Origin of the sequence: Burkholderia oklahomensis C6786, assembly GCF_000959365.1 — a bacterium.
GTDB classification, from domain to species: Bacteria; Pseudomonadota; Gammaproteobacteria; order Burkholderiales; family Burkholderiaceae; genus Burkholderia; species Burkholderia oklahomensis.
This window is the reverse complement of record NZ_CP009556.1, coordinates 2,873,360-2,931,030: the sequence shown is the minus strand read 5'-3', so window position 1 is coordinate 2,931,030 and position 57,671 is coordinate 2,873,360. Positions and strand designations below refer to the sequence as shown.

The window sequence follows — 57,671 nt, the reverse complement described above, 5'->3', positions numbered from 1 at the left end:
ACGCGAATGCCTCAGCCGGCGTTTTCATCTTCAGCGCCTGATGAGGCCGTCGATGGTTGTAAAACTGGATCCAGTCGGCAATGGCGCGGCTGGCATGCTGCAGCGTCTCGAAGCGGTGTCGGTGTACGCATTGCTCTTTGAGCGTGCGGATGACGCGCTCGACCATTCCGTTCTGTTGCGGGCAGTGCGGCGTGATGGGACGTGTCAGGAATTTCGTGTGCTGAGGCCGGTTAAAAATCTCAGCTGATGGCGGAGGTGAATCGCTCGCCGAACAGAATGGCGAACTGATTGACTGCTTGCCGCCAGGTGATAGGCGGCATCTTCCAATCCTTTTCGATGTTGCGCAAGGCCAGATACAGCAGTTTGCTGGCGGCTTCGTCGCTCGGGAAGTGGCCGCGGTTCTTGACGATCTTGCGCAACTGCATGTGCATGCTCTCGATAGCGTTTGTCGTATATACGATTCGACGCACCTCGGGCGGATAGGCGAAGAAGGGGATTACCTGTTCCCATTGGCGCTGCCACATGGCCGCGACGGTAGGGAATTTGCGCCCCCACTCGCTTTGCGCAAAGGCGTCGAGCGCCGCTGCCGCCGCCTCGGCCGTGGCGGCCTGATAGATCGGCTTGATCGCGGCAGCCAGCGGCTTGCGATCCTTCCAGCTCGCCAGATTCAGCGAATTGCGGATCAGATGCACGATGCAGGTCTGGATTTGGGCGGCCGGATAGACCGCCTCGATCGCTTCGGGGAAGCCGCGCAACCCATCGACCACCGCGATCAGGATGTCGTGCAAGCCGCGGTTCTTCAGCTCGTTGAAGACCTTCAGCCAGAACTTGGCGCCTTCGGTTTGCTCGATCCACAAACCCAGTACTTCCTTGCGGCCGTCGGCGCGGATGCCCAGCGCCAGATAGACCGCCTTGTTCTTGACCGTGCCTTCGTCGCGGATCTTCAGCCGCAGCGCGTCAAAGTACACGATCGGATACATGGCCTCGAGCGGCCGCTGCTGCCACTGTTCGACGTCGGCCAGCACCTCGTCGGTGACCGTCGAAATCAGGTCGGGCGAGACTTGCAACCCGTACAGTTCCAGCAGATGGCCCTGAATCTCGCGAACGCTCATGCCGCGCGCATACATGCTGATCACGTGGTCGTCGAAGCCTGGCAGCCGGCGTTGGTACTTGCCGACCAACTGCGGCTCGAACGTCGCCTGTCGATCGCGCGGAATATCCAGCTTCAGTTCGCCGTTGGGCGTCAGGACCGTCTTGGGGCTGGTGCCGTTGCGGTGGTTACCGGCCCTGCCTTGCTCGGTCTCGGCTTCCAGATGGTGGCTCAACTCGGCCGCGAGCATGCGCTCGGCCAGTTGCTTCTTGAGCTGGCCGGCCAGCCCCGATTCGCCCAGGATCGACTCGGCATCCTTGCCCTGAACCTGGGCAAGCAACTGATCGATCAGCTCATCGGGAAACAGCTTCGGTGCCTTCGGATTCTTGCTCTTCTTGGTCACAGTTGCATCGGTCATAGGACGTTAGTTCCGTTATCGTCTCATGACCTCAGCACACTAAAAATCTGACAGGCTCGGCGTGATGAACTCCTGCCGCAGACCGTAACTGCGTACCAGAGCCGTGTAGTCGCGGCTTGTGAAGACTAGCCCGTTGTCGCTTCTCAGCAGGAACGGCTTCGGCACACGCCCGAGTGTGCCGAACCGGGCGATCAAAGCATGCTCCAACGCGCTCGAGGCTGTGCTGGCCTTGCCGCTACGTGACAGATGCCAGCCTAGCAACTCCCGCGTATGGCAGTCGATCACCAGCGCCAGCGTCGCCCACCCATCACGACCAGCCCAAACGCGGCACATATCGGTCGACCAGCGTTCGTTCGGCGCAGTCGCAACCGACGGCATGGCTTGAACACGCGGCCGAAAGCCAACTGGCCGTTTGCGAACCTGCCAGCCCATCAATCGGAAGATCCGCTGCACCGTGTTCTTGTTGAACCCAAGCAAATGCGCGACCGTCCGATACCCGAACGACGGCGACTCCTCAATCAGCGCCTTGATCGGCTCGGCAAACCGGGCTTGCACCTTCGGTTCGGACTTGACCGGCCGGTAATACATCGTGCGACGCGGCACCTCGAACCAGCGGCACAGCTTTGAAATCGAGACGGCGATGCCTTCGTCTTTGAGTCCCTGGCGGATCGTCTCGATCACTTCTCGTCCTCGCCCAGCAGGGACTGCAATTTTTTTCGCGCACGTAACTCCAGCATCGCTTCGCCGTATGCTTCCTGCAGTTCCTTGATCTGCCGCTCGTACTGCTCTTTCACGTCCTGCGGATTTGCTCGTAGCGCGTTTTCCATGCCGCGCTTGCCATCGTCGACCCAGTTCTCAACCTCAGAGGGCGACAAGTCGTAGGCCCGGCTCGCCTCGGCGACCGTCGTCTTGCCCTGAATGATGTCCAGCACCAGCGCGCTCTTGCGCTTCGCCGTCCATCCCTTGATGTCTTCGTCCATCTTCGTGCTCATCGTTTTTCCATCCATTATGACGTGAGCAGGTTTTCACTGGGTCATTACAGGTTTGGGTTCACGCCGTACTGGCGCGCAACCATCGAAACCGACTTCCCCGGCTCGAAACTCTCGCGAACCATCGCCAGCTTCTGCTCCGCCGTCCAGCGCCGCCGACGCTCCGGACCCGTCAACACTTCCATCACTTCCTGCCTGGCGTTAGTCAAAAACACAGTCTTATGCCTACCCGTTATTGTAAGTGGGTGACTGTGTCCGGCGTTTCAGGGGGCTGCTCCACACATTATCTGCGCGCTGAAACTGCGGTTCCATTACGTCGTCTTCGATGCGGTGCACCGACAGATTAGCCGGGTCCGCGTTGAGGTACTTCTCGATCCAATACTTGCGAAACGCCATTGAAAAGGATTGCTCTGCGTTTGCATCAAATCGCGGGACAAACACGAACTCGCCGTGCGCTGGCTCCGGGGTTTTGTCCGTCGTAGGCGTGGGCTGCTGTGGGAGTAAGAGGTCCTCGCCCAAGAGCCAACCAATAGGCTTTCCCGTGGTTTCGCGGAAGCGGCGCAGCGTACCCATGCCGGGAATCTGCTTGCTTGCAACCATGTTGTAGAGCGACTGACGCGGAAACCCCTTGAATCGGTGGCCGCGAAGGTCGCGAAGGACGAGTGGATGGAAGACTGCGAAATGGAGGCCGTTCTGTCACGTGCTGTGGCGGACCTCGCGAAAGAACTGGAGACCGCTTGAGCGCCGTTCAAGCCTGTATCAACCAAGCGGCCTATAACGCATTCTACGATCTGACCGCCTGTGCTCTGGAGACGCACAACCAGGAACGTGCCGCCCAGCGGATCATCGAGTCGAGGAACTATCTTCCACAGGCGGACGTGAATCGCCTTGTGCGGGCGCTCGAAGCGGATTACTACGAGTTCACTTAATACAGGTTGATGCGGGGGCGGGGAGAGTGTCGAAAATTAAGGAAGCTGCGAACGACATTAAAATCATATGGTAGTACGTCGATTTCCATTATTCAAAACTGAGACATTTATTTTAATTTTCAATGTCGCAACATATAAGTAGATGGTTTTATTTAAAATAAATCATAAACATGCGATGTTTGGCACAAATTTTTCTTTAAAGAATTGCAACGTGTTGTTGAGCGAATGCATTATGTGCTTACAGGAACATCGTTGCAAGGGGCGAGTTGCTCTGGTCGCGGCGTGATTCCGGTACGCCGCAGTGTTTGAGCAACATGACGTTGTTATGAGGTAAATCTTGATTTTCAGCAGGAGTGGTAAAATGGCAAAGCATCTTGTAGTTTTCACGGAAGAAGAATTCGCACAACTGAGTGAGGTGGATATGGTTCCTCTATCCGAGCTTGCTATACCAGAATCTGAAAAGACTGTTTTGCTTGAGGCGGCAAAAGGAAAAGGGGCAAACCCCCAGATGGTCGTTAGATGCAAAATTGTAGACGATGCAGTTGTCTGTAGAGTAGTCAAAAAATAAAGCGATAGTCTTTCGTTGCCGCCCGTGGACGGGCGGCTTTGTTACGCCTATAAGGAACTGATGCACTCGATTGCTGAGTACCAGAGCCTTCGCGAAAAGGCCGTAGTGGTATCCCTCGCCGAGATTCCCGAAGTTCGCCCGTATGCCCGCCGCCACGTCGAGAGGCTACAAGATCAAGGTCATGCGGGACTAGTAATCAGGCAACTTTGCCGCGAGGCGCAGAGTAGCCGCCGCACGACCGACGACGCGGGCCTGACGAACCGGGAAACACTCTACGCGGGCCTGAATGCTTTCCGTTCCGCACTGGAAACCGCCAAAAAGACCAAGCGGAAGGTCTCCAAGATCGAGCACAAGGGCGGCAAGTACAACCCCGTCAACGCCTTGGATGTAGAGGAGCAGGCGAGCGCTACCTGGGACGCGATATGCGGCATGCTGGGCCGGATGGCGGACCCGGATAGGCCGCTGAGTGTGCAGACGCTCGCGGGGGCCTTGGCGGGCCGTCTCCGTAATCTGACGGGCGGTGCGCCGGAGTATGGCGAGCTGGGTTACGAGCGCGCGACGCTCCTGCTTCTGGATCACTTCTGCGCGTCTACCGGTTGGCTCGAAGAACGTACCGGCGAAACCAAGATGATGAGCAAGGTACGGAAGCCGAACACGTACCACTTGACCGGGAAGTTCTTGGATGATGTCGCGGAGGGCGGGCTCGTCGCGGACTTCGCAGAGCGTCGCCCGATGCTCGTTCCGCCTGTGCCGTGGACGACATTCTCGACGCACGGCGGCTACCTGCACGACCAAATCCCGGCTGCGCCCCCATACACTGCGGGTAGATATGGCTTCGCGATCGATGCCGTTGAATTCGGCTGTGCCGCTCCGACTGTAGATTAAATTACAAGGCGCGAATGCCCAATACCCCCACCTTTCTCGACCCTGATTTGAGTGGCAATGCGATCCTTTAGCCCATCTACGTGACTGATGACGCCAATCATCTTGCCGCTCGCGTTGAGCGCGTCGAGCGCATTGAGGGCAATTTCCAGCGTGTCGCCATCGAGCGTGCCGAACCCTTCATCCAGGAACAGCGAGTCGATCGATGTCTTGTGACTCACGAGATCGGATAGCGCCAGCGCGAGCGCAAGACTGACAAGGAAGCTCTCGCCGCCCGACAGGGTGCGCGTGTCGCGCGTCGCGTCCGCCTGCCATCGGTCGACGATTTCCAGCTCGAGTTCGCCCGTCGACTTGCGCCTCAGCAGATAGCGCGCGTGCAGGCGGTCGAGATGCCGGTTCGCAAGCGTCAGAAGATGGTCGAGCGTCAACCCTTGGGCAAATTTCCTGAACTTGTCGCCCTTGGCGGAGCCGATCAGCGAATCGAGATGCTGCCAGACGTCGGTCTCCTTCGCTTGCGCTTCGATTTGCGTGAAAAGCGCCTGCTGGTTGCGACGCAATTCGTCATCGCGCGTCAGCAACTCGCGCTTGCCGCCGAGTTGCCCGTTGATCGACGCGGTTTGCGCGTCAAGCGACTCGATTTGCGTCGTCAGCTCGTCGAGCGTCGCCTCGGATCGTGCAGGCTGAGATTGCAGGCTCGCGCGCTTTTCCCGCGCGGATTGCAGCAGCGCGCTTGCCGTCTGTTTGCCCTGTTCGCATTGCTGCTTCAGCGTCTGCAGACGCTGCCGCTCGTCGGCCGGCAGCAACGCGGCGAGAAAGGCCGGCAGGTCGGGAAACGGACTCGTCGCAAGCGCTGTTTGCCATTTGGCGGCGGCCTCGGTCAGGGTTGCGCGTTGCTGCATTTGGAGGCCATCGAGCTGAGTGATGCGGCCGTCGAGCGATGCCAGCGCGTGCGTGAACGATTCGATTCTGTCCGCGCATGCCGACAACGCGTGAGCCGGATCTTCGATCGCGGAGAAGTCGACGATCGCATCGGCGTCCGTGGCGTCCTTCGCGTCCGTCCGTTTTTCTTCGAGCTTGCGATGCCGCTCCTGCCACGTCTCCAATCGGGCGCGAGCCGCATCGCACTGCGCCTGCTGCCGGACACGCGCTTCCGACAGCGTTTGCAGCCGCTGTTGCGTGCGTTGCCATTCCCGCCATTCGCCTTCGCGCGAGCGCAACCATGTATCGGCGTTTGCGGGCAGTTCGGCTTGCTCGAATCCCGCTTCGCGAATCGATGCCAGAAGCGCGCCTTCGTCACGCGTCAGCGCAGTCCGCAAGTCGGCAAGCTCCCGCCGGATTTCGGCCTGGCGTTCGTTCATCCCCTGAATGGCCTGCTCCAGCAACGCATGCGCGGCGCGGGCCGTTTGCAGCGCCTCCGCGCGCTCGGCATTGACCTTGCGCGCGCCGTTCAGCTCGTCTTCGGCTTGCTCGGCGGCATCCAGCAATTGCTTCAACGTCGCTGCGGCACCTTCGGCCAGTTTCCTGCCTTCGTCGAGCCGTTCGGGACGCGACCAGCCGGTGCGATCGAGCGGCGGGTCGGACTCCATCGATGCGGCCAGTTCGTCCCAGTTGCGCTGGCCCTGTTCGATCTCCGTGAGCAGTCGCTCGTTCCGTGCCTGTTGCTGCTTATGTGTCGCGCGATGAGCCGCCAAGCTTTCCGAAACGCTGCGCATTTGCTGATCGGACGCCTGTATCGCTGCCTTCAGCGCGCGCAATGCGTTGGCGGTCGCCGAAACGTCAATGGCGCCATAGGCGTCGATCGCCGGGTGCTCGAGCGAACCGCAAAGCGGACACGCTTCGCCCGGTTGCAGCCGTTCCCGGTGTTCTGCGAGGCTGCGAATGATCTGCTCCTGTTCAAGCAGCTTCTGTTTGTCCGCTGCCTGCTCGTTCAGCTTGCCGTTTTCGGCTCGCAGGGCGTTCAGCCGGGTCTCGTGCCCGGTCATTTCCGTTTCGATCCGCTTCAGGCTTTCGACCCACGAATCCCGTTCGGCCGCGCGCTCGCGCTGCCGATTCGCCAGCTCCTCCAGCTTTTGCCACGCGACGAGATTGCGTTGAGCCGCTTGCCAGCGCAGACGCCAATCGACCAGGGGGTTGCCGGCCAGGCGCTGTGCTTGTGCAGCATGCAGCGCCCGGACCCGTGTGTCCGACTCCGATTTCGCTTGCTCGGCCAGTTCCACCGCTGCGACTTGCTTCGCGCTTTTTCCGCGCTCGTCCGCGAGCTTGCCGTCCAGTTCGCCGGCGGCCTTCTCGCGGCCCTGAATCCCGTCGGCGGTTTGCTGGCGATGGTCGAACTGCTGACGCCAGACGCCGATTCGCTCCCCAAGCATCGCATGGTGCCGATTCGACGCGCACCGCGCGTCGAGCTGACGCTTTTCGGAATCGAGCGTTTCCAGTTGCCGTTGCGCATCCACGCTGGTGCGCTCGGCTAGCTGCACGGCAATCCCATGTTCGCGGTACTGCGTCGCCGCTTGGGCGACCCGGTCGCTACGGCGCTCGGCCAGTTCCGTCGCGGTCTTTCCGCAAGCGGCTTCCGCGCTCTGCAGCGCGTCGTAGAGTGGGCGCAGTGTTTCGGCAGGCTCGCTCGCGGCGAGTCGCGCCAGATCGCCGGCTGCCGCGTCGAATGCGGCGCTGGCCTTCGCGAATCCTGCCTGCGCGGCCTGAATCGCTCCTTCCGCCTGAGCCATATCGACTCGCCACTGCCGATGGGCGCGGAGTGTCTTCAACTGGTCGGCCAGCGTGCCGAGCTGCGCCGTGAGGGATGCGATCTCCTGCTGCATCGTCTCGCGTTGCTCGGTTGTCAGCAGGTCCATGCCGTCCGCCTGCGCGCGCAAATTCTTCAGCAGTTCCCGGGCCGCGCCGGCCTGTTCGTAGACGCGACGCGAAATCTCGCCGTAAATCTCGGTGCCCGTCAGTTCTTCCAGAAGCTCCGCGCGATCGTTGGCGTTCGCGTTCAGGAATGCGGCGAAGCCGCCTTGCGCGAGCAGCATCGAGCGTGTGAAGCGCGGAAAGTCGAGACGGGTGATCTCGATCACGCGCTTGAGCTTCTCGCTGATCTGGCTCGCCAGGATCGTGCCGTCGCCTTTCGCCAGTTCGACCTTGGGCTGCTGGAGCGCGCCGTCGACCTTGTCGCGCGCGCGGCGCTGGCTCCAGAACGCGCGATAGACCTCGCCTTTCACCTCGAATTCCACTTCCGCGAGGCAATCGGCGGTGTGACGCGTCATGATGTCGTTGACCGATGCGGATACCGTCTTGAGCCGCGGCGTCTCGTGATAGAGCGCGAGGCAGATCGCATCGAGCAGCGTCGATTTGCCCGCGCCGGTCGGGCCGACGATCGCGAACAGCCCGTTGTCGGAGAACGGCGGCGTCGTGAAATCGATGCGCCACTCGCCCTTCAGCGAATTGAGGTTCTTGAGGCGCAGACTGCGGATCTTCATGCGGCGTCCTCCGCGCTGGCGGCGACGATGGTCCGGTAGCGCTCGGTGAGCGACTGGCGCAAATCCTCGGGGAGATCCTCTTGTTCCAGCCGACGGGCGAACACGTCGTGCGGATCGAGTTCGTCGAGCGTGACCCCGGCATCCGCCGTCAATTGCGCCGCCGCGTTGCCGCGATCGCGGCGGATGCGCAGCACCTCCAGCGGCAGGCCCTCGACGAGCGCTTGAATTCTCGCCGGAAGGTCGGACAGGTAGTCGTCTTCGGCGACCGTCACTTCCAGCCACACCGGGTGCTCGGGCGTCGCGTTCTGCGCGATGCGCGGGAACGCGTCAGCGAGCGACGTCAGATTCCCGAGCAACGAGACGAGACGCCGGAATGCGGGCACGGGCAACGGCGTGACGGCCCGGAGGCCCGACTCGTCAAGGTCCACGAGCAACATTTCCTTCTGCTGCGAGGCTTCGTCGAAGCTGAGCGCGATGGGCGAGCCGCTGTAGCGGATGTGTTCGAGCCCGCCCACCTTCTGCGGCCGGTGGATATGCCCGAGCGCCAGATAGTCGACCGGAGGAAATGCCGTGGTTGGAAACGCATCGAGCGTGCCGACGTAGATCTCGCGCACCGATTCCGTCGCGCTCGCGCCGACCGTCGTGAGATGGCCCGTCGCGATCAACGGCAAGCGTCGCCCCGTTTCCTGCGAGAGCTTGTCGCGGAGCGCGCTCGCGGCTTCGAACGTGTCTCGGTAGTAAGACTGGATCGAATGCAGCAGCAGTTGCTGCTTGTCCTCGGCGCTTTGTCCGGATTCGCTCCGCATCACGTCGCGTGCGCGGATGAACGGAATCGCGCAGACGACGCATCCGGGCATGCGGCCGGCGTCGGCGCGGCGCAACGGGAGGATGCGGATCTGGTTTTGCGGCGCGTCGGCGGAAGGGACGACGCTCGCCGAGAGACGTTCGAGCAAGGCGCTGCTTTCCCGCAACGTCGCGACGGAGTCGTGGTTGCCGCCGAGCAGCAGCAGCGCGGCGCCGGCTTCATGCAGGCGCACGACGAGCTGGCTGTATAGCTCGCGCGCATAGCTGGGCGGTGTGCCCGTATCGAAGATATCGCCGGCGACGACGACCGCATCGACGGCGTGGTCGTCGACCTGAACCATGAGCCAGTCAATGAGCGCTTGGTGCTCCGCTTGACGACTTTTGCCCATGAAACTTTGGCCCAGATGCCAATCGGACGTGTGGAGAAGGCGCATAGTGAGACGAGATGATTGCAACTTGCATTATGAGCGGAGGTTCGTGACGTGGTGTCGATATCCATGGCCGTTGACGATGACTGAACGATCAACGCTCCGGTTTGCCGGCGACCTGCCTCCTTCGATAGGGGCGGCTGGCTTCTGGAAAAGCCCGTCAATATCCCCTGGATTCTGCCAGCAATCGCTATTACGATGTCGCCGGAGAAGGCATCCGAATTGCGGCTCCACCGTCCGGCGAGTGCGCGCGACGTTGTCCGTCGTTCTCCGGCAGATCGAAAAAAGCGATCCACGATGAAAGCTTCAGACGCCATTGCCAGGTTCCTCGCCGCGCACGACGTCCACCATTGCTTCGAGCTGGTTGGCGGAATGATCACGCATCTGCTGGACAGTTTCGCGCAAAGCGGGCGCTTCAACATCGTATCGATGCATCATGAGCAAGCCGCAGCCTTTGCCGCGGAAGGCGTCGCGCGCTGCCACATGGGCAGGAAAGTCGCGGTTGCATTGGGCACCAGCGGTCCCGGGACGACTAACCTGATCACGGGCATCGGCAGTTGCTGGCTGGATTCCGTGCCTTGCTTGTTCATCACCGGGCAGGTCAATACTCATGAGCTGAAGGGCGATCGGGCGATACGGCAGCAGGGCTTCCAGGAGCTCGACATCGTGCCGATGGTCAGCTCGATTACCAAGCATGCGGTTCAGGTGAAGGACGCGGGCGAACTGCTGCCGCAACTGCACGGCGCACTGTCGATCGCGCTGTCCGGCCGGCAGGGCCCGGTACTGATCGACATTCCGAACGACGTGCAGCGCATGGAGATTCCGGATGCGGTCGTCGACCAATGGATGGACAAGCCATTGGCCGTGCTCGGCCGGCATGCGCCCGACCTGCGCGGCATCGACGCAATGCGCGACCTGTGCCGGACAGCCGGGCGACCGCTCGTCTGCTTCGGCGGCGGCGCGCGCTGGGCGCCGTCGATGCCCGCATGGATCGCGGCATTGGAGCGCGCGAGGATACCCTACGTCAGCACGCTGATGGGACACGAGCGCGTGGCCGTCGGCGCGCACTACTCCAATATGATTGGCATCTCGGCCGCGACGACGTCGTATGGGCGGCGCACCGCGATTTCGTACTCGAGCGGCAAGCGCCCGTGCCGCTCGCGCTCTTTCCGGAAACGTGCTGCTATCGGCAGCACGGACTGCAGGCGCTCGCCGCGATCGAGCGGCCGTATCACGTCGTCTACACGAGCCAGAGTCCGACCGGCATCGAGATTGCGGTGAACCACAGCGCCGCCGTGACGATGATCGATCGCTGCACGTTGCCCGCGAACTGGCGCGTGCTCGGCGACGCGGAAGGGCTTTCGCCGTTGCCGCAGGCCGACCTCGAACTGCATGGTCGACGGGCATCTGCGACCGTCGACCGACGATCTCGTGTCATTGATTGAAGCGATGGTCGACGAGCGACGCCGCGTGTCGGTTGAGGCATTCGCGTAGCCAGGCTGGAGGCGGTGACGTGCCTCCGGTCTTGGTCTGATCGGAGCTGAAGTCCGCATTCAAATGCACGACCGGCTACAGGCCCGCGTCGGCCTCCTTCGAGATGCAAACGAAATATTCTTCGTTGAATCGCGTCGAGTCTTCATTGCCAATCTTTTGCCGGATCGGACGTCCGTACTGTTGGCGTGCTAAAAATAGAAAGCTAATCGGCGTCGTCAGTCAGTGCATCTTCATGCTTTTTTTCAAAGCCGTTTTCAGACGCACGACATGCCAGCCAGCCTGTCGCGATTTTGTTGTCGGACGCTACGAGCGGAGCATCGACCTCAAGAGAAAGGCGTGCCGGACGACCTCGCGCGATGATCGTCGAAGCTTGTCCGGCTGCACGTTTGTCCTCATAAATGTGCACTAATCCTCTCGAGGAATCGTGGATAACTTCTAGCGCCGACTTTGACCGGGCGTGTATTTCGACATAGAACGTACTCGAAAACAAACAATGTGAAGCCGCGACGGCTCGATAAGGAGACGGCGTGAAAAAACCGAAAGCACGTTGGCTGGCAGTGCTGCTGTTGGTCATTCTCGCCGTCACTGTCGCATCATGGCGAAGCGTGACGCTGTCGCAGACGGCCTCCACTCGGCCCATGCAATCCGGCGCGATGGCGAGCGGACAGGGCGAGCCGCCAATCGGCGCGTCAACCGCGGATGCGCTTGCCAATGCCGGTCCCGCCGAGCGTCGGCTGGATCTCGTCGCACTGCGAAAGAGTCTCGAAGGTCGGGAGAACGCGGAAGCGGAAGTGCAGCGCATCGTCGCGTTCGCGCGTTTCCGCGATCGGGTCGCTGCATATGGCAGCCTTAGAAGCAGCATGCCCGAGGCGGAAAGGGCCATATTGGCCAGTCGGATTCTTGCGGAGCTGCCCGAGCACGTCGCGCGCAACGAAATTGTCCCGGTGCAGGCCGAGGCCCTCAGCGCAGCGCTGATTTCCGACGCAGCGGCGAATTCCGCGACGCGAAGCGCGGCCATCCAGGCGATGAGGCAACAGTGGGACGGATATGCCCGGCGGACCGTGGGAGTGTCGCCGGCGCAAGACGCACGCTATCCGACCTACGTCCGGCAGAGCCGGGACATCATCCAGCAGGTTCAAGCGAGCGTATCCGATCCGGAACAGCAACAGGCCGTCATCGCGCAGCGCCTGCAAGCTTTGCGCGTCCAGCTGTTCGATCAGGCTTCTCCGACCGAAACCCATTGAACGTACCGTGTGCGCGCCGTCGCGCGCGAACGCGGCGGAAGACCAGGTCAACTGAAATGGAGGCGTGATGTCTGCTGCCAAATTTCTCGGATGCTTCTGCGTCGCCGGTCTGCTGACCGGCGTCACCGTCAATGGACATGCCGCGGATGCGGCGATGCCTGATCCGTCGATTCCCTATTATTCGTGGTACGAAGTCACGCTGCCGGAGAGCAGCGGCGCTTCGTGCGGCAACGGCACGCCGATGCGTTTCTACATCAATCGCGCGCAATCGAACGATCTGCTCTACATGATGGAACCCGGCGGCGCATGTTGGGATCACGCTACCTGCACTGAAACCGCGACCGGCGCGGAGGCGGGGCTCGGCGCTTTCAATCCCGATGGCATTCCGCACAATTACGTGAACGGCACCACGCAACAGAGCCTGAAATCGTCGTTCCTGTCGCCGCTGCTAACGCGGATGGATCTCGCGCATATCCTCGTCGGCGAGCCGAAGGTGGAGACACAGGAATGGACGCAGGTGTTCGTTCCATACTGCACCGGCGACATCCACATGGGCAGCGCGGTGCGCAACTACACCTCGCCCTCGGGCGATTGGCGAATCCAGCACTACAGCGGCCTGAAGAACGTCCGAACGGTCGCGCAGTGGCTCGTTGCACACGGGTTCGGCAAGCCGAACCGGTTGCTGGTGTACGGGATGAGCGCGGGCGGTTATGGAACGCTCGGCAACTATGCGACGCTGCGCAACACGTTGCAGCCGCAAATGCACAGCTCGCTGCTCGACGATGCCGGCACGGTCTTCAATACGCGCTTCGATGCCGATCCGGCGACGCACCCGTCCGTCGGGTTGTACGACAGGGTGCGCGCCGAATGGGGAATGTCCGGGCCCGACGGCATGATCACGATAAACAGCCGGCTGACCCGCAACTTCGATCCCGACAACATGGGCAGTGCCTACGCCGCGCTATCGGCGACATATCCGCACGACCGCTTCGGCTTTTCGACGTACCGGCGCGACAAGATCATCGCGGCCTACCATTACCGCGCTTTCGTGCCCGCGGTGATCGCGGCGCCGGACGACGCGACCAAGGACGAACTATCGCTCGCGATGTTTGACCAGGAACTCGATAGCCTGAAGCTGGTGCTGGATCTGCTGCCGAACTTCGGATACTTCATGCCTTGGGCGCGCGACGATTTCATCGGCAACCATCAGGTAACCGCGGTCAGCTTCACGGGATCCGGCATTCATGAGAACGGCATCGATGCGGATGTCGGCGCGTTCGTCGGCGATCTGCTCAACCAGCAGGACCCGGCGGATGCGCCTGTCATGAAAGCGTACCGGACGGAGCAATGGTCGGATTTCACGTTCTCGACCTTCCTTGCGTGGATCGACAGCATCTTCAACCTCACCGGGGAGGCCGGGCCGATTTCGGGACACCGGACCTGACAGCGCAACCCGGGGCCACGCCTGCCTCACTCGCCGCAATACTCGGTATTTCGACGAGGCGGCCTGCGGTGGAATGGCGTGGCCATTCGGCAAGTGCGTTCTCTTTTATCCTGAGCGGTGCCGCCGATACTTCGGCGTATCGCCGTGGGTTCGCCTGCGTGCGCGTGCGGAACGCCTTTGCCGTCAATGGCCGCAACGTGTCCGTCGCGGCCGCGTACCGGTCGATGCGTGCCCGCGGTTCCGCAAGGCGACCAAGGCAAGCGCCGCAAGGTCGCGGATTCGACGCGCCGCTTTCGTCTTTGCGGCGCACCGCATGCGTCAGTGCGTCCCGCGCCGCCGCGTATCGCTGACCGCCTTGAGCAGATCGTACTTGCGGATCTTTTCGTACAGCGTGCTTTTCGCGATGCCGAGCTGGTTGGCCGTCTTCGTCAGGTTGCCGCCATGACGGTCGAGTGCGCGGCGGATGTATTCGGCTTCGGCGCACTTCAGCGACGCGCTGCCACCGGACTCCGATTCGGTCGCGTCCTTCGCCGGCAGCGCGATAGGCGCCGCCGCGTCGGCGGACGCGCCGATTTCCACCGGCAGCTTGTCCGCCGTGATGACGGGTCCGTCGGACAGCAGCAGCGAGCCTTCGATCGCATTGCGCAGCTCGCGCACGTTGCCCGGCCACGGGTAGTCCATCAGCCGCGCATACGCGTCGTCGTCGAACGTTCGCGGCGGCAAGCCGTAGCATGCGCACAGATGCGCGAGCCAATAGGCGATCAGCGACGGCAGATCCTCGGCGCGTTCGCGCAGACTCGGTATCGACACGGTCGTGACGGCGATCCGGTAGAAGAGATCCATCCGGAACCTCCCCTTCGCGATCGCATCTTTCAGGTCGCGGTGCGTCGCGGCGACGAGCCGGAAGTTCACCTTGCGCGGCGTGTTCTCGCCGAGCCGGTAGATTTCATTCTCCTCGAGGACGCGCAGCAGATGCGGCTGGATATCGAGCGGCATTTCGCCGATCTCGTCGAGAAACAGCGTGCCGCCGTCGGCCGCCTCGATCTTGCCGGCCGCGCCCGATTTGCGCGCGCCGGTGAATGCGCCTTCCGCGTATCCGAACAGCTCGCTCGCGAGCAGGTCTCTCGATAGTCCGCCGCAATTGAGCGCGACGAACGGGCCGTCGGCTCGTTCGCTCGCGTGATGAATGCCTTGCGCGAACAGCTCCTTGCCGACGCCCGTCTCGCCCAGCAGCAACACCGGCACTTTCGACGGAGCGAGCTGGCGCGCCTTGACGACGGCCGCGCGGAGCGCGGAGCTGTCTCCGACGATGCGCTCGAACGCTCGGGATGCCGAACGATGCCGATCCGGCTCGCGGGCGATCGGGCCGGTGCGGCGGGGCGTTCCGCTTCCCGGTATCACGATCATGTAGCCCAGCACGTCCGCGCCTTCGCTCAACGTTTCGACGCGGCTGTCGCGCAGCCATGCGGGCGCGTTCGCGGGCGCGCCGCCGCGCTTGCATGCGTCCAGTCCCGGCAGCGAGAAACCCGCATCGAGCTGCACGTCGAATCCCAGTCTGCGCAGCGTCGGCACGACTTGCGGATTCGCCTTGACGAGCCGTCCGCGATCGTCGACGACGAGCATCGCGTCGGCGTTCGCGGAACCGGGGCGAGGCGCGCAGCGATCGAGCAGGCGCAGCCGGCGTTCCATCGCGTCTTTCGCGAGGCGGCCTTCGATGCGTCCGGCGAGCGATACGGCGAGTGCGAGGCTGTAGCGGCTGTAGGTGTCCGCGAGACCCGACACGTCGATGACGCCGAGCACGTGACCGTCGACGGGATCCTGAATCACCGTCGCCGAACAGGTCCAGCGCTTGATGCCGGCGCAAAAGTGCTCGGCGCCGTGGATCTGCACGGGCTGCTTCAGCGCGAGCGCGGTGCCGATCGCATTGGTGCCGCAGTTGAGCTCGGTCCAGTCGCAGCCGGGAACGAGCCCGACCTCGCTCGCGGGCTCGAGTATCCGCATGTCGCCTTCCTGCTGCAGGATCATGCCGCTCGGATCGGCGAGCAGCATCACGGTACCCGTCTGCGACAGGAACTCGCGGGTCTGCTGCATCAGCGGCAGGCTGACGTCGATAAGGCGCCGGTTGCCCGTGCGCCATTGCTCGAGGCGATCGTCGTCGAGCGGCGGCGGCGCCCGGTCGACGCCGGGATCGACGTGGCCGACGAGGCAGCGCTGCCACGAATCGTCGACGACGCCGCGTACATTGGTCGAGCGCCATTCGCCGCCCGTGACCAGGTGTTCCCACGCGGCCATGATGCGCGCGTCATGTTGGGGACTGGGGAACCAGTCCATCGGCGTGCCTGTCTGCTGCATGCTTGTCTCCTGACGATTCGCAAGCTGTGCGAACCGTGCGGCCGTCCGTCCGGCCTTTTGTCTCGAGTCTCGAGTCTCGACGTTCGACGCTGCGGCGCTTGCGGTCGCCGCGCGTGCGTGCCGGATATCGTACTCCGAACCGTCTTTGCCGTCGGTTCGGGCGATGCAGGACAAGCAATGCCCGCGCCAGCCGGTGACCGAACCGTAACGTCGGCGTGTGCGTCGCCAAGGTAGGTGCGCCGCCGCTCGAAAACAGATCGGCCGTCCGAAAATCGAACGGCCGGAAATCGAACGTTGGGTTCGTGACGCGGAAACGAAGCGGGCTCGCGGGCCGATGCCGCGAGCCGGGTCAAACATCAGATCAATCGGCGCGTTCCGGAACCGGCAGGCCGATCCATTCCGAATAGAACGCGTCGACGTCGGGCTCGAAGTCGTGAACGACCGGATACCACGGCGTCGGCGCTTCGACGTCGTGCATCGCGCCGCACGTCGGGCAGTAGTACTCGCGATACACCTGCCATTGCGTGTCGGGCGCCATCAGCCGTGGATAGACTTCGTCCATCGCTTCCTCGGAGTCGCGCACGAAGATGTTCGCGTGCAGCTTCCAGTTCTCCCGGTAGTCGCAGAACACGTGGCCGCAGTCGCATTGCGTGACCCATTTCTTCGTCGCCCGCTGCTGCACGATGTACAGGTGCGGGCCGAGCGGCAGCACGATGCGGTCTTTCCAGCCGAGCTTTTGCTGCAGTGCATCGACGTACATGCCGAACCGCTCGCCGTCCTTCGGCATCGACAGCATGCGCAGCGTGGTGTCCCAGTCGAGCTTGCCGTCGACCATGTTGCCGATCTGTTCCTTCGTGTAAGTAGACATCTCCAGTCCTCTTCGATGGTTGTGCGTTGGGCGGCCGGGCTCACTCTTCGACGAGCACGACGGTGTTGACGTCGGGCATCTTCGACAGATCCATGCGGAACTTCGAGCCGTAGGTCGGCACGTCGAGCTCGTCTTCGGTGAGCGTCCAGCCGTCAGGCAAGTCCCAGAACGTGCGGAACTGCAGCTCGAATTTCTTCGACAGGCCGAAGCTCGTCGCGAACATGTGCTGCACTTGCGTCGACGCATGCTTCACCAGGATCCGCTCGCGTTCGCCCTTCATCCATTCGCGGGTCGGCTGCGAACGGGCGAGGCGCGCGTTGCGGATCTCGACGCGCTGCAATGCGGTCGCCTTCGCGTCGACGGTCCAGACGCCGTTCGCGTCGCGGGTCGCGACCGCGCCGTAGACCTTCTGCGCATACTCGGGCAACAGCAGCGCGTTGTTCAGGTCGTGCTCGATCGCGTCGATTTCGCGGTCGAGCGGATCGCCGAAGCCGGGGCCGCCGCGCAGATAGTTCAGATAGAGATCGTAGTTGCCGTAGCAGTCCTCCGTCGTCATGCACTGCTGGTCGCGCTTGACGACCGCGCCCGCGTTCAGGTGATTCTCGTAGTCGGGAAGGTCCGGATTCGCGTCGCCGCCGAGCGGCAGGCTCTCGCCGAGTGCGATGCGCTCCTTCAGGCCGGTGCGGTGCGCTTCGAAGCGATAGCCGGTCGCCGCCGGATAGCCGCCCATCAGGCCCCAGTCGCTGTTCATGTAGCCGTTGCCCATGAAGAACATCGTCCAGTCCTGCGCCTTCCAGACCATGCGCAGCGTCTCGAAGCCGCAGCCGCCCCGGTATTTGCCGTAGCCGCCGGAGTTCGATTTCACGTTGCGGCCGAGATAGAGCAGCGGTTCGGCCATCTCCCAGATCTCGATGTCGCCCATGTCGCCTTCGGGATTCCAGATCGCGGCGGCGTGGTTGAGGCCGTCCTTGAGCGCGCACGCGCCGGTGCCGCACGACGACGCCTCGAAGCTGTTGACCGCGTGGATGTCGCCGTCCTGGTTGATCCCGCCGCCTTGCAGCCAGTTCGACGTGTTCGCGTTGCCCGCGTTGACTTCCTCGAGATAGCCGCGGCTGAAGTAGGCTTGCGACAGGCCGCGCCACAACGCGCTCCAGCCCGACACGAGGAAGTGCCACGCGTACGCGTGGCCCGTGCGGCGATCGTCCGGGTTCATCCACGCGCCCTTCGGCAGATGGAACTCGGTGCCGAAATACGCGCCGTCGTTGATGCGCTGCGTGGGGACGAGCGTTTGCGTCATCATCACCCAGATGCCGCTCGTGAACGCGACCTGATGCGCGTTGTACGAGTGCCAGCCCCAGCGGCTCGCGCCTTCGAAGTCGAGACGCCAGGTGCCGTCCTTGCGGATTTCCATCTCGACGGGAGAGTGCATGATCGAGTCGAGCTTCGCGAACGCGGACGACGTCTGCACGTCCGGATGGTTGTACGGCACGTCGACGAAGGCGACCTTCCGGTACTTGCCGGGCAGCGTCATCGCCTTGATGCGGGTCTGCAGGCCGCGGCGGCCTTCCTCGATCACTTCGTACGCGAACTTCTCGTACGCGTCGAGGCCTTCTTCTTCGATGACTTCCTCGATCAGGCCGCGGATCATGTGACAGCCCGCGATGCGCGTGCGCTCGTCGAGAATCCAGTACTTCGGCGTGCGAACCGAGCGCTGGCTCTCGTGCAGCCAGTCGCGCAGCGGCGTGTCGTTCACGCCGGTCTTGCGGCACGTGATCATGTAGCCGTCGCCGAAGCGCTGCACTTGTCCCGTCGACATCGAGCCCGGCGTCACCGCGCCCGTGTCGATCACGTGCGTCACGCCGCCGACCCAGCCGACGAGCTTGCCGTGCGCGAAGATCGGCACGATCGTCGCGATGTCGCACGGATGGACGTTGCCGATCGAGCAGTCGTTGTTGGTGAACATGTCACCCGGATGAATGCCTGGGTTCGCCTCCCAGTTGTTTTCGATCATGTACTTGATCGCCGCGCCCATCGTGCCGACGTGGATGATGATCCCGGTCGACGTCAGCACGCAGTCGCCCGCGGCGTTGTAGAGCGTGAAGCACAGTTCGCCTTCCTGTTCGACGATCGGGCTCGCGGCGATCTTCTTCGCGGTTTCGCGCGCATGCACGAGCCCGCCGCGCAGCTTCGAGAACATCTTCTCGTAGCGGATCGGATCGCTCTCGCGCAACTCGAGCCGCTGGAGGCCGTTGTAATGGCCCGTCTGCGCGGTGCGCCCGAGAATGCCGTCGCGAAACTGCTTCAGCGTCTGGCCGTTCTTGAGCAGATCGGCGAAGCCGACTTCCTGGCTGGACATCATGTTCATCGCGTGTCTCCTTACCTGATTTCCTTGAGATGGAAGAGCCGGTGCTTGTCGAGCGTCGTTTCGAATCCGGCGGGCACGACGAACGTCGTGGCGTCGGATTCGACGATCGCAGGCCCGGTGATCACATTGCCGGGCTTGAGCGCCTCCATTCGCCAGAGCACGGCGTCGTGCCATTGCTTGTGGCGATAGAGCCGCCGCGTGCCGATGCGCGCGTCCGCGGGCGGCTTCGCGCCGCCTTCCGGGTCCTCCGGCAGGACCGGCTTCTGCGTGACGACCATGCCGCGCATGATCGCGCCCGTGACCGAGAAGCCCAGCTCGGGCGAGCGCGCCGAGCTCGCGTAGACGCGGCCGTAGGTGTCCTCGAACGCGGCGACGATCCGGTTCCAGTCGTCGGCGCTCGCCGCGCTCGCGATCGGCGATTCGATCTCGAGATCGTTCAGTTGTCCCATGTACTGCATCCGGAAGCCGGGGCGCAGAATCACGTCGCTTTCGTCGAAGCCGTTGATCCTGAATTCCTCGACGACCTTCGCGGCCAGCTCGGCCCATGCCTTCTGGATCGTCTGCGCGGCCTGCGCCTTGTCGGCGTCCGGCGCGAGCTGCGGCAGCGCGAGGTCGACGCTCTTGTCGTAGCGGTATTCGAAGTCCGCGCATGCGCAGCCGAATGCGGAGAAGCCCGCGGCCCACGCGGGCACGACGACGTCCTTGAAGCCGAGCCCTTCGGTGTACCCGTACGTATGGACGGGGCCGGCGCCGCCGTACGAGAAGCAGACGAACTCGGTCGGGTTGTAGCCCTTCGCGCTGACGTTCGAACGCAGGTACTCGCGCAATTGCAGGTCGAGCAGCTCGATCACGCCGGCCGCCGCGTCCTCGACCGAGAGGCCGAGCGGATCGGCGATCTGCGCCTTGATGTGCTCGCGCGCGCGATTCACGTCGAGCTTGATCAGACCGCCGAGGAAGTTGTCGGGATTCAGATAGCCGAGCACCACGTGGCAGTCGGACACGGACACCGTCGCGAGGCCGCTGTCGGGCCAGCACGTGCCGACGCGATAGCCTGCGCTGTCCGGGCCGAGCTTGATCGCGCCGCTGTACGGATCGAGCCGCACGAAGCTGCCGGCGCCCGCGCCGACCGAATCCATCGTGACGAGCGGCAGCGACAGCACGAGGCGCGCCATGTCGGGATCCGAAGCGATCGCGAAGTTGCCCTTCGTGATGAGCGCCATGTCGAACGACGTGCCGCCGATGTCCGAGCACGCGATGTTGTCGTAGCCGAGCGCCTCGCCGAGAAGCTTCGAACCGATCACGCCGCCGATCGGCCCCGATACGATGGTGCGCGCGAGCTCCTTCGCTTTCCAGCTGATCGTGCCGCCGTGCGTCGCCATCACGCGCAGGTCGAACTTCGCGCCGTGCTTGCGGAAGCGGTCGCTGACCTTCTTCAGCGTCTGCCGGGACGGTTCGGCCGCGTACGCTTCGAGCACGGTCGTATTCATCCGGTGGCTTTCCTTGCGCTGCGGATAGTAGTCGACCGACGCGAACACGGGGATGTCCGCACGGATCGCCTTCAGTTCGTCGCGCGCGACGTCGCGCGCGCGCCGCTCGCTCGTCGCGTTCTTGTGCGACTGCAGCAGGCAGATGACGATGGCCTTCGCGCCCGCGGAGACGAGCTCGCGCGTCGCCTGCCGCACGTCTGCCTCGCGCAGCGGGATGACGACGTCGCCCTGCACGTCGGTGCGTTCGGTGACGCCGCGCGTGCGCGACAGCGGCACGAGCGGTTCGTCGTAGCGGTGCGTGTTCAGATGGATCCGCTCTTCGAGCGCGTAGCCGAGGTAGCTCTGGATCGCGCGGCCCATCGAGTGAATATGCTCGAAGCCCTTGTTCACGATCAGGCCGACATCGAGCCCCTTGCGCTGCACGACGCGGTTCAGCATCGCCGTGCCGGAGTACACGCAGGTGAGCAGCTCCGGATACACGTCGTCGACGTCGCGCTGCCAGTGGGCGAGCGCATCCTGCGACGAATCGAGGATCGCGAGCGATTCGTCTTCGGGATTGCTTTGCGCCTTGCCGACGACGAACCGCCCGTCCGCACGCACGAAGAAGGTGTCGGTCATCGTGCCGCCCGCATCGATGCCCAGCACCTGGACTTGCGAAAGCCCTTCCATGTTTTCGTCTCCAGTGATTGATGTAGTCGTGAGCCGCGATGCGAGCGAATGAACGCGTTCGACGCATCGGAAGCGACGGCTCGGAGACGACAACGCAATAGCCGTGCCATTGGCGCGCGGCGCGCGAGCGTGCGCGCCGCGACAAGGCGCGACGGACAAGGACGTTGGTTGGGGAAGGGCTCGTCGTGAGCGCGAGACCGGAAAATCGACCGGATTTCGAATTGGCGGCGCGTTCGAATGCCGGTCGGGGCGAGGGCGTCAACGTAGACTGCGGCGATGCGCACGACCGCAGTCCGCGCATCGTTCGTTGCCGGGACGGCGTGCGCCGAAGTGTCTTGTGAAGCACCGTTGAACGATTCCGTCGCGCGTGCTTCTGCTGGATGGGCGCAGCGTCGGCGGTCAGCGCAGGCCCGTTATTCGCGTGAACAGGCCCAAGTCTTCGCCGCGCCAAGCGCCAAGGGCATCCCGGCAAGCGAACCGCCGCTCACTTCGAAAAACGCTTGCGCAGCCGCTCTTCGATGAACCCGAGAAACACCCGGCAGGCCGCCATGTCCTGCCGATGCTGCGGATAAACGGCGTTCACCGGCAGCGGTGACTGCGCGAACGGTTCGAGCACGGTCACGAGCGTGCCCGCGTCCAGCGGGGGCGCGACGATGAAGTGCGGCAGCAGCGCGATGCCGAGCCCAGCGACGGCCGCGTCGCGGATCACTTCGCCGTTGTTCGCGAGCAGCGCGCCTTGCACTTCGAACGTGCGGCGCGCGCCGTCGATCACGAACTCCCAGCCGGCGCGGCCTTCCTGGCCGTACAGCAGGCACGCGTGTCGATGCAGATCGGCGGGCGTCGCCGGCGTGCCCCGGCTGCGCCGGTAAGCCGGGCTGCAGCACGCGACCATCCGCAATTCGCCGAGGCGGCGCGCGATCAGCGTCGAATCAGGCAGCGCGCCGATGCGCAGCGCGAGGTCGAATCCTTCGCCGATCAGATCGACATGGCGGTCGCTGAGCTCGAGATGCAGCCGGACGGCCGGGTGCTGGACGAGGAACTCGGCGATCAGCGGCGACAGGTGCGTGATGCCGAACGACATCGGCGCGCTGATCTTGAGCGTCCCGCGCAGATCTCGGCGGCGCGCGGACATCGCCTCCTCGGTGTCCGCGATCTCGGCGAGGATGCGCGTCGCGCGCGCGTGGAACTCCTGGCCGAGCTCCGTCACCGCGAGCTTGCGCGTGTTGCGCACGAGCAGCCGGACGCCGAGCGACGCCTCAAGCGCCATTACCCGCCGGCTGACGAACTGCTTCGACAGCAGGAGCTTGTCTGCCGCGCCGGTGAAGCTTCCCGCTTCTACGGTCGCGACGAATATCCGAAGGTCGTCGAATTGCATGATTGTCCACTAAATGGAGATAGTAATTATCTTCCTGTTTATATCAGTATCAAAATAGTTGACGTAAGCTGCAGGCATCGATCGACGAGGCGCGCAACTCGCAGCGCCCGCGATGCAACGGAGGTCATCATGATTGAAGTCAGAGCAGCAAATCAACGCGGTCGCGCCGAACACGGCTGGCTCAGCTCGCGCCACACGTTCTCGTTCGCCGAATACTACGATCCGGCGCAAGTCGGGTTTTCGGACCTGCTGGTGATCAACGACGATCGCGTCGCGCCCGGCCGCGGCTTCGGCATGCATCCCCATCGCGACATGGAGATCCTGTCGTATGTGCTCGAAGGCGCGCTCGAGCACCGCGACACGATGGGCACGGGCTCGGTGATCGTGCCGGGCGACGTGCAGCTGATGAGCGCGGGCAAGGGCATCGCGCACAGCGAATTCAACCATTCCGCGGACACGCCCGTGCATTTCCTGCAGATCTGGATCGGGCCGTCGGTGCGGGGCGTCGAGCCGCGCTATCAGCAGACCAGCGTGAGCGGCGACGAAAAGCGCGGGAAGCTGCGCCTCATCGTGTCGCCGGAAGGGCAGGACGGCTCGTTGAAGATTCGCCAGGATACGCGGATCTACGCGGGCCTGTTCGACGGCGATGCGAGCGAGCAGTTCGTGCTGCCGGCTCGGCGCTTCGCGTACGTTCACGTCGCGCGCGGGTCGGTGACGGTCAACGGCGTCGAGCAGCAGGCGGGCGACGGCGCGCGGATTCGCGACGAGCAGGTGTTGCGGATCGCGAACGGCAAGCAGGCGGAAGTCCTGCTGTTCGATCTGCGGCCGATCGAAGTCACCGCCGAGTGGGCGTGACGTCGTCGCGCTTCGGGCGGTTGTGCGCGGACGGCGGCTGCGCGGGGCGCGCCGCGCGCGCCGTTCGGCCGCCGACCGCGCGTGGCGGGCAGCGCGCGCAGACGCCGCGCGGATCGCATCCGCATGCGCGCTCATCCTTTTCTTCAGGAACCCGATGCAATGAAACTGAATCTGCCTTCGCTGCTCACGTTCAACGGCGGTTACGTCGATACCGCGGGCTTTCTCGCGCTGCAAGGCCTCTTCACCGCGCACGTGACGGGCAACTTCGTCACGCTCGGCGCGACGCTGGTTTCCGGAAGCACGGGCGCCATCGCGAAGCTCCTGGCGCTGCCGGTCTTCTGCGTCGTCGTGCTCGCCGCGGGCGCGGCGCGCCGCTTGATGCTGCGCGCGCACGCACCGGCGCTGAAGATCCTGCTGGGCGCGCAGTGGCTGCTGCTCGCCATCGGCGCCGCGCTTGCGATCCGCATGGGTCCGTTCGCGGACGGCGACGCGTGGCCCGCGATCGTGACCGGGATGATCCTCGTGATGGCGATGGCGATCCAGAACGCGGTTCATCGGCTGCACTTGCCGGACGCGCTGCCCACGACGCTGATGACGGGAACCGTCACGCAACTGATGCTGCATCTGGCGAACCGTCTCGTCGGCGACGATGCGTGGCGCGCGGGCGGACCGTCGCGGCTCGCGAACATGGCGTGGACCGTCGTGACGTTCGCGCTTGGATGCGGTGCGGCGGCGGGCCTCTATCTGATCGGCGGCGTGTGGGCGTTCGCGTTGCCGCCGATGCTGATCGCGGCCGCGCTGCTCGTCGACGAGGAAAAGGCGATGGAAAAGGCGATGTGAGCGGAAGCGCGTGCGCCGCCTCGCACGGATCACGCGGGATACGCGTGGATGAAGCGGCGAATCGCTTCGACGACGACCGCGCCTTCCGACATGTTCTCGACGGCCGAGCGCCGCGGCCCCGCGCGCGCTTCGCCGATCGCGAACACGCCGGGCTGCGAGCTTTCGAACGCGGCGGCGAAGGTCGTGCCGGACGCCGCTCGTCCGGTGCGGACGAATCCGCTGTCGTCGACGTCGACGGCGCCATCGAGCCACTCGGTGTTCGCGCGAAGCGCGACGCGCGCGAGCCGCGGATTGTATTGCGGGCGCACCGACGACGCGATCACGACGGTGTGCGCGTGGATGCGTTCGCCGTCGCGGGACGCGAGGCCGAACGGGTAGGCGTTGCAGTCGAGGCGCACGGTGAGGTTGCGGATCGTCAGATGCGGGCCGAATTGCCGATGCGATGCCGCGCCGGGCGCCGCGAATTCGTCGTCAATCCCGAAGGGCAGCCGGCCTTCGACGACGACGGTGTTCAGGCGCAGCGATGCGGCATGCGCGGCGGCGATCATGCCGGCTGCGCCGCTGCCGACGATCGCCAGATCGAATTCGTGCCCGGCGTCGCGGCGGCGGTCGGCCAATGCGGCAGATGCGGCAGAAGAGACGGGAAGATCGGAGGCGAGCAGGCCGATGCGGCGAAGGAGGAGCAGGCGGACGAGGACGTCGCGCAAGTCCGGTTCCCTTTGCAGCAGATGCTTGAGCGTCGCGCGATGGATCTGCACGAGACGACACGCGGACGAGGCGGCCACGGTGACTTCGCACGCGACGTCGTTGAGCAGATCGAGTTCGCCGGTGAAGGTGCCGGGTCCGTGCTCGACGCCGAACGGGACCGGCAGGTGCGCGTGCGGAGCGCATCGGGTCGCGCCGTCGAGCACGATGTAGAGATGATCGCTGCGCGCCCCCCTGACGCTCAGCGCCGCGCCGCTGTCGACTTCGACGACGGAACCGTACCGGGACGCGCGCTCGATCAGGTCTTGCGGCAGCCTGTACGCGGCGAAGTCATCGGTGTGCTTCAGATGCCCCAGTAGGTTTCGGAGGTGATTCATCAGTGAGTGTGCGCCGCCGGGGACATGCTGCATCGCAGGCGCGCTTGCGTGAGTGTTGCCCCAGCCTGACGGCTGCTGGTCTGACGGATTTGTCGAGTATAGGTTGCTGAGGCGTTTCCTCTAGGCTGCCGGCATGAGGCGGCGGTCATGCAAGGTGCGAAGATGATGCGCGTTTGACGCGCGAATGACAACTGGCCGGGGCCGAACGCCGTCGACGTTTTTGTAAAAAGGACACCTTTGTTCTATCGACGGACGCAATCGACCACTATCCTTAACTCGACTGAGGAAATAACCATGGGGCGATCTGCCGACACCGAAGCAAGCACACCTGCGAGCCTGACGATGAACTGCACTGATTTCGCCCCAATGGGTCTGCACGACGCGTTTCGCGGCGCGACGATGCAGACGATCGACGCGCGCGTCGACGGTCGTGCGTCCGTCTTGCTGACACGCGTGCGCCATGCTGAGCACGGCTTCGGCGTCGTCGAGTTCATGCCGCCCGCCAACAGTTGCCTGATCGGCATGTCGCTGTCGGCGCGCCCGCCGTGCGCGTCATCGGGCCTCGACGACGCGCCGTGTCGCGATGCGCGCATCGCCGTCCGAATCTGGCAGGACGACGAACCGTTTCGCGCGGATCTGCATCAGCCGTTCGACATGCTCTTTCATGCGCTGCCGCGCCGAACGCTGCTCGAGCTGGCCGCCGAAATGCGGATGGGCGGCGTTCGCGAACTGGCCTGTCCGGACGACAGCCACGATGCGGTGCTGCAGTGTCTCGTCGGCGTGCTGCTGAGCGCGTCGGCCGGGACGTCGCCGCGCAGTCCGCTGCTGGCGGGCCATGTCGCGCGCGCGATGCAGATCCAAATCGTCCAGAAATACGGCGTGGTCGCACCGAACGCGCCCGCGAAGGGCGGGCTCGCCGGCTGGCAACTGGAGCGGGCGAAGGCGATCCTCACCGAGAACGTCGCCGGCGAAGTGCCGATCTCGCAGGTCGCGTCCGCGTGCGGCCTGTCGCGCAGCTACTTCATCAAGGCGTTCCGGCAGACGGTCGGCACGACGCCGCATCGATGGCTGCTCGAGCACAAGATCGAGCGCGTCAAGCGCAGCCTGCTGTCGAACTCCGAACCGATCGCCGACATCGCGAATCAGTGCGGCTTCTCGGATCAGGCGCACCTGACGCGCGTCTTCACCAGCATGATCGGCACGCCGCCCGCCGCGTGGCGGCGCGTGAACCGGAAGTAGACGACGCGTCGCGTCGCGGCGAAGTCAACAGAGCGCGTCGCGCGCGCTCGATCAGGCGCGTGCGCGCCGTCGCCATCCGCCGGGCGGCCCGCCGACGACCTTCGTGAACGTCTGCGTGAAATGGCTCTGGCTCGAGAAGCCGCAATGCTCGGCGATGCGCGCGAGCGACCAGTCGCCGTGCGCGAGCAGGTGCTTCGCGGTATCGATGCGCTGCTCGATGAGCCACTGATGCGGCGTCTTGCCCGTCGTCGCGCTGAACGCCTTGATGAAGTATCCGCGCGACACGCGGCACGCATTCGCGACTTCGTCGATCGACATCGCGCCCGTCGTCAGCATCTCCTTCGCACGCATCTCGAGCTGCGCGGACAGGCGCTGCCGCTGCTTCGGCTCGTCGCACGGCATGCCGCCGTAGGCGTGCATCGCGTGCGTGCCGATCGCGATGCCCAACTGATCGAGGAGCATCGCATCGGCCGCGTCGTCCGATTGCATCGCCAGCGCGAGCGCGCGTCCGAGCTGGCCGAGCAGGCGGTCGTCGTGCGCGACCGTCGACGCGATGCCGTCGAGGTGCGTGTGGCGGCTGCCGTCGGCGAGGCCGTCGAGGAACGCCGGCGACAGCTCGACCAGCGTGAAATTGAAATTCGACGCCATGTCCGCGCGGTAGTCTTCGGAGAAGTCGCGCGCGTAGATCGAATCGACCCGGAAATCGTGCGTCGCCGAACGGCTGCCGCGGAAGATCTTCCGGCGATGTCCGTCGGACAACGAAATGCCGATCAGGATGCCGCGTCCGGAGGCCGGCGTCGAGACCTGCTCGAGGCGCAAGCCGGCCCTGTGCTTGCGGTAGAACCTGAACAGCGCCGTCTCACGCTCGATGTTCGTCAGAAAGCCGCTCGACGTGCAGCCCAGCGAGTCTTTCGCGATCGTTTGCGGCGGCGAATGGCGTGCAAGCGAGCTCATGGAGCGATTTCCGCAGCAGTGGGGCGGGCATGTCGTGAGCGGGCATTCGCATCCGGTGCGCCGTGGCGTGCCGCATCGGCGCCGGCCGGTCGGCGGGTTGCGCTTCGCGAATTCCGCACCGTGCCCGTTTGCGGTGCGAAAGCGTCGTGCGAACGCGTGGGCTGCGCGGCGTACCGGCACGAACGGCGAGCGGCGGCGGCGGTCGAACGCGCGACGCGGCCGCTCGCCGATGCCGGCTGCGATCCGGCGGGCGGGGCTGCGTCGCGTCGCCGGATCTTCCCGATTGTTCCGGGCGGATTGTACGTGCAACGGTTCCAGTCTGCCAGGCGGGCGCTGGGTAGCGATGCGCGGTTTCGGATGTGCGACGCCGCGCGTACACGCGGCCTGCCCGGATGTCGATGCGGCAAGCCCGGTGCGCGCGCCGCCGCCGAGCGGCCGGACCGTCGCGGAACGCAGCCCTGTCCGATCCGTTTCACTTGCATGCGGCCGTGCGATCGGGGCCGGCGACGTGCGCGCGCGAATCGTTTCATCGTCCCGACAGCGACGTGACGATGAAACGCGCGAGCGCCGCGAGCGGAAAGAGCGCGCCGACGATCGCGATCCAGGTCCAGCCGCCGTGCTCGTAGAGAACGCTCGCGAGCGCCGAGCCGATCGCGCCGCCGACGAAGATGCTCGTCATGTAGATCGAGTTCAGGCGATTGCGGCTGTGCGCGTCGAGCGCGTAGATCTCCCGCTGGCCGAGCACCATGTTCATTTGCACCGCGAAGTCGAGCAGAATCCCGGTCGCGACGAGGCCCGCCACGCCGACGCCGGGAACGAGCAGGACCGGCGCGAAGCTCGCCGCCGCGAGCACGAGCGCGACGACGGTCGCGCGCGCGGCGTGGCCGGCGTCGGCGAGGCGGCCGGCGATCGGGGCGGACGTCGCGCCCATCGCGCCGACGAGCGAGAACAGCGCAATCGCCGATTGCGACAGATGATAGTGGTTCATCAGCTCGACCGGCACGGCCGTCCAGAACAGGCTGAACGAGCCGAACATCAAGCCCTGGTAGAGCGAGCGCTGGCGCAGCACGGGCTGCGTCGCGACGAGCCTTTCGAGCGAGCGGATCAGTTGCGCGTACGTCGCCTTGTGGTCGGGCCGGCGGCTCGGGATCGTCAGCATCAGCAGCACGGTCACGATCGCCATCGTGATCGCGCCGAACGCGAACACGGCGCGCCAGCCGAAGTGGTCGGCGACGAAGCTCGCGACGGGGCGCGACAGCAGGATGCCGAGCAAGAGGCCGCTCATGATCGTGCCGACGACGCGCCCGCGCGATTCGCTCGGCGCGAGATGCGCGGCGAGCGGGATCAGCAACTGCACCGCGACCGAGCTGAAGCCGACGATCAGCGACACGACGAGAAACACGCCCGGCTCGCGGACGCCGGCGGCGAGCGCGAGGCTCGCGATCGACATCAGTGCGGTGACGACCATCAGCTTCTTGTTCTCGACCAGATCGCCGAGCGGCACGAGAAAGAACAGGCCGGCCGCATAGCCGATCTGCGTGAGCGACACGATGAGGCTCGCCATGCCGGCGGACATGTGAAGATCCGGCGCGATCAGCGCGATGATCGGCTGCGCGTAATAGAGGTTGGCGACGATCGCGCCGCAACTGAAGGCGAACAGCAGGATCAGGCTGCGCGCCATCCGCGGCATGACTCCGGCCGCGGCCGGAGAGGCAAGGTTGGTGTTCATGGTGTGCTCGCTGTTGAATGAAACGGGTCGGGCGCGACCGCCGTGCCCGACGACGAATCGGGCGGCAGGCGGGGCCGGGCGACGCGGCATCGGCGAAGGCGGAGCGTGCTTGCCTGCATTCGCGGTTGCGTGGTCGAGTGGGACTGAGCTTATTCGGCATGGCCGCGATCGAGAATCGCGCGCGGCGGCAATCCGGCATTGCGCCGTGCGCAACGCGCGCGCGGATGCCGGCAGGATGGGCGCGTCGCCACACGTGTCCCGCGCGCGCCGCCTTTGCCGCGAACGCAACGGCGGATTGCAGCGGCGTCGCATTCCCGCGGAAAGTCGCCGCACCTATGCTTCGGTCACGCGCCATTCGGGCGACGTGTTCATCAACGTGAAAACGCACCGGAGAAAACTCATGCACGACCATCTTTTCGAGCCGATCAAGGTCGGCGCGCACGCGCTGCCGCATCGCGTCGCGATGGCGCCGCTCACCCGCTCGCGAGCCGGGCAGCCTGGCAACGTGCCGACGCAGATGAACGTCGAGTATTACCGCCAGCGCGCGAGCGCCGCGCTGATCGTCACGGAGGCGACGCAGATTTCCCAGCAGGGGCAGGGCTACGCATGGACGCCCGGCATCCACACCGACGCCCAGATCGACGGCTGGCGCGCAGTGAGCCGCGCGGTTCATGCGCGCGGCGGCACGATCTTCCTGCAGTTGTGGCATGTCGGGCGCTTGTCGCATCCGGTGTTCCAGCCCGACGGCGCGCCGCCCGTCGCGCCGAGCGCGATCGCGGCGCCGGGGAGGACGTTCATCGTCGATGCGGACGGCGCGGGCGCATGGGCCGACGTGCCCGTGCCGCGCGAGCTGACGGTCGCGGAGATCGACGCGATCGTCGACGATTTCCGGCGGGCGGCGCGCAATGCGATCGCCGCGGGCATGGACGGCGTCGAGATTCATGCGGGCAACGGCTATCTGATCGACCAGTTCATCAATTCGAACAGCAACCGCCGAACCGACGCGTACGGCGGCAGCGCCGAGCGTCGCGCGCGCTTCCTGCTGGAGATCGTCGCCGCGGTGTGCGACGAAATCGGCGCGGAACGCGTCGCGGTGCGCCTGACGCCGATGGGGCGATTCATGGGCATGGGCGACGACACGCCCGAGCAGACGTTCGGCTACATCGTGCGGCGCCTGAACGACTGGCCGCTTGCCTACCTGCATCTGGTCGAGCCGGCGGTGGTCGGCACGATGAAGGACGAGCAGGTCGATCCGCGCTGGGATGCGCTGATTCTTGCGCTGCGGCGCGCGTATCGCGGGGTGCTGATGCTCGCGGGCGGCTACGATGCGGCGAGCGCCGAGCATGCGATCGCGACCGGGCGCGCCGATCTGATCGCATTCGGCCGCGCGTTCATTGCGAATCCGGATCTGCCGGCGCGACTGCGCGGCGCACATGCGTTGAATGCGCCCGACCCGCAGACGTTCTTCGGCGGGGCCGAAGCGGGCTACATCGATTACCCGAGTCTTGCCTGATCACGGCTGCGCGGCGCTGTTCGCCGGCGCTGTGGGGCGCGCCCTGTCCCGATGGCGGCGGCGCGCCGCCGCATGTCGAATCGAGTCGCAACGCAATGCGCCGAGGCGATCGCTTCGGCGCTTCGTTGCACGGAGGCCGATCTCGCCCGAGCGGATTCGCTGCTTGATGTCGATGTCGATGGCGATGGCGATGGCGATGGCGATGGCGATGGCGATGGCGATGGCGGGCGTCGGGGGCGGGCGTCGCGGAACGCGCTCCGTGACGAGGGCGGTGCGTCGTCCTATGCCGGGGCGAGACGAAACGCGCCGAAGCGGCGGCTTCGGCGCGTCGTCGGACAAAGCCGGATCACGGCTGGACGGACGGCCGCGCGGCGCGAGTGACCGCGCCGCGGAATGCATGCGTCGCGGCGGCAACGCGTCCGTCGATGCGTGTCGGTCGCGATGGACGCTGACTCCGCGCGAGCGACGCCCGCTATGCGGAATCCACTATCGCCGCCGCCGGCCCCGAGCGTCCCACGTCACGCCGCGCGCGCCGCATTGCCGTCGCCCATGATCCGCTTGCCGAGCGCGATGCCCCAGTTGGCCAACTGCACGCCGTATCGCCATTGCGTCGATTGCCACGCGGCGAGTGCGCGATCGACGTCGTTGCCGGATGCATCGAGCGCGCGCGCGAGCGACACCGCGTTCGCCGCCGCTTTCGCCGTGCCCGCGCCCGTGTGCGGCCGCGCGACGAACGCCGCGTCGCCGAGCAGCGCCGCGCGGCCGAACGCCATGCGCGGCGCGCGGTAGTCCTGGATGATCTGCATGAACGGCGCATCGGTGGACGCGATCAACGCGGCAAGCGCGGGCGCGAGATGCGTGGCGGCGTCGTCGAGCAGGCCGCCACGCTGCGCATCGCTCATCGCGCCGGGCGGGATCGAGTGCGTGCGGACGATGCCGTGACGGTCGGTGAGGGCGGCGCGAAGCGCGTCGCCCGCGGGCAGCCGGCGATACCACGCCCAATTCCAGCGCCGTTCGCCCGGCACGGTCGAACCGTTCTCGCCGGGGATCAGATACGCGAGCAGTTGATGCCCCGCCTCCTGCTGGAACGTGAACGCGTTCGTCAGTCGTGCGGCCGCTGCAGCGTCGAGGCGCGGCTCGGGCACGAGGCCGCGCCATGCGACATAGCCGGCATAGGCGGGAAGGCTTCCCGGCAGCAGCAGACGGCGCGTCGTCGAATCGGGGCCGTCCGCGCCGATCAGCAGATCGGCCCGTACGTCCGCGCCGTCCGAGAAGCGCGCATGGATTTCGGCGTTTTCCCGAACGATGTCGGTCAACGCGACGCCTGAGCGGATCCTCCCGGCGGGCAGGCTCGCCTTGAGCTTGCCGTAGAGCATGCTCCATGCAGTCTGCGTCTGCGGCAGCCGCTCGCGTTGCGTGATCTCGCCGTGGGCGTCGAGAAATTGACGATATTCGCTTCGTACGCCGAGCGGTCCGGTGTAGCCGATGCCGCCGAATCGGAATGCGTCGAGCACGTCCGGCTGCAGGACGAGCCCGCCGCCCCGGCTGTCGAGATCGTGCGGCGAGCGTTCGAAGACGTCGACGTCCCAGCCGATCGAGCGGAGCGATGTCGCGGCGAACAGGCCGCCGAGCGACCCGCCGACGATCACCGCGCGACGTTGTTGTTGTTGTTGGGTATTCATGAGTGTGCCCCCGTGAGTCGAATCGCGTTTGGTTGCGGGCCATGCCGCGCGGCGGCGCGCAACGCGCGCGCGAAGACGGTCGCCGGCTGCGCGCCGCTGATGCGCTCGGCGCCGATCGCGAACGCGGGCAGCAGCCGGATTCCGTCGTGCAGCGCGTCGGCGCGTGATTGCCTGACCGCCGCGACGCCGGCGTCCGATGCGAGATACGTGTCGACTGCGTGCGGCTCGAAGCCGGTTTGCGCGGCGAGCCGCAGCAGCACGCCGCGATCGCCGATGTCGAGCCCGCGCGCGAAGTACGCGTCGAAGATCGCCGACGACAGCGCGCCCGCTCGATCGCCGTCGCCGGCCGTTGCGGCGAAATCGAGCAGACGGTGCGCGAGCCGCGTGTTCGGCATGATCGAGTTGCGGTCGAAATCGAACGCGACGCCCGCGCGCCTGCCGGCCAGCTCGACGTCGGCATCGGCCTGTCGCGCGCGCGTCAGGGTGCCGAGCCGGTGCACGCGGTATGCCGTGCGATCGGCGCCTGCGTCCGGCAGCGACGGATCGACTTCGAACGCGCGATACGTGACGATCACGGGCCCGCGCACGCCGCTTTCCGCGATGCCGCGCCGCAGATTGGATTCGCCGATCGCGCACCACGGGCAAGTGAAGTCGTGCGTGACCTGAATAGCGATCGAAGACATCGCCCGCTCCTTGCGATTGGAATGTGCACAGCGTAGACGGCGCGGATAAGATGCGGAATGCCGGCAAACAGCAAACCGGCGTTGCGCGATTCGCAATGGGAACGACATGGACAAGCTACTTGCGTTGCAGACCTTCGCCGTCGTCGCCGATACGGGCGGCTTCTCGAAGGCCGCACGGCAGCTCGGCACCGCGACGTCGTCGGTGACGCGGCTGATGGACGCGCTGGAGGCGTCGCTCGGCGTGACGCTGCTCACGCGCACGACGCGCCACGTGACGCTCACCGACGCCGGCGCGACCTATCTCGATCAGATCGGCGCCCTGCTGTCGCAGCTCGTCGAGGCCGACGAGAGCGTGGCCGACGCCGGCAGCGAGCCCGTCGGCACGCTGCGCGTATCGGTGCCCGTCACGTATGCGCGCATCGTCCTCGGCCCGCATCTGTCGGCGTTTCTCGATGCGTATCCGCGCGTGTCGCTCGATCTCGTCGTGTCGGACGCCTATCTCGATCTCGCGACCGACCGCATCGACGTCGCCGTGCGGATCGGCGCGCCGGCGCAGGATCCCGGTCTCGTCGTGCGCAGGCTGATGGAGAATCGGCGCATCGTCGTCGCGAGCCACGACTATCTCGACACGATGGGCACGCCCGTCGAGCCGGGCGATCTCGCGTCGCATCGGTGCCTGCGCTTCCCGTATCGGCAGGGGCGGCAAAGCTGGACGTTCAGCCGGGACGGTCAGTCGGACAAGGTCGAAGTCAACGGCAGGCTGACGGCGAACAGCCTCGACATCCTGCGGGAAAGCGTGCTGAGCGGGCAAGGAATCGCGCTCGTGCCGACGTGGCTCGTGCACGACGACGTCGCTGCGGGCCGCATGCTGCCGTTGTTCGAATCGTGGTGCGTGACGCCGCCGGGCGGCGGCGCGCAGGTCTATGCGGCGTATCTGCCGAACCGGCGGCATTCGCGGAAGGTGCAAACGTTCATCGCGTTTCTTGCCGAGCGCATGCCGGACGCGCTCGACCGCTGAAAGATCGCGCCGGCGTTCGCATCGACGCCGGGGCGGGCGCGCCGTCGATGCAACGGCGCGCGGTTGCGTTGCCATCGCGCGCTTGCATGCGCGACCGAATGGCGACGGACTCGATCGAATTGGCGGCTGAAACCGAACCCGAAACCGGCCGCGCGTCCGCCTGCATGACGGACGCGCCGCGCTCGACCGCCCGTCCGGATCAGCGTGCCGGAACCGGCGCCAGCACGTCGTGCGCGTTCGCGGTGCGCTGCTGCGCCTTGTGAACCATCGTGTACGCGTAGTCGACGCCCATGCCGTATGCGCCCGAGTGTTCCTTCACGAGCTTCATCACGGCGTCGTACGTGTCGCGGTGCGCCCAGTCGCGCTGCCATTCGAGCAGCACCTGCTGCCACGTGACCGGCACGACGCCCGCCTGGATCATCCGCTGCATCGCGAAGTCGTGCGCGTCCTTGCTGGTGCCGCCCGACGCGTCGGCGACCATGTAGATCTCGTAGCTGCCTTCGGCCATCGCGCACAGCGCGAACGTCGTGTTGCAGACTTCCGTCCACAGGCCGGACACGACGACCTTCTTGCGGCCGTTGGCCTTCAGTGCGTCGCGCACTTTCTGGTCGTCCCACGAGTTCATCGACGAGCGCTCGAGCAGCTTGTGGTCGGGGAACACGTCGAGCAGCTCCGGATACGTGAAGCCGGAGAACGATTCCGATTCGACGGTCGTGATCGTGGTCGGGATGTCGAAGATCTTCGCGGCCTTCGCGAGCCCGACGACGTTGTTCTTCAGCGTCTGGCGATCGATCGACTGAACGCCGAACGCCATTTGCGGCTGCTGATCGATGAAGATCAACTGGCAGTTGTGCGGGGTGAGGACTTCGAGTTTCGGATCGGACATGACAGTCTCCGGAGTGACGCCGTTCGAGGCGGGATTGAAGAAAGACGTTCGACGCGCGGCGATCGACGGGATCGCGCGCATCGTTTCGGGATCGAGTGCGAACGCGTCGCGCGCCGGCGAAATCGCGCGATGCGTCCAGGCCGGGCGAGACGGACCGCGCTCCGATGACCGCGTCGAAACGCGGGCGTGTGGAGAACGAACGATTCGCCGCGGGATGGATGCTAGACGGTGAATTTCCGGACGTCTTGAAGAATAGTGCGAAAACTTGGCGAGGAGTCCCATCTGCGTCGCGCATCCGTGCGTGTGCGAGGCGATCGCCGCCGAAACCGCAGGGGCGGCGACACGGGTTCCGCTCGTCGATGCTGCGCGTTCGTTCGGACGCGGCGCGCCGCATCGCTATCGTTCAAATCTGGCGACAAACGTTCAATACGGGAACGTTTGCAAATGCGATAGTCCGTCGCAACGGATCGAGACGCGTGCGAGCCGAACGCATGTTCGTCGCTCGCGTGCCTGCTTCGTGTCTCGACGACGCAGACGGCCACTTCATTCGGATCCCCATCATGAAAGTCTATGTTTTGTCGCTCGCCATGGGACTGCTCGTAGGCATCATCTACGGCGTGTTCAACGTGCGCTCGCCGGCGCCTCCCGTGATCGCGCTCGTCGGCCTGCTCGGCATTCTCGCCGGCGAGCAGGTGCCGCCGCTCGTCAAGCGGCTCGTGGGCAACGCCGAGACGTCGGCCTCTTGGTATCAGCAACAAGTCAAACCGCACATGTTCGGCCAACTGCCGACCTGCCCGAAGGCGCCGAACGCGCCGGACGCGCCGGCGCAGGTCGCGGCCGCCCATCAACCCGATTCGCCATCCGGAGAACAGCGCCATGGCTGACACCGCCGCACACCCGACTCCCGACCTGATCCTGCATCGCGGGCGCTTCACGACACTCGACCGCGCGAACCCGACCGCCAGTGCGGTCGCGATCAAGGACGGCCGATTCGTCGCCGTCGGCGGCGACGAAGTGCTCGCGTTAGCCGGGCCGAGCACCCGGATCGTCGACCTGCAAGGCCGGGGCGTGCTGCCGGGCTTGATCGACAACCATCTGCACATCATCCGAGGCGGCCTGAACTTCAACATGGAGCTGCGCTGGGACGGCGTGCGCAGCCTTGCCGACGCGATGGCGATGCTGCGCCGCCAGGTGGCCGTCACGCCCGCGCCGCAATGGGTGCGCGTGGTCGGCGGCTTCACTGAGCATCAGTTCGTGGAGAAGCGCCTGCCGACGATCGACGAGCTGAACGCGGCGGCGCCCGATACGCCGGTCTTCATCCTGCACCTGTACGATCGCGCGTTGCTGAACGGCGCGGCGCTGCGCGCGGTCGGCTATACGAAGGACACGCCGGAGCCGCCGGGCGGCCAGATCGTGCGCGATGCGGCCGGCAACCCGACGGGGCTGCTGCTCGCGCGGCCGAACGCCGCGATCCTGTACGCGACGCTCGCGAAGGGGCCGAAGCTGCCGTTCGAATATCAGTTGAACTCGACGCGGCACTTCATGCGCGAGCTGAACCGGCTCGGCGTGACGGGCGCGATCGATGCGGGCGGCGGATTCCAGAATTATCCGGACGACTATGCAGTCATCCGCCAGCTCGCGACGGATGGACAACTGACGATCCGCCTCGCGTACAACCTGTTTACGCAGAAGCCGAAGGAAGAGAAGCAGGATTTCCTGAACTGGACCGGGACGTCGAAGTACCACGACGGCACCGACTATTTCCGTCATAACGGCGCGGGCGAGATGCTGGTGTTCTCGGCGGCCGATTTCGAGGACTTCCGCGAGCCGCGTCCCGATCTGCCGGCCGAAATGGAAGGCGAGCTCGAAGCGGTCGTGCGCGTGCTCGCGCAGAATCGCTGGCCGTGGCGTCTGCATGCGACCTACGACGAGACGATCAGCCGCGCGCTCGACGTGTTCGAGCGCGTGAATCGGGACATTCCGCTCGAAGGCCTCAACTGGTTCTTCGATCACGCGGAAACGATTTCCGACGAATCGATCGACCGGATCGCGGCGCTGGGCGGCGGGATCGCGGTGCAGCACCGGATGGCGTACCAGGGCGAGTACTTCGTCGAGCGCTACGGCCCGGGCGCCGCGGAAGCGACGCCGCCCGTCAAGCGGATGCTCGACAAGGGCGTCAAGGTGTCGGCCGGCACCGACGCGACGCGCGTCGCGTCGTACAACCCGTGGGTGTCGTTGGCATGGCTGATCACCGGTCGGACGGTCGGTGGCATGCAGCTCTATCCGCGTGCGAATTGTCTCGATCGCGAAGCCGCGCTGCGCATGTGGACCGAGAACGTCACGTGGTTCTCGAACGAGGTCGGCAGGAAAGGCCGGATTCAGGTCGGGCAACTCGCGGATCTGATCGTGCCCGACCGCGACTTCTTCGCGTGCCCCGAATCCGATATCGCGGATACGACGTCGCTGCTGACCGTCGTCGGCGGCAAGGTCGTGTACGGCGCGGGCCCGTTCGCCGACGTCGACGAAGGCGCGCCGCCGCCCGCGATGCCGGACTGGTCGCCCGCGCGCGTGTTCGGCGGCTATGCGGGATGGGCCGACAAAGAGCACGGCGCGTCGCTGCAGCAGGTCGTCCGGAATGCGGCGCAGGCATGCACATGCGCGAACAATTGCAGCCTTCATGCGCATCGGCATGCGACCGCGTGGAGCAGCAAGCTGCCGGTCGCCGACCTGAAGAGCTTCTGGGGCGCGCTCGGTTGCTCGTGCTGGGCGGTATGACCGCGTGCGGCGCGTGACGTGACGATCGCGCCGCGCGTTGCCGCTGCGCTGCGCTCGAGCAGCGCGCCTTGTTGCATTGCCCGCGGCTCAGCGTCGGCCCGATGGATGCGATGACGCGCGTGCCGCGCTCGAGCGGATTCGCGCGGACGAAGGCGCGGTGCCGAGGGCGCGGACATCGCGTCCGATGAGCGAGCGGAAACGCGCCCGTCGCGCGCTCGTGCGCCCTCGAAGACGATCGCGCGCGGCGGTACGCCCGATCCGGCATTCGTCGCGCGCCGCCGCGCGCCGACCCGGCGGGCGGGCAGTGCGCCGCGCAGCCGATTCGAGCCGGCCTCATGCGCGCATTCGCGTTCGAGCCGGAGCGGTCGTTTCATATCGATTCATTCACCACTCGCGCTGATAGACATGTCTGAAGAAGCCACGATCGCGCTTGGCCGCTTCGAACTCGATATGGACAGGCGGGTCCTCACGCACGACGGCGAGGTCGTCCACATCGGCTCGCGCGCGTTCGACATCCTCGCGGCGCTCGCGTCGGCCGACGGGCGGCTCGTGACGAAGGACGAGCTGATGCAGGTCGTCTGGCCGGATACCGTCGTCGAAGAAAACAACATCCAGGTGCATCTGTCCGCGGTGCGCAAGGCGCTAGGACAGGATCGCGATCTCATCATCACCATTCCCGGCCGCGGCTATCAACTGGTGCACCGGCGCCGGGAAGCGGCCGTCGCCGTCGCGCCGCGTGCGCCGGCATCGGCATCGGCGAGGCGCGGGCTGCCGATGCAGAAGATCCGTCTGATCGGCCGCGACGACGACGTGAAGCAGGCGCGCGAGATGCTCGATCGCACCCGCGTGCTGACGCTGACGGGCGCGGGCGGCATCGGCAAGACGAGTCTCGGCATCGAGGTCGCGCGCGGCTATGCGGCGAACGGCTCGGTGGACGTGTGCTTCGTCGAGCTCGCCGCGTCGACCGACGAGGCAACGGTGCTCGCGGCGCTCGCCGAGGCTTGCGGCGTGCCGTCGGCCGGCTGCGCGCTCGACGCGGCGCGAATCGCGGGCGCGCTCGCGGGGCCGCGCCGGTTGCTCGTGCTCGACAACGCCGAGCAGGTGATCGCCGCAGTGGCCGCGATCGTCGAGACGCTGATCGCGGCGAACGATGCGCTGCGCGTGCTCGTGACGAGCCGCGAGCCGCTGCGGATCGCGCCCGAGGCGGTATTTCGGGTCGATCCGCTCGACGTGCCCGCCGCGAATGCGGACGACGCCGACACCCTCGCGCGCTCGGCGGTCCGGCTGTTCTTCTCGCGGGCGAACGCGCTGCAGCGCACGCCCGGTGTGCAGTCCGCCGAAATTCGCGTCGTCGGCGAAATATGCCGCCGGCTCGACGGCATTCCGCTTGCGATCGAACTGGCGGCGGCGCGCGCGGCGACGCTCGGGCTCGAAGGCGTGTACCGCCGCCTCGACGATCGGCTCGCGATGCTCGGCGGCGGCCATCGAACCGCGCTGCCGCGCCATCAGACGCTGCGTGCGACGTTCGACTGGAGCTTCGCGCTCCTCGACCGGCGCGCGCGCGCCGTGTTCCGGCGGCTCGCGATGTTCGGCGGGCTGTTCACGTTCGATGCGATGTGCGCGGTCGCGTGCGATGCCGATCTGACGATCGGCGGGGTGATCGCCGCGATCGACGAGCTCGTCGCCAAATCGCTCGTCACCGTGGAATTCGACGGGCCGGTCGCCAAGTACCGGCTGCCCGAGTCGACGCGCGCGTACGCGCTCGAAAAGCTGATTGCCGAAGGCGAGCGGCATCAGATCGCCGCGCGCCATGCGCGCTATCTGACCGCCTGCTTCGACGCGGCCCCGGCCGGCAGCGCCCGTGCGCGCTTCGACGACGCGTCGGCGCTGCGCCAGACGCTCGACGACGCGCGCAGCGCATTCGACTGGGCGTTCTCGGACGACGGCAATCCGCGCGTCGGCATCGAGCTTGCGGCGAGCCTCGTCGGCGCGCTGCTCGACGGCGGGATGATCGATGAGTGCGGCAAGCGCGCCGCGCTCGCGGTCGACGCGATCGATGCGCTGCCGCCGCGCTCGGTCGACGCCGCCGTCGAGATGCGCGTGCGCGCCGCGCTCGCCGCGTCGCTGCTCCATCTGGGCGGGCCGGTGCCGCGCTCGGCTGCGTTGTGGCGCGACGTGCTGGCGCTCGCGGTCGAGTCGGGCGATGCGGCGCATCACGCGCGGGCGCTGTGGGGCTTGTGGAACGCGATGCTGTCGGCGGGCGACATCGACGAGTCGCTGCGCTACGCGATGCGTTTTCAGGCGCTGTTGCAGCAGCACGGCACGCGCCGGCAGCAGATTCTCGGCGAGCAGTTGGTCGCGGTGTCGCTGCATTGCCAGGGCCGGCATTCGGAAGCGAAAGCCCGGCTCGAAGACGCGCTGCGATGCCTTGCCGACGACCGAGACGACAGAGACAACAGAGACAATTCCCGCGACGACGGCGCGAGATCCGCGGCCCCGTTCATCGTCGATCCGTTCATCCTGAGCCACGGCACGCTTGCGCGCATCGTCTGGCTTCAGGGTGATCCCGAACGCGCGATGGAACTCGTCGACTTCGCGGTCGGCCTCGTGCGGCCCGACACCGTCGAGCCGTCGCTTACGCACTTGCTCGGCGCGGTCGCGGTGCCGCTCGCGCTGTTGTCGGGCGACGTGCGGCGCGGCGCGCATTATCTCGAGATCATGCGCTCGCAGACGGCGCTGCACGGTTTCGACATCTGGCGCGAATGCAGCGATTGCCTGTCCGCGTATCGCGACATTCTCGACGGACGCGTCGCCGACGGATTGCGCGTGCTCGACGTGTCGATCGACGCGCTGCTCGCGCGCGGCTTCAGGCGGCTGCTGACGCCGCTCGTCGTGTCGCACGCGGAGGCGCTCGCCGAGGCCGGCCGGCTCGACGACGCGTCGCGCCGCTTGCGCGACGCGCTCGCGCATTGCCGCAACAGCGGCGAGGCGCTGTTTCTGCCGGAAGTGTGGCGTGCACTCGGCGCGGTTGCGTATGCGCAGGCACAGGCACAGGCACAGGCACAGGCACAGGCACAGGCACAGGCACAGGCACAAGGCGGGCCGGCCGGGGCCGACGCGGACCGCTTTGACGCGGCGCATGCATGCTTCCGGGAGGCGATCGATCTGGCGCGCGCGCAGGGCGCGGCGATGTGGACGCTGCGCGCGACGATCGCGCAGGCGCGACTGCTGCTGGCCGACGGACGCGCGCACGAAGCCTCTGACGCGCTGCGGGCGTTGGCCGCGCACTTCGATCCGACGTCGCGCGCGCGGGACGTTCGCCAATTGTTCGATCTCGTCGCGACGCTGCCGGCCGATCCGTGATCGGCGTGGCGCGCGGATACGCGCGCGCTGGGCCGATCGAGCAAATGCCGCACACCGGGCCAATCGCGCAGAGCGAATGTACCGGGCAACCGAACGCGCCGAGCCGACCGAGCAAACCGAGCAAACCGAGCAAACCGAGCAAACCGACCCACCCGGCAAGCATCCGCGCGCCATCATGCTTCGATCAGCGTGCGAAGCTTGTCGCCGCCGAGCGGCATGTCGCGCAGGCGCTTGCCGGTCGCATCGAACAACGCATTCGCGATCGCGCCCGCGGTCGGCCCCATCGCCGCTTCGGCGACGCCGAGAAACGGCATGCCCGGACGATCGATCAGATGCACGCTCAACCGGCTCGGCGCCGCCGAGAACCGCAGGACCGGGTAGCTGCTCCAGTCGAAGCTGCGGATGCGCGCGGTGTCGTACTGCAGCGATTCGTACAGCGTCCAGCTCGCGGATTGAATGATTCCGCCTTCGATCTGATTGCGCACGCCGTCGGGATTGACGATCTGGCCGGAATCGACCGCGACTTCCGCGTGCTCGAGCACGACCTGTCCCGTCTCGCGCGCGACCGAGATCTCGACGGCCATCGCGACGTAAGCCATCAGATTCTTGTACTTGCCGAACGCGAAGCCCACGCCGCGCCCCGGTTTTCGCGGCGGGCGCGGCCAGCCGAAGCGCCGCGCGGCGAGCGCGATGGCGTCGCGCGCGCGCGGGTCCTCCATGTGCTTCAGCCGGAACGCGACGGGATCCTCTTGCGCCGCATGCGCGAGCTCGTCGATGAAGCTCTCGATCGAGAAGACGTTCATGTGCGCGCCGAGCGAGCGCATCGCCGATGTGTTGAGCGGCATCGTCGGCGAGAAGTTGTTCGTCACGTGCAGGTTCGGGAACGTGTACAGCGGAATCGCGTTGCGGTCTCCGCCGCCTTCCGGCTGCACCATCGGCACCGACGGCGCGGGCGTGAACGGATGTTCGAGCATCGTAGCCGGCACGAGCCGGCCCGCGTTGACGATCCGTTCGTTGTGCGAGCTGCTCCACAGTGCATAGTTCCAGTCGACGATCTTGCCGCTCGCGTCGAGCGACGCACTCACTTCGGTGACCATCGCCGGCGTGTAGTGATCCCACGTGTGCTCCTGCTCGCGCATCCATTGCACGCGGATCGGACGGCCCGGCATCGCGCGGGCGATCAGCGCCGCGTGCGCGGCGACGTCGTCGGCGCCGTTGTGGCCGTAGCAGCCCGAGCCTTCGGCATGAATGCAGCGGATCTGCTGCTTCGGCAGCGCGAGCAATTCCGCGAGCGCATCGCGCAGCGGATAGACGCCCTGCGAGTGCGTCCATACCGTCATCCCGCCCGCGTCGAAATGCGCGATCGCACACGACGGCCCGATCGAGCCGTGCATCAGGTACGGCTTCGTGTAGCGCGCGTTCAGCGTCTTCACGCGCGGGCCGGCCGGCGCGCGCACGCTCGCGATGTCGATCCGCTCGGTCGCGATCCGCTTGAGATCCCGATGGACGGTCGCGCGATCGGGCAGCGCGCGGCCCGCGCTCCAGCGGCACGTCGCGGCGAGCGCGCGCTGCGCGCTGACCGCCTGCCACTCGCCGCGCGCGACGACGGCGAGCAGGCTCCCGTCACGCACGATCCTGACGACGCCCGGCAGCCGCGACATGTTCGCTTCGTCGAAGCCCTGCAACTGCGCGCCGTAGACGGGCGGCAGCACGACGCGCGCATGCAGCATGCCGGGCAGGCGCATGTCCTGCACGTAGCTCGCGCCGCCCGACACCTTCGCCGGAATGTCGACGCGCGGCAGCGACGTGCCGATCACGCGGAACGCGCCGGGGTTCTTCAGCGGCGATGCGGCCGATGCGGTGCGATGCAGATCGACGAATCCGACCGCCTCGCCGAAGGTCATCCGCCGGCCGTCGCGGGCGGCGATGACGCCGTCGCGCGTCGTGAGCGCGTCGCTCGCGACGCCGAAGCGGCGTGCGACCGCGTCGACGAGCAGGCCGCGCACCTGCGCGGCCGCGTTCAGCAGCGCGCTGCCGCTGTCCGCCATCGTGTGGCTGCCCGCGGTGAGCCCTTCGTCCGGCGATGCACCGGTGTCGGCGGTCAGGAACGTGATCAGCGCGGGCGCCATGTCCAGCTCTTCGGCAGCGACCTGCAGCAGCGCGGTGCGCACACCGGTGCCGAGCTCGACCTTGCCGGTGAAGACGGTCACCTTGCCGCTCGGATCGATCCTGATCCACGCATCGAGGAACGGGTTCGTCTTCAGGCTGCCGGCGAGCGCCTGCGTCGCCTTCGGGATGCGGACCGCCGCCCCCTCGTCGGCGATCACCCGCTGCGCGAGCGCGAGCGCGGGCGCGGCGGACGCGAGGCTGAACGTGACGAACAGCGAGCCGGACAGCAGGAACTGGCGGCGGCGCGGATCGAAATCGTCGTCGTCATGCTTCATGCGCGGCTCCTTGGTCGTTCGTGGCCGCGCTCGCGGCGGCGGCGCCGGGCGGCGGCGCGATGCCGGCCGCCTGGCGGATCGCGGCGAGGATCCGCGTGTGCGTGCCGCAGCGGCAGAGGTTCGGCTCCATGTGCGCGCGCAGTTCGCGCTCGGTCGGCTTCGGATTGCGTTCGAGCAGCGCCTGCGCGCGCATGATCATGCCGGCGATGCAGTAGCCGCACTGCGCGGCCTGATGGTCGATGAAAGCCTTCTGCAAAGGCCCGGGCCGCTCGGCGCTGCCGAGACTCTCGATCGTTCTGACCGGCCGCGCGCCGATCGACGCGACGGGCAGCAGGCACGAGAAGACGGGCTGGTCGCCGACGATGACCGTGCACGCGCCGCATTGTCCGAGGCCGCAGCCGAACTTCGCGCCGTGCAGGTTCAGGTCGTCGCGCAGCGCATAGAGCAGCGGCGTCGATGGATCGATGTCGAGCGCGTGCGTGACGCCGTTCACGGTTAATTGAATCATCGGGATGCGTTCTCCTTCCTGAGCGCCGATACCGTCGCATCGACGCCCGCCCACGGCCCGCGGCTCGAATAGGCGGCGCGCACGTATTGCGCGAGATCGGCGATCTGCTCGTCGCTGTAGACGTCGCCGAACGGCGGCATGTAGTTGACGGCCCGTTCGCCTTCCCACGTGATGCCGCCGATGATCATCTGCGCGAGATTGCGGGGCGTTTCCGCGTTGACCGCGGCGCCGAGCGCGAGGCTCGGGCGTTCGCCGATCGATTGCATCGGCGCTTCCGGGCCATGGCACTGCGCGCACGATGCGGCAAAGATCGTCGCGCCGCGCCGTTCCGGCTCCGTCATCGACCGGGCGCCGACGGGGACCGCGGACGGCGCGTCGCCGGTCCGCGGTTTTTGCAGCGACAGCAGATAGATCGCGATCGCGTCGACGTCCTCGCGCGGCAGCGTCGCCAGCTCGCGCGTGACTGGCAGCATCGGGCCCGCCGCGGCGCCGTGCTCGCTCGAGCGCCCGCTACCCAGATAGGTCACGAGCGCGTCCCGCGTCCAGGGGCGCACCGCGTCAGTCAGCCGGTTGAGCGCGGGCGCGTCCCAGCCGTCGACGAGGCCGCCGTCGAATGCGTGGCCGGACTGCTCGCCGCCGATCGCGTTGAGCGGCGAGTGACACGCGGCGCAATGCCCGAGGCCTTCGACGAGATGACGGCCGCGATTCCACTCGGCGTTCTTCGACGCATCCGCCGCGAGCGTGCCGGGACGCAGGAACAGCACGTTCCAGAACGCCACGAGCGGACGGAAATTCAGCGGGAACATGAGCCGGTTCGCGGGCGCGGTCGCCTTCACCGGCTCGCGGTTCATCAAGTACGCGTAGGCGGCGAGGATCTCGCGGTCCGTCATCCGCGTGAAATGAACGTACGGAAACGCGGGATAGAGCAGATGTCCGTCACGCGAGACGCCGTGGCGCATCGCGCGCGCGAATGCGTCGATCGACCACGCGCCGATGCCGGTTTCGGGGTCCGGGGTAATGTTGGTCGCGAAGATCGTGCCGAACGGCGTCGCGAGCGGGCGGCCGCCGGCGAACGGCCGGCCGTCGTTCGCGGTGTGGCAGACGACGCAATCGCCGAGCGCGACGACGCGCGCGCCTTCCTGCCTGAGCACGGGGTCGAATGACGATGCGGCAGGCCGCTCGACCGGCGCGATCGCGGGCTCCCACATCAGGTAGCCGGCCGCCAGCGCGCCGATGACGGCGATGCCCGCGCAAACGAGGATCAGGGGTCGGCGCATCATCGATCCCGGCAGCACTGCGCGACGCGGCCGCGCGCGAGGCGGCCGGCCGTATCGGCGCGGTTGCGGCGGTGCGGCGCGCGCGCGCTCGCGTGGCCGACGCGTTGCGGCATCGGCGCGCGACGACGCTCGGCGTGCGGCGAGGCCATCGGCGGAGCGCCCGTCCGGATGGCGGCTGGGCCCATGTCGTGGGGCGAAGGTGGAAGCAAGGTCTATCTCCTGGCGAGCGTCGCCGCTGCATCGCGGCGACGGTGGGGCGAGCGGTTCTCCGCGATGCGCGCTACGGCATCCGCCGGTTGCGCGAACCGCGTGTTGCGCGTGTGCGCCACCCGATCATGCGGCGCGGAGGGAAACGCAGCGCGCGGCCCGCGCCGATCGAGCGACAGGTATTGCCGCACAGGTTAGTGATGCAAGCCGCATGCGTCCTGAAGCGACGCTGAATCGTTGCTAATTTCGGTGGCGGTTCTCGCCGCGGCCAGCGGCGGCGATGCGTTGCCGGTGCCGCGTCGCGTCGCGTCGCGTCGCGTCGCGTCGCGTTTGTGACGGCGGAGGCGCGAAAAGGTGCCGACCCGTGTGCGCGGGCGAGCGACGCCGCAAGGCCGCCGGCACCGCCGACATCGACATCCGGCTTCGCGCTCGCCGCCCGTCTTCAGCTTTTTTCAGCGCTCGACCATGCCTTTTAACGGCCGCGTCGCTACGCTTTCGATCATGTCGCTGGTCAGCCGGCTTGCCGGCTTCATTGGCGCGAAGTCATTCGGGAGGCGTCGCGGGCAACGTCGAGAACGATCGCGGGCGCGGCGGCGTGCGCCGGGTGCATCGGGCGTCGAGGGTCGAGTGTCGAGTGTCGAGTGTCGAGGATCGAGTGTCGAGTGTCGGGCGGCGGGGAGATCGACGAAACCGGGCGGGCAGCGCGGCGACACGGTCGCCGTCACAGTCACCGTCACCGTCACCGTCGCTCGCGTCGCGATCGGTCGACGCGCCGACGTCCCGCACGACTCCGTCTCGGCGAGATCGCTCGATCGTCGCGCGTCGCCGGTGCAACGAGCATCAACGTAGAGGAGATGACATGACCCGGCGCGTTGCGGGGATCGAGATTCCCGACAGTGGAATCGCGTGTGCGGCGACCGCGCGGATGCGTTGCGCGGAGGCGGGATGGATGTTCGACCATGCGGTCCGGAGCTTTCTGTTCGGGATGCTCGCCGGGCGGCGCGACCGGATCGCGTGCAATGCGGAGCTGCTCTATGTCGCCGCGCTGTTCCACAACGCCGGGCTGCACATCGAGCATCGGCATTCGGCGCGCCGGTTCGAGATCGACGGCGCCGACGCCGCACGCGATTTCCTGCGTCGGCACGGCGCGAGCGAGGCCGACGCCGCCGACGTGTGGGACGCGATCGCACTGCATACGACGCCGGGCATCGCGGAGCACAAGTCGCCGCTCGTCGCGATGATGCACGCCGGCGTGCAGATGGACGTGCGCGGCCTTGGCTACGCGAGCTTCGATCCGGACGCGCGCGATGCGATCGTCCGCGCGTATCCGCGCGATCCGGGCTTCAAGGAAAGCATCCTCGAAGCATATGCGCTCGGGATCGCGCACCGGCCGCACACGACGTTCGGCACGGTCAGCGCGGACGTGCTCGATCGCTGGGACCCGAACTATCGCCGGCTGAATTTCTGCGGACTCGTCCTCGGGTCCGACTGGCCGGACTGAACGCCGCGCGGACGCGCAGTGCGCGTCGACGCGGCCCTTCGACCACTTCACCACTCATTGGATCAAGCATGCAAACACGACGCTTCAGAGTACGTTCGGCCTTGCTGGCCGCCTTGATGTTCGGCTTCGCGCAGATGCCCGCAGCCTTCGCGGACGCGGATGCGGGCGCCGCCGCCGCCGAGTCCGCGCGCGCGACCGCGCCGGCGCGGTCGGTCGCAGTCGGGCCGCAGTACGACACGACGCACGTCTACGTCGCGGTGTCCGATCTGGACGCGTTCGTCGACAGCTTCGTCGCGACGTTCGGCGGGAAGGCGTCGCCGCGCGTCTCGCTCACCGTCACGCCGACGCCGAGCGAGACGCTGTCGCAATACGTGCAGACGCCGGTGGGCATGCTGTCGGTGTTCGGATTCAAGACGCCGATTCCCTATCCGTTCGGCGACGAGCGGACGGGCTATTTGGTGACGGATATGGACGACGCGGTGAAGGCGGCGCGCTCGGCCGGCGCGGACATCGTCGTCGACTCGTTCGACGATCCGATCGGCCGCGACGCGGTGATCCGCTGGCCGGGCGGCGTGATGATGCAGCTCTATTGGCACCGGAAGGCGCCGTCTTACGCGCCGCTCGCGACGGTTCCCGACAATCGCGTCTATCTGTCGCCGTACGAGGCCGATCGTTTCGTCAAAAGCTGGGTTCGCTTTTCGCGCGGCAAGGTCGTCTCCGACAACCGTCATGAAGACGGCGGCGCGATCGGCCGGCCAGGCACGGAAATGCGCAAGATCGTGATCGAATCGGCCTTCGGCCGGGTCGCCGCGTTCGTGACCGACGGCAAGCTGCCGTTCCCGTACGGCCGCGAAACCACCGGCTATGCGGTCGACGATCTCGATGCGACGCTCGAGAAGGCGCAGGCGGCGGGCGTCAAGGTGCTGGTCCGGCCGTATCGCGCGCGCGCCGCACGCACCGCGATGCTCGCGTTCCCCGGCGGCTACATCGCCGAAGTGCACGACGCGAAATGACGATGCGCCGTGCTTCCGCGCTCTGCTGCTGGGCGTTGATGTCGCTGCTCGCCGCGGCCCGCGCGCACGCGGCGGACGCGCCCGCCGCCGCGCCCGCCGCCGCGCCCGCGCCGTCGGACGCGCCGTCGGACGCGCCGTGCACGAAGACTCGTCCGGCGATCCTGTTCAACCGCTGGCAGGAAGACTGGTCGGCGCTCGCGGATCCGTGCGTGCCGCGCCGGCCGCTCGATGCGCTGAAGTACGCGCCGCTTTTCGGCCGCGGCGACTCGTATCTGTCGCTCGGCGCGGTGCTGCGCGAGCGGCTCGAGGTGAACGACGCGCCGCTCTTCGGCATCGGCCGCGCGCACGGCGACACCTATGTGCTGCAGCGCGCGCAGGTGCATGCCGACTTGCGCATCGCCGGACACGTCCAGGTGTTCGTGCAGCTCGAGGATGCGCGCACGTTCGGCAAGGACAACGTCGGCCCTGTCGATCGCAATCGCCTGGATCTGCGTCAGGCATTCTTGACCTACGTCGACGCGATCGGGCCGGGCGTGTTCAAGGCGCGGATCGGCCGGCAGGAAATGGCGTTCGACTTGCAGCGCTTCGTGTCGGTACGCGACGGCCCGAACGTGCGTCAGGCGTTCGACGGCATCTGGGCCGATTGGGAGCAGGGGCCGTGGCGCTTCATCGGCTATGCGACGCAGCCCGTTCAGTATCGCGACGACGAAGCGTTCGACGACGTGTCGAGCCGCAACCTCACGTTCAGCGGCGTGCGCGTCGAGCGTCAGGGCGTGGGGCCGGGCGACCTGTCCGCGTATTACTCGCGGTACAACCGGACGCAGGCGCAGTTTCTCGACGGCGCGGGCGCCGAGCATCGGGACGTGTTCGACGTCCGGTACGCGGGCAAGAAGCAGCATGTCGACTGGGACGTCGAGGGCATGTATCAGTCGGGGCGCGTCGGCGCGCAGCGCATCGAAGCATGGGCGGTCGGCTCCCTCGCCGGCTATACGTTCGCCGACATGCGCTGGACGCCGCGGGTCGGCTTGCAGATCGACGCGGCGTCGGGCGACCGGCATCCGCACGACGGCCGGATCGAGACGTTCAATCCGCTGTTTCCGAACGGCTACTACTTCGCGCTCGCCGGCTATACCGGCTATACAAACCTGATTCATGTGAAGCCTTCGATCACGTTGAAGCCGAGCAATGCGCTCACGCTGCTCGCGGCGGTCGGATTGCAGTGGCGCGCGACGACGGCCGATGCGGTCTACGCGCAAGGCGCGGCGCCCGTGCCCGGTACGGCGGGCCGGGGCGGCAAGTGGACCGGCTTCTATACGCAACTGCGCGCGGACTGGGCGGTCACGCCGAATCTGGCGGCGGCGCTCGAGATGGTGCATTTCCAGGTCGGCGACGCGATTCGCGCGGCGGGCGGACGTAATGCCGATTACGTCGGCGCGGAGTTGAAATTCGGCTGGTAGCCGTCGCCGTCGCCGTCGCCGTCGGCGGGCGGTCGCGTTGCGATCGTCATGTCCGGGCGTGCGCCGGTCGTTCTTTCGCGGCAGGTGCGATCGCGCATCTCGTCGATCGTGTGGATGCGCTGAATCGATATGGCGATGCGCGGATCGTCTGCCGCTGCACTGCTTTGTCGAACCAGCGATCGAACGCGAAGCGTTCGGCGCAGCGCGAACGGCGACACGATTCGATGGATCGTGTCGCCATTCGCGAATGACCGGACGTTCGCGCACATCGTCGCGCCGCCTCGACTGCGAGACTGGTCGGCGCCGCGACAGTCGGGGCAGCCGAGCATGCGGCGCGAACGAGACGTCATTGATATTGGGCAATACCGATCTATGCTTCACTCCGGGCGGCGTGTTCGCATCATTCGGCGTTCGCGCACGCAGTGCGCGCCCGATCGCCGAATCATGAAAATTCAGGTTTGCTTAAGTACGGCGCGCCCGCCGCGCATTAATCTGCCCGGCGAGCGTTGCGACGTCCGCGCGAAAGCGATCGAGGAAAAATCGCCGGGCGCGGCGCGCCGTACCGCATGACATGAAGCGCGCCGCTTCGAGCGAGTGCCCGTTCGATGCGGCGCGAGCGTCGATCGGGGCGCATCGGACACTCGATGCGCGTCGTCATCGCACGAAGCACGCTACGTGCGGCGCACGAATGCGCGACGACGGCAGCTTCGGTTCATTGCGGATTGCAGCACGGATTGCGCTCGGCGTCGCCGCACGGCATCGAGCGAAGGTGCCGCAGCGTACCTCGCCGCGTTGAAGGGCCTGCTGTCCGGTCGGAGCGCATCGCATCGTGCGCCCGTCACCTTACTACCCACCAGGAGCGCACGCAGATGGACACGATCACGACGAAAGACGGTACGCGAATCTTCTACAAGGACTGGGGCAAAGGGCGCCCGGTCGTGTTCTCGCACGGCTGGCCGCTGAACGCGGATGCTTGGGACGCGCAGATGCCGTTCCTCGCGCAGCGCGGCTTTCGCGTGATCGCGCACGATCGCCGCGGCCACGGCCGCTCCGAGCAACCGGCGGCGGGCAACGACATGGACACCTACGCGGACGATCTCGCCGCGCTGCTCGATGCGCTCGACCTGCGCGAGGCGACGCTCGTCGGGCATTCGACGGGCGGCGGCGAAGTCGCGCACTACATCGGGCGCCACGGCACGAAGCGCGTCGCGAAGGTGGTGCTGATCGGCGCGGTGCCGCCGATCATGCTGAAGACCGCCACGAATCCGGGCGGCCTGCCGATGGACGTATTCGATGGCATCCGCAAGGGCGTCGCCGACAACCGCTCGCAGTTCTACCGCGATCTCGCGACGCCGTTCTTCGGCTTCAACCGGCCGGACGCGAAGGTGTCGCAAGGCACGATCGACGCGTTCTGGGCACAGGGGATGACGGGCGGGATTCTCGGTCAGTACGCGTGCATTCGCGAATTCTCCGAAGTGGATTACACGGAAGACCTGAAGAAGATCGACGTGCCGACGCTGATCCTGCACGGCGACGACGACCAGATCGTGCCGATCGACGATTCCGCGCGCCTGTCCGCGAAGATCGTCGGGCGCGCGACGCTGAAGGTGTATCCCGGCGCGCCACACGGGATGTGCGTCACGCATGCGGATCGGGTCAACGCAGATTTGCTCGCGTTCCTCGAGTCGTAAAAGACGATCTCGGCAGTCGCCGCGGTTCGACGTCGCGCGCCGGCGGTCCGCCATTGGGAACGGCGGACGGGGAGCTCGATCGAGGTCTCGTGGTGCGATCCGGCCTCCGCGAACTACGGCGGGCAGATCTGGACGAAAGGCGTCGCGCGCCGGCGCTGCATCTGCGCGTTGTCCGGCTCGACGATCGAATCGGGCGACGTGATCTATCGGCCGAAGTACACGCGCGGGAACATTCCGGCCAACGCCGATCAGGCGATTCTCGCCGCGGCGCTCGATTCGTCGGCGTGACGAGTCAGTCCGACGCGCGGACGCGCCGCCGCGGCGATGCGGCGATGCGGCGACGCAATGCGATTCCGCGGCCGTGCGGCCGCGACGACGAAAACGAGAACGGAGAGTGGATGGATACATTGCAGGCGATGAGAGTGTTTGCGCGCGTCGTCGAGGCGGGCGGCGTACCTGTCGCCCGACGCGCCGCTTTGCTTTCGTCGCCGCGCTTCGCGCGTGAACGACACCGAGCGTGACGATCGATCCTTCGCTGAATTGTCGTTCGACGCGTGTTCGGGCTCGACGGCGGCGAGGCGACCCGCTTTGCCGCAGACGCGCCGGCGCAGCCCGGCAACGCTGTAGAATTCGAATCGCCATAAAGCGCAACGCAACGCCGACGGCGGGCCGGCCGGCTCGCCGCAGTCCGCCATGTCGAGCATCGCCACACTGCGGCGCGAGAATCGAGTGCGACTCGGAAAAGCGCATTCCGATCGCGCCGTTCGTGCGTCTGGGGCATCACCCACACCGAGGACATCAGGATGAAGCTGCTTCTCGTCGGATCGACCGGGCTCGTCGGCCGCCACGTGCTCGACCTGGCGCTTGCCGATCCCCGCGTCGACAGGGTGGTGGCGCTCGCGCGCCGCGCGTTGCCTGCGCATCCGAAGCTGCAGGCTCCGCGCATCGACTTCGATCACCTGCCCGAAGACGCAGCGTGGTGGCAAGCGGACGCGGTGATCTGCACGCTCGGCACCACGATGCGGGCGGCCGGCTCCCAAGCGGCGTTCCGGCGGGTCGACCACGACTATCCGCTTGCCGTCGCGCGCATCGCCCGGCAACACGGTACGCCGACCTACGTGCTCAATTCGGCCGTCGGCGCGGACGCATCGTCGCGCTTCTTCTACAACCGCGTGAAGGGCGAACTGGAGCGGGATCTGGCCGGTCTCGGGTTCGCGTCGCTGACGGCGGTGCGGCCGGGCCTGATCGGCGGGCGCCGTGACGAGTTTCGCGTCGGCGAACGGGCCGCGGTGTGCGCGCTGACGCTGTTCGGACCGCTGCTGCCGCGCGGCTGGCGGCTCAACCCGGCGCCCCGGATTGCCCGCGCGCTGATCGAGGCGGCGCTGAATCCGCAGCCGGGCACGCATGTCGTTGCGTCCGATCGTCTGACCTGACGGCCGCACCCGCCAATCCGGACGACGGCCTGTCGCGCTCGCGTGCCGCGAGCGCCGTCGGCGAAGACGGCCGAGGCGCGCTATCCTGGCGCTCGTGCGAAGCGCCGCTGTCGCTCGGCGGTGGGCGGCCTCCTCGACGTTGACGCCGCCGCCGCGGAATCGATCCTCGACCTTCGTCGAACTCGCTCGCGAACGCGCGTCGACGGTTGCCTTGCCGGCCCGGCGGCGCAGGACGGAGACTCGGGCGATCCGGACGCCGGCCGCGTCGGCGCGCGAACCTCGGAGACGCCCGTCAAGCGCGGCAGGAAGCAGTCGATCGTGTCCGGACGGCTCGCGATTCGCACGACGCCGATCCAGGAGGCAATTCTTTTTGGGAGTCTGAATGGACAGTCATATCGCGGCGGTCGAGCTGAAAAAGGCTCACCGACTCATCAATCACGGTCCGACCGTGCTCGTGTCCGCCCGCCACGACGGCGTGGACAACGTGATGGCGGCGGCGTGGGCGTGCGCGCTGGATTTCTCGCCGCCGAAGCTGACGGTGGTGCTCGACAAGGCGACGAAGACGCGCGAACTCATCGAGAAGAGCGGACGCTTCGTCGTCCAGGTGCCGACGGCGGCGCAGTTGCAGCTCACGCACGAGATCGGCAGCCATAGCCTGTCGAGCCAGCCGGACAAGCTGCGGCGCGCCGACGCGGAACTGTTCGCGATCGACGGCCACGATGTGCCGTTCGTCGCGGGCTGCTCGGCCTGGCTCGCGTGCAGGCTCATTCCGGAGCCGCACAATCAGCAGGCCTACGATCTGTTCATCGGCGAGGTCGTCGCCGCGTGGTCCGATACGCGGGCGTTCAAGGACGGACACTGGAATTTCGAGCGTGCCGACCCGGCGTGGCGGAGCCTGCATCACATCGCGGGCGGCCACTTCTACGCGATCGGCGAGCCGCTCTCGGTCCGCGAGGCCGGCAAGCAGGACGTCGAAGAAGCGCTGTAAATTCGCGCGGCGCCCGGCTCCCGGGCGCCTTTCGCCGGACGGCTCGCATAGCCGGCGCGTGCCGTGCGGGCAATGCGGAAGAGGGGCGATGCCCCTCTTCGTTCTTGCGGCTCCATCGTCTTTCGTTCGACTTTGGCGCGCGCCCGTCAGCGATGCCGCATGCCGTGGAAGTCCCCGCGCCCGGTCGATTCGGCGAACGCATCGGCGAGACGGCATCGGAACGATCGGACGACGCCGCGCGCGACAAACATATTCACGGTTTCCCGCCGTCACGCGGTGCGCGTTCCGCACGACGCCCCGCCTGCGCGCGGACATCGCCTGCCGGATGCCGGGCGCGCCCGCCGCAACCGCGACTCAACCCAACGCTCGGACCAGCGACCGGAACACCCGGTCGACGTCGTCCTCGTCCGTGCGCCAATTGCTGAACGCCGCGCGCAGCCCCCAGGTGCCCGCGTAGACCGTCGTCGTGATGAACGCGTCGCCGAGGTCGCGCACCGCGCGCATGTACGCGTTGACGCGCGCCTCGTCGGGCTGCTCGGCGAGCGTGAAGCACACGACGTTGAGCCGTGTCGGCGCAAGGAGCGTCAGGCCGGGCTGTTCGTCGATCAGGCGGCCGAGCCGGCGCGCGAGCGCGATGTTGCGGCGGACGATCTCCGCGTGCCCGTCGCGGCCGTACGCGGCGAGCGCGAACCACGTCGACAGCGCGCGCAGCCGCCGCGAATTCTCCGGCGTCAGATGGACGAAATCCGGATTGTCGGCGGGGACGCCGAGATACGCGGCGCTGTTCTGGAACACGCGCACCTGCAGGTCGCGACGGCGGCTGAATTGCACCGCGGCGTCGTAGGGCACGTTCAGCCATTTGTGCAGGTCGATGCAGATCGAGTCGGCGTCGTCGAGACCGTGCGTGAGCGACGCGTGCTCCGGCGACAGCGCGGCGAACGCGCCGAACGCCGCGTCGACGTGCAGCCAGAACGGATAGCGCGACTTGAGCGCGGCGATGGCCGGCAGCGTGTCGTAGTCGACCGTGTTCACGGTGCCCGCGTTCGCGACGACGATCGCCGGCTTGCCGTCGAGACGCCGGAGCGCCGCTTCGAGCGCGGCGACGTCGACGGCTTCGCGGTCTTTCAGCGTCGGGATCTTCCGCACCGCGCGGCGGCCGATGCCGAGCACCGATAGCGCCTTGTAGATGCTCGAGTGCGGCGCGCCCGACAGCACATCGATCGTCGGCAGCTTGCCGACGCCGTCTTCCGCGACATCGACAGGCGGATCGCACCGCTCGCCGAGCCATTCGCGGCCGATCGCGAGGCCCACGAGGTTCGACATCGTCGCGCCGCTGACGAGCACGCCCTGCTGCGCGTCGGAGAGCCCGAACAGCTCGCGCAGCCGCGCGACGGTCTCGCGTTCGAGATCCGGCGCGGTGCTGTCGATGCCCGCGGTCGGATTCTGGTCGTAGATGCTCGTCAGCCAGTCGCCGGCGATCGCGGCGGGCGTTGCGCCGCCCGTCACGAAGCCGAGGTAGCGCGCGCCGGCGCTGCCGGAAAATCCCGGCGCCCAGCGCGCCGCGAAATCGTCGAGCGCCGCATCGAAGCCGACGCCGCGTTCGGGGAGCGGCGACGGCGTCGCGGGAGGCGGCGCCAGCGCCGCGGGCCGGTCTTCGATGCGGCCGAGCGCGTCGAGCGCGTGGTCGAGCGTGCGCTCGAGCACCGCTTCGATGTGCTCGAGGTCGTGCGAGAGTTTGGCATCCATTCGGTGTGTCGTCGTCGAGGTCAGGGGAAACGATCGATTCAATGCGTTGCGTTGCGCGCGGACGCGGCGTCGCGAACGGGAATACTAAGGCTAATGCGCGGATCGTGCTGGCGAGCGCGCGAATGCCGGGACAGCCGGCCCCGTTCGGAAAAGACATAAATCGATCCGACGACCGTCTTAATGCGAATGCGCATCGACCACCCGCCTGACCTTGCCCAACGCGTCGCGCAGCGTTTCCGGATCCACGGATCCGAGCGCGACGCGAATCGCATGCGGCGCGTGCGCGGACGTCGCGAACGGCTCGGCGGTCGACACCGAGACTTGCTCGCGCATCAACGCCATCGCCACCTGGTCGGCGCGCGCTTCTTCGGCGAGCGGCAGCCACAGGAAATACGATGCCGGATGACGGACGCACCGCAGTCCGGCGAGCGCGTCGCTCGCGATCGATTGCCGGGCGGCCGCATCGCGGCGCTTCTGCGCTTCGAGGCGCGCGACGGTCCCGTCGTCGAGCCAGCCGCAGGCGATCGCCGTCATCACGCCGGGCGTGTTCCACGTGGTGCCCCTAATCGCGCGCTCGATCGCCGGCACCCACTGCGCGGGCGCCGCGACGAAGCCGACGCGCAGCCCGGTCGCGACGCTCTTCGACAGCCCCGAGACGTAGACGGTCGCCTCCGGCGCGAGCGCCGCGATCGGCGCGGGCGGGTCGTCGGCGAGGAATGCGTACGCGGCGTCCTCGATGATCAGCAGTCCGTGGCGGCGCGCAATCGCGACGAGCCGCCGCCGCCGATGTGCGCTCATCACCCAGCCGAGCGGGTTGTGCAGCGTCGGCATCGTGTACACCGCACGCACGCGGCGGCTTTGGCAGAGCCGCTCGAGCGCGTCGAGATCGGGCCCCTGGCCGGCCGCCGGAATCGGCGCGAGCTCGAGATGCTGCGCCTCGGCCACGATCTTGAAGCCCGGATAGGTCAGCGCGTCGGCCGCGACGACGTCGCCGGGGCGCAAGAGCGCCATGGCCGTCGCGGCGAGCCCGTGCTGCGCGCCGCTGACGATCGTCACGCGCTCCGCGTCGACCGACAGGCCGCGGCAGGCGAGATGGCGAGCGACCGACGCGCGCTCGTGCCGCCGTCCGCCGTGAGGCTGGTAGCGCAGCAGCGCATCGAGGTCGCCGGACGCCGCGAGCTGCCGCAGCGCGCTTCGCAGCAGCTCGGCCTGCTCGGGCAGCGACGGATAGTTGAAACCGAGATCCACCATGCCGGCTGCGGCCGCGTGCTGATCGATGCCGAGCCCGCGCGGCAGCGCGGTTTCCCGGACGAACGTGCCGCGGCCGGTTTCGCCGCTGACGAGCCCCATCGCTTCGAGCTCCGCGTAGACGCGCGTCGCGGTGACGAGCGCGAGGCCCTCGTCGGCCGCGAGCCGGCGATGCGTGGGCAGGCGCGTGCCGGGCGGCAGGCGGCCCGAGCGAATGTCGGCGGCGAGCGCGTCGACGAGGTGTTTGTAGCGGGCGTGGGCCATATGCCGATGTATCCATGACAATTATTTGATCGTATTGATTTTCGGACATACGATGCGTCGTCGCAATCGACACTCACTGGAGACGACGTCATGCATATCGCAATCCTGACTTTCGAGGGCTTCAACGAGCTCGACTCGCTGATCGCGCTCGGCATCCTCAACTGCGTGAAGAAGCCGGGCTGGCGCGTGTCGATCGCGAGTCCGACCGCCCGCGTCCGGTCGATGAACGGCGTCGCGATCGAAGCGCAGGCGTCGCTGCGCGACGCGAGCGATGCCGATGCGGTCCTCGTCGGCAGCGGCGCGCGGACGCGCGAAGTCGTCGCCGACGCCGCGCTGATCGCGCAGCTTCGGCTCGATCCGTCGCGGCAGCTATTGGGCGCGCAGTGCTCGGGCACG

General features: G+C 66.7%; 50 protein-coding genes and 2 pseudogenes (2 of these 52 running past the window's edge). 24 read left to right on the top strand and 28 right to left on the bottom strand.

Annotation, left to right across the window (positions count from 1 at the left end; translation table 11 throughout):
* The 6 genes and pseudogenes from BG90_RS30545 to BG90_RS30520 form a co-directional block, all read right to left on the bottom strand.
* Positions 1-166: the 5' portion of an integrase core domain-containing protein gene (locus tag BG90_RS30545; protein WP_014696846.1), read on the bottom strand. The gene continues 11 nt to the left of window position 1, outside the view; the window shows 166 of its 177 coding nt (coding positions 1-166); the start codon lies at positions 164-166; the stop codon falls past the left edge of the window.
* A 73-nt stretch (positions 167-239) separates the two neighbouring features.
* Positions 240-1,508, bottom strand: a complete 1,269-nt coding sequence (locus BG90_RS30540) for an IS256 family transposase (RefSeq protein WP_045568016.1) — start codon at positions 1,506-1,508, stop codon at positions 240-242.
* A gap of 39 nt (positions 1,509-1,547) precedes the next feature.
* Positions 1,548-2,189 carry a DDE-type integrase/transposase/recombinase gene (locus BG90_RS30535; protein WP_115633525.1) on the bottom strand — a complete coding sequence of 214 codons (642 nt, stop codon included), beginning with the start codon at positions 2,187-2,189 and terminating at the stop codon, positions 1,548-1,550.
* Positions 2,186-2,500, bottom strand: coding sequence for a DUF1153 domain-containing protein (locus tag BG90_RS30530; RefSeq protein WP_045568071.1), 315 nt, complete (start codon positions 2,498-2,500; stop codon positions 2,186-2,188). The genes BG90_RS30535 and BG90_RS30530 overlap by 4 nt, the downstream gene beginning before the upstream one ends.
* Before the next feature lie 50 nt (positions 2,501-2,550).
* A pseudogene (locus BG90_RS30525) lies at positions 2,551-2,682 on the bottom strand (transposase); the annotation flags it as partial.
* 40 nt (positions 2,683-2,722) lie between these two features.
* On the bottom strand, positions 2,723-3,097 hold the full coding sequence (locus BG90_RS30520; protein WP_010122778.1) for a hypothetical protein: 375 nt from the start codon (positions 3,095-3,097) through the stop codon (positions 2,723-2,725).
* Between the two features lie 137 nt (positions 3,098-3,234).
* Between BG90_RS30520 and BG90_RS30515 the strand changes: the two genes are divergently transcribed.
* From BG90_RS30515 to BG90_RS30510, 3 genes are all read left to right on the top strand, one after another.
* Positions 3,235-3,426 (top strand): hypothetical protein, encoded by a 192-nt coding sequence (locus BG90_RS30515; protein ID WP_010111524.1) that lies wholly within the window; start codon positions 3,235-3,237, stop codon positions 3,424-3,426.
* Between the two features lie 361 nt (positions 3,427-3,787).
* On the top strand, positions 3,788-3,994 hold the full coding sequence (locus BG90_RS35985; RefSeq protein WP_124072383.1) for a hypothetical protein: 207 nt from the start codon (positions 3,788-3,790) through the stop codon (positions 3,992-3,994).
* 60 nt (positions 3,995-4,054) lie between these two features.
* A complete protein-coding gene (locus BG90_RS30510) occupies positions 4,055-4,879 on the top strand; it encodes a hypothetical protein (RefSeq protein WP_232289020.1) in 825 nt (274 codons plus the stop codon).
* On the opposite strand, the gene BG90_RS30505 is transcribed toward BG90_RS30510, so the two are convergent.
* Together BG90_RS30505 and sbcD are read right to left on the bottom strand one after the other, a co-directional pair.
* Entirely contained in the window at positions 4,876-8,349 is a 3,474-nt protein-coding gene (locus BG90_RS30505) for an AAA family ATPase (RefSeq protein ID WP_010122776.1), read from the bottom strand. The genes BG90_RS30510 and BG90_RS30505 overlap by 4 nt on opposite strands.
* A complete protein-coding gene (gene sbcD / locus BG90_RS30500; protein WP_025990596.1) occupies positions 8,346-9,587 on the bottom strand; it encodes an exonuclease subunit SbcD in 1,242 nt (413 codons plus the stop codon). Before sbcD ends, BG90_RS30505 begins: the two co-directional genes overlap by 4 nt.
* 291 nt (positions 9,588-9,878) lie before the next feature.
* On the opposite strand from sbcD, the pseudogene BG90_RS30495 reads away from it, so the two are divergent.
* Positions 9,879-10,706, top strand: a pseudogene (locus BG90_RS30495) (thiamine pyrophosphate-binding protein); the annotation flags it as partial.
* 152 nt (positions 10,707-10,858) lie between these two features.
* Complete coding sequence (locus BG90_RS37690; protein WP_232289019.1) at positions 10,859-11,026, top strand: hypothetical protein; 168 nt, start codon at positions 10,859-10,861, stop codon at positions 11,024-11,026.
* Positions 11,027-11,277: 251 nt separating this feature from the next.
* Here BG90_RS37690 and BG90_RS35980 read toward each other — a convergent pair whose 3' ends face one another.
* Complete coding sequence (locus BG90_RS35980) at positions 11,278-11,481, bottom strand: hypothetical protein (RefSeq protein WP_124072384.1); 204 nt, start codon at positions 11,479-11,481, stop codon at positions 11,278-11,280.
* 121 nt (positions 11,482-11,602) lie between these two features.
* Between BG90_RS35980 and plcR the strand changes: the two genes are divergently transcribed.
* The gene (gene plcR / locus BG90_RS30485; RefSeq protein WP_025990595.1) at positions 11,603-12,319 is read left to right on the top strand and encodes a phospholipase C accessory protein PlcR; all 717 of its coding nucleotides are present in this window, start codon (positions 11,603-11,605) and stop codon (positions 12,317-12,319) included.
* Positions 12,320-12,386: 67 nt separating this feature from the next.
* A complete protein-coding gene (locus tag BG90_RS30480; protein ID WP_010122770.1) occupies positions 12,387-13,763 on the top strand; it encodes a pectin acetylesterase-family hydrolase in 1,377 nt (458 codons plus the stop codon).
* Between the two features lie 318 nt (positions 13,764-14,081).
* On the opposite strand, the gene BG90_RS30475 is transcribed toward BG90_RS30480, so the two are convergent.
* The 5 genes from BG90_RS30475 to BG90_RS30455 all read right to left on the bottom strand — a co-directional run bounded on the left by BG90_RS30475 (position 14,082) and on the right by BG90_RS30455 (position 22,879).
* Positions 14,082-16,115 carry a sigma-54-dependent Fis family transcriptional regulator gene (locus BG90_RS30475; RefSeq protein WP_025990594.1) on the bottom strand — a complete coding sequence of 678 codons (2,034 nt, stop codon included), beginning with the start codon at positions 16,113-16,115 and terminating at the stop codon, positions 14,082-14,084.
* Between the two features lie 361 nt (positions 16,116-16,476).
* On the bottom strand, positions 16,477-16,983 hold the full coding sequence (locus tag BG90_RS30470) for an acetone carboxylase subunit gamma (RefSeq protein ID WP_010122768.1): 507 nt from the start codon (positions 16,981-16,983) through the stop codon (positions 16,477-16,479).
* A gap of 40 nt (positions 16,984-17,023) precedes the next feature.
* A complete protein-coding gene (locus tag BG90_RS30465; protein ID WP_010122767.1) occupies positions 17,024-19,348 on the bottom strand; it encodes a hydantoinase B/oxoprolinase family protein in 2,325 nt (774 codons plus the stop codon).
* A gap of 11 nt (positions 19,349-19,359) precedes the next feature.
* Complete coding sequence (locus tag BG90_RS30460) at positions 19,360-21,504, bottom strand: hydantoinase/oxoprolinase family protein (RefSeq protein ID WP_010122766.1); 2,145 nt, start codon at positions 21,502-21,504, stop codon at positions 19,360-19,362.
* A 484-nt stretch (positions 21,505-21,988) separates the two neighbouring features.
* Positions 21,989-22,879, bottom strand: coding sequence for a LysR family transcriptional regulator (locus tag BG90_RS30455; protein WP_010107996.1), 891 nt, complete (start codon positions 22,877-22,879; stop codon positions 21,989-21,991).
* Between the two features lie 129 nt (positions 22,880-23,008).
* On the opposite strand from BG90_RS30455, the gene BG90_RS30450 reads away from it, so the two are divergent.
* Positions 23,009-23,734: a pirin family protein gene (locus BG90_RS30450; RefSeq protein ID WP_010122765.1), complete on the top strand. Its 726-nt coding sequence runs from the start codon at positions 23,009-23,011 to the stop codon at positions 23,732-23,734.
* Positions 23,735-23,893: 159 nt separating this feature from the next.
* Positions 23,894-24,574 carry a YoaK family protein gene (locus BG90_RS30445; protein WP_025990593.1) on the top strand — a complete coding sequence of 227 codons (681 nt, stop codon included), beginning with the start codon at positions 23,894-23,896 and terminating at the stop codon, positions 24,572-24,574.
* Between the two features lie 29 nt (positions 24,575-24,603).
* On the opposite strand, the gene BG90_RS30440 is transcribed toward BG90_RS30445, so the two are convergent.
* Positions 24,604-25,656: a cyclic nucleotide-binding domain-containing protein gene (locus BG90_RS30440; protein ID WP_010122763.1), complete on the bottom strand. Its 1,053-nt coding sequence runs from the start codon at positions 25,654-25,656 to the stop codon at positions 24,604-24,606.
* Between the two features lie 342 nt (positions 25,657-25,998).
* Here BG90_RS30440 and BG90_RS30435 point away from each other — a divergent pair, with 342 nt between their 5' ends.
* Entirely contained in the window at positions 25,999-26,895 is an 897-nt protein-coding gene (locus BG90_RS30435; protein ID WP_025990592.1) for a helix-turn-helix transcriptional regulator, read from the top strand.
* 51 nt (positions 26,896-26,946) lie between these two features.
* Here the strand turns inward: BG90_RS30435 and BG90_RS30430 are convergent, their stop codons facing one another.
* Entirely contained in the window at positions 26,947-27,849 is a 903-nt protein-coding gene (locus BG90_RS30430) for a helix-turn-helix domain-containing protein (protein WP_010122761.1), read from the bottom strand.
* 526 nt (positions 27,850-28,375) lie between these two features.
* Positions 28,376-29,578 (bottom strand): MFS transporter, encoded by a 1,203-nt coding sequence (locus BG90_RS30425; protein ID WP_025990591.1) that lies wholly within the window; start codon positions 29,576-29,578, stop codon positions 28,376-28,378.
* Between the two features lie 400 nt (positions 29,579-29,978).
* Here BG90_RS30425 and BG90_RS30420 point away from each other — a divergent pair, with 400 nt between their 5' ends.
* A complete protein-coding gene (locus BG90_RS30420; RefSeq protein WP_025990590.1) occupies positions 29,979-31,091 on the top strand; it encodes an alkene reductase in 1,113 nt (370 codons plus the stop codon).
* Here the strand turns inward: BG90_RS30420 and BG90_RS36345 are convergent, their stop codons facing one another.
* The 3 genes from BG90_RS36345 to BG90_RS30405 form a co-directional block, all read right to left on the bottom strand.
* Positions 31,092-31,430, bottom strand: a complete 339-nt coding sequence (locus BG90_RS36345; protein ID WP_010122758.1) for a hypothetical protein — start codon at positions 31,428-31,430, stop codon at positions 31,092-31,094.
* Positions 31,431-31,609: 179 nt separating this feature from the next.
* Complete coding sequence (locus BG90_RS30410; RefSeq protein WP_025990588.1) at positions 31,610-32,773, bottom strand: FAD binding domain-containing protein; 1,164 nt, start codon at positions 32,771-32,773, stop codon at positions 31,610-31,612.
* On the bottom strand, positions 32,770-33,456 hold the full coding sequence (locus BG90_RS30405) for a DsbA family oxidoreductase (protein ID WP_010122756.1): 687 nt from the start codon (positions 33,454-33,456) through the stop codon (positions 32,770-32,772). Before BG90_RS30405 ends, BG90_RS30410 begins: the two co-directional genes overlap by 4 nt.
* A 106-nt stretch (positions 33,457-33,562) precedes the next feature.
* Here BG90_RS30405 and BG90_RS30400 point away from each other — a divergent pair, with 106 nt between their 5' ends.
* Positions 33,563-34,474 (top strand): LysR family transcriptional regulator, encoded by a 912-nt coding sequence (locus BG90_RS30400; RefSeq protein ID WP_010122755.1) that lies wholly within the window; start codon positions 33,563-33,565, stop codon positions 34,472-34,474.
* A gap of 199 nt (positions 34,475-34,673) precedes the next feature.
* Here BG90_RS30400 and BG90_RS30395 read toward each other — a convergent pair whose 3' ends face one another.
* A complete protein-coding gene (locus BG90_RS30395) occupies positions 34,674-35,360 on the bottom strand; it encodes a hydrolase (RefSeq protein ID WP_010122754.1) in 687 nt (228 codons plus the stop codon).
* Between the two features lie 560 nt (positions 35,361-35,920).
* On the opposite strand from BG90_RS30395, the gene BG90_RS30390 reads away from it, so the two are divergent.
* The 3 genes from BG90_RS30390 (at position 35,921) to BG90_RS30380 (ending at position 41,498) form a co-directional block, all read left to right on the top strand.
* Positions 35,921-36,244, top strand: a complete 324-nt coding sequence (locus BG90_RS30390) for a XapX domain-containing protein (protein ID WP_025990587.1) — start codon at positions 35,921-35,923, stop codon at positions 36,242-36,244.
* Positions 36,237-38,135, top strand: coding sequence for an amidohydrolase (locus tag BG90_RS30385; protein WP_010122752.1), 1,899 nt, complete (start codon positions 36,237-36,239; stop codon positions 38,133-38,135). The genes BG90_RS30390 and BG90_RS30385 overlap by 8 nt, the downstream gene beginning before the upstream one ends.
* Before the next feature lie 405 nt (positions 38,136-38,540).
* Positions 38,541-41,498: an ATP-binding protein gene (locus tag BG90_RS30380; RefSeq protein WP_045568519.1), complete on the top strand. Its 2,958-nt coding sequence runs from the start codon at positions 38,541-38,543 to the stop codon at positions 41,496-41,498.
* Positions 41,499-41,671: 173 nt separating this feature from the next.
* On the opposite strand, the gene BG90_RS30375 is transcribed toward BG90_RS30380, so the two are convergent.
* The 3 genes from BG90_RS30375 to BG90_RS30365 are packed head-to-tail and all read right to left on the bottom strand — an operon-like array spanning position 41,672 to position 45,730.
* Positions 41,672-43,942 (bottom strand): xanthine dehydrogenase family protein molybdopterin-binding subunit, encoded by a 2,271-nt coding sequence (locus BG90_RS30375; RefSeq protein WP_010122749.1) that lies wholly within the window; start codon positions 43,940-43,942, stop codon positions 41,672-41,674.
* A complete protein-coding gene (locus BG90_RS30370; protein WP_025990586.1) occupies positions 43,932-44,450 on the bottom strand; it encodes a (2Fe-2S)-binding protein in 519 nt (172 codons plus the stop codon). Before BG90_RS30370 ends, BG90_RS30375 begins: the two co-directional genes overlap by 11 nt.
* Positions 44,447-45,730, bottom strand: coding sequence for a c-type cytochrome (locus BG90_RS30365; RefSeq protein WP_010122748.1), 1,284 nt, complete (start codon positions 45,728-45,730; stop codon positions 44,447-44,449). The genes BG90_RS30370 and BG90_RS30365 overlap by 4 nt, the downstream gene beginning before the upstream one ends.
* A gap of 1,063 nt (positions 45,731-46,793) precedes the next feature.
* On the opposite strand from BG90_RS30365, the gene BG90_RS30360 reads away from it, so the two are divergent.
* From BG90_RS30360 to BG90_RS30350, 3 genes are all read left to right on the top strand, one after another.
* Positions 46,794-47,435, top strand: a complete 642-nt coding sequence (locus BG90_RS30360; RefSeq protein ID WP_010122745.1) for an HD domain-containing protein — start codon at positions 46,794-46,796, stop codon at positions 47,433-47,435.
* 116 nt (positions 47,436-47,551) lie between these two features.
* A complete protein-coding gene (locus tag BG90_RS30355) occupies positions 47,552-48,448 on the top strand; it encodes a VOC family protein (protein ID WP_010122744.1) in 897 nt (298 codons plus the stop codon).
* Complete coding sequence (locus BG90_RS30350) at positions 48,445-49,905, top strand: alginate export family protein (protein WP_045568518.1); 1,461 nt, start codon at positions 48,445-48,447, stop codon at positions 49,903-49,905. Before BG90_RS30355 ends, BG90_RS30350 begins: the two co-directional genes overlap by 4 nt.
* On the opposite strand, the gene BG90_RS30345 is transcribed toward BG90_RS30350, so the two are convergent.
* A complete protein-coding gene (locus tag BG90_RS30345) occupies positions 49,872-50,123 on the bottom strand; it encodes a hypothetical protein (protein ID WP_144411710.1) in 252 nt (83 codons plus the stop codon). The two genes, BG90_RS30350 and BG90_RS30345, sit on opposite strands and share 34 nt — an antisense overlap.
* Before the next feature lie 226 nt (positions 50,124-50,349).
* Between BG90_RS30345 and BG90_RS37775 the strand changes: the two genes are divergently transcribed.
* The 3 genes from BG90_RS37775 (at position 50,350) to BG90_RS38145 (ending at position 51,884) form a co-directional block, all read left to right on the top strand.
* A complete protein-coding gene (locus tag BG90_RS37775; RefSeq protein ID WP_257791825.1) occupies positions 50,350-50,475 on the top strand; it encodes a hypothetical protein in 126 nt (41 codons plus the stop codon).
* A 299-nt stretch (positions 50,476-50,774) separates the two neighbouring features.
* Entirely contained in the window at positions 50,775-51,596 is an 822-nt protein-coding gene (locus BG90_RS30335) for an alpha/beta fold hydrolase (RefSeq protein ID WP_010108042.1), read from the top strand.
* Positions 51,597-51,602: 6 nt separating this feature from the next.
* Positions 51,603-51,884, top strand: coding sequence for a DUF3331 domain-containing protein (locus BG90_RS38145; protein ID WP_081470036.1), 282 nt, complete (start codon positions 51,603-51,605; stop codon positions 51,882-51,884).
* On the opposite strand, the gene BG90_RS30330 is transcribed toward BG90_RS38145, so the two are convergent.
* Complete coding sequence (locus BG90_RS30330; protein WP_232289010.1) at positions 51,845-52,300, bottom strand: hypothetical protein; 456 nt, start codon at positions 52,298-52,300, stop codon at positions 51,845-51,847. The genes BG90_RS38145 and BG90_RS30330 overlap by 40 nt on opposite strands.
* Positions 52,301-52,399: 99 nt before the next feature.
* On the opposite strand from BG90_RS30330, the gene BG90_RS30325 reads away from it, so the two are divergent.
* Together BG90_RS30325 and BG90_RS30320 are read left to right on the top strand one after the other, a co-directional pair.
* Positions 52,400-53,029: an NAD(P)H-binding protein gene (locus tag BG90_RS30325; protein ID WP_010122617.1), complete on the top strand. Its 630-nt coding sequence runs from the start codon at positions 52,400-52,402 to the stop codon at positions 53,027-53,029.
* Positions 53,030-53,411: 382 nt separating this feature from the next.
* On the top strand, positions 53,412-54,017 hold the full coding sequence (locus BG90_RS30320; RefSeq protein WP_010122618.1) for a flavin reductase family protein: 606 nt from the start codon (positions 53,412-53,414) through the stop codon (positions 54,015-54,017).
* Positions 54,018-54,371: 354 nt separating this feature from the next.
* On the opposite strand, the gene BG90_RS30315 is transcribed toward BG90_RS30320, so the two are convergent.
* Positions 54,372-55,763, bottom strand: coding sequence for a pyridoxal phosphate-dependent decarboxylase family protein (locus BG90_RS30315; protein ID WP_010122619.1), 1,392 nt, complete (start codon positions 55,761-55,763; stop codon positions 54,372-54,374).
* Positions 55,764-55,940: 177 nt separating this feature from the next.
* Entirely contained in the window at positions 55,941-57,275 is a 1,335-nt protein-coding gene (locus tag BG90_RS30310) for an aminotransferase-like domain-containing protein (RefSeq protein WP_010108049.1), read from the bottom strand.
* Between the two features lie 90 nt (positions 57,276-57,365).
* Here BG90_RS30310 and BG90_RS30305 point away from each other — a divergent pair, with 90 nt between their 5' ends.
* A protein-coding gene (locus tag BG90_RS30305) for a DJ-1/PfpI family protein (RefSeq protein ID WP_010108050.1) crosses the window boundary here: on the top strand, positions 57,366-57,671 show its 5' end (the start). 312 nt of this gene lie beyond the right edge of the window; only the first 306 of its 618 coding nucleotides appear in the window; its start codon is at positions 57,366-57,368; its stop codon lies beyond the right edge, outside the window.

Coding starts and splice junctions, on each gene's coding strand:
- BG90_RS30380 (WP_045568519.1), top strand. CDS start 38,541: ATGTCTGAAGAAGCCACGATCGCGCTTGGCCGCTTCGAACTCGATATG.
- BG90_RS30450 (WP_010122765.1), top strand. CDS start 23,009: ATGATTGAAGTCAGAGCAGCAAATCAACGCGGTCGCGCCGAACACGGC.
- BG90_RS30480 (WP_010122770.1), top strand. CDS start 12,387: ATGTCTGCTGCCAAATTTCTCGGATGCTTCTGCGTCGCCGGTCTGCTG.
- BG90_RS30375 (WP_010122749.1), bottom strand. CDS start 43,942: ATGAAGCATGACGACGACGATTTCGATCCGCGCCGCCGCCAGTTCCTG.
- BG90_RS35985 (WP_124072383.1), top strand. CDS start 3,788: ATGGCAAAGCATCTTGTAGTTTTCACGGAAGAAGAATTCGCACAACTG.
- BG90_RS30385 (WP_010122752.1), top strand. CDS start 36,237: ATGGCTGACACCGCCGCACACCCGACTCCCGACCTGATCCTGCATCGC.
- BG90_RS30475 (WP_025990594.1), bottom strand. CDS start 16,115: ATGCAGCAGACAGGCACGCCGATGGACTGGTTCCCCAGTCCCCAACAT.
- BG90_RS37775 (WP_257791825.1), top strand. CDS start 50,350: ATGAAAATTCAGGTTTGCTTAAGTACGGCGCGCCCGCCGCGCATTAAT.
- BG90_RS30405 (WP_010122756.1), bottom strand. CDS start 33,456: ATGTCTTCGATCGCTATTCAGGTCACGCACGACTTCACTTGCCCGTGG.
- BG90_RS30435 (WP_025990592.1), top strand. CDS start 25,999: ATGAACTGCACTGATTTCGCCCCAATGGGTCTGCACGACGCGTTTCGC.
- BG90_RS30430 (WP_010122761.1), bottom strand. CDS start 27,849: ATGAGCTCGCTTGCACGCCATTCGCCGCCGCAAACGATCGCGAAAGAC.
- BG90_RS30510 (WP_232289020.1), top strand. CDS start 4,055: ATGCACTCGATTGCTGAGTACCAGAGCCTTCGCGAAAAGGCCGTAGTG.
- BG90_RS30355 (WP_010122744.1), top strand. CDS start 47,552: ATGTTCGGCTTCGCGCAGATGCCCGCAGCCTTCGCGGACGCGGATGCG.
- BG90_RS30465 (WP_010122767.1), bottom strand. CDS start 19,348: ATGAACATGATGTCCAGCCAGGAAGTCGGCTTCGCCGATCTGCTCAAG.
- BG90_RS30455 (WP_010107996.1), bottom strand. CDS start 22,879: ATGCAATTCGACGACCTTCGGATATTCGTCGCGACCGTAGAAGCGGGA.
- BG90_RS30460 (WP_010122766.1), bottom strand. CDS start 21,504: ATGGAAGGGCTTTCGCAAGTCCAGGTGCTGGGCATCGATGCGGGCGGC.
- BG90_RS30315 (WP_010122619.1), bottom strand. CDS start 55,763: ATGGATGCCAAACTCTCGCACGACCTCGAGCACATCGAAGCGGTGCTC.
- BG90_RS30540 (WP_045568016.1), bottom strand. CDS start 1,508: ATGACCGATGCAACTGTGACCAAGAAGAGCAAGAATCCGAAGGCACCG.
- BG90_RS30320 (WP_010122618.1), top strand. CDS start 53,412: ATGGACAGTCATATCGCGGCGGTCGAGCTGAAAAAGGCTCACCGACTC.
- sbcD (WP_025990596.1), bottom strand. CDS start 9,587: ATGCGCCTTCTCCACACGTCCGATTGGCATCTGGGCCAAAGTTTCATG.
- BG90_RS30395 (WP_010122754.1), bottom strand. CDS start 35,360: ATGTCCGATCCGAAACTCGAAGTCCTCACCCCGCACAACTGCCAGTTG.
- BG90_RS30410 (WP_025990588.1), bottom strand. CDS start 32,773: ATGAATACCCAACAACAACAACAACGTCGCGCGGTGATCGTCGGCGGG.
- BG90_RS30350 (WP_045568518.1), top strand. CDS start 48,445: ATGACGATGCGCCGTGCTTCCGCGCTCTGCTGCTGGGCGTTGATGTCG.
- BG90_RS30335 (WP_010108042.1), top strand. CDS start 50,775: ATGGACACGATCACGACGAAAGACGGTACGCGAATCTTCTACAAGGAC.
- BG90_RS30310 (WP_010108049.1), bottom strand. CDS start 57,275: ATGGCCCACGCCCGCTACAAACACCTCGTCGACGCGCTCGCCGCCGAC.
- BG90_RS30530 (WP_045568071.1), bottom strand. CDS start 2,500: ATGAGCACGAAGATGGACGAAGACATCAAGGGATGGACGGCGAAGCGC.
- BG90_RS30330 (WP_232289010.1), bottom strand. CDS start 52,300: ATGCTCGACATGGCGGACTGCGGCGAGCCGGCCGGCCCGCCGTCGGCG.
- BG90_RS30390 (WP_025990587.1), top strand. CDS start 35,921: ATGAAAGTCTATGTTTTGTCGCTCGCCATGGGACTGCTCGTAGGCATC.
- BG90_RS30520 (WP_010122778.1), bottom strand. CDS start 3,097: ATGGTTGCAAGCAAGCAGATTCCCGGCATGGGTACGCTGCGCCGCTTC.
- BG90_RS30505 (WP_010122776.1), bottom strand. CDS start 8,349: ATGAAGATCCGCAGTCTGCGCCTCAAGAACCTCAATTCGCTGAAGGGC.
- BG90_RS30420 (WP_025990590.1), top strand. CDS start 29,979: ATGCACGACCATCTTTTCGAGCCGATCAAGGTCGGCGCGCACGCGCTG.
- BG90_RS30425 (WP_025990591.1), bottom strand. CDS start 29,578: ATGAACACCAACCTTGCCTCTCCGGCCGCGGCCGGAGTCATGCCGCGG.
- BG90_RS30400 (WP_010122755.1), top strand. CDS start 33,563: ATGGACAAGCTACTTGCGTTGCAGACCTTCGCCGTCGTCGCCGATACG.
- BG90_RS30440 (WP_010122763.1), bottom strand. CDS start 25,656: ATGAATCACCTCCGAAACCTACTGGGGCATCTGAAGCACACCGATGAC.
- BG90_RS30370 (WP_025990586.1), bottom strand. CDS start 44,450: ATGATTCAATTAACCGTGAACGGCGTCACGCACGCGCTCGACATCGAT.
- BG90_RS30470 (WP_010122768.1), bottom strand. CDS start 16,983: ATGTCTACTTACACGAAGGAACAGATCGGCAACATGGTCGACGGCAAG.
- BG90_RS30325 (WP_010122617.1), top strand. CDS start 52,400: ATGAAGCTGCTTCTCGTCGGATCGACCGGGCTCGTCGGCCGCCACGTG.
- BG90_RS30360 (WP_010122745.1), top strand. CDS start 46,794: ATGACCCGGCGCGTTGCGGGGATCGAGATTCCCGACAGTGGAATCGCG.
- BG90_RS30445 (WP_025990593.1), top strand. CDS start 23,894: ATGAAACTGAATCTGCCTTCGCTGCTCACGTTCAACGGCGGTTACGTC.
- BG90_RS30365 (WP_010122748.1), bottom strand. CDS start 45,730: ATGATGCGCCGACCCCTGATCCTCGTTTGCGCGGGCATCGCCGTCATC.